The 55,201-nt window shown below is 71.5% G+C and carries 56 protein-coding genes, 2 tRNA genes, 1 pseudogene and 1 riboswitch (2 of these 60 only partly in view); of the genes and pseudogenes, 27 read left to right on the forward strand and 32 right to left on the reverse strand.

Going from position 1 to position 55,201, the window contains the following annotated elements; genetic code table 11:
• Positions 1–491 carry the 3' portion of a CGNR zinc finger domain-containing protein gene (locus tag FGW31_RS11015; protein WP_142193211.1) on the forward strand. It extends 160 nt beyond the left edge of the window, so 491 of the gene's 651 nt are visible here — the last part of the coding sequence; its start codon lies beyond the left edge, outside the window; the stop codon is at positions 489–491.
• Here the strand turns inward: FGW31_RS11015 and sodX are convergent.
• On the reverse strand, positions 374–808 hold the full coding sequence (gene sodX / locus FGW31_RS11020; protein ID WP_142193212.1) for a nickel-type superoxide dismutase maturation protease: 435 nt from the start codon (positions 806–808) through the stop codon (positions 374–376). The genes FGW31_RS11015 and sodX overlap by 118 nt on opposite strands.
• A 146-nt stretch (positions 809–954) precedes the next feature.
• Here sodX and sodN point away from each other — a divergent pair, with 146 nt between their 5' ends.
• A complete protein-coding gene (gene sodN / locus FGW31_RS11025) occupies positions 955–1,350 on the forward strand; it encodes a superoxide dismutase, Ni (RefSeq protein WP_004983535.1) in 396 nt (131 codons plus the stop codon).
• A gap of 177 nt (positions 1,351–1,527) precedes the next feature.
• Here the strand turns inward: sodN and FGW31_RS11030 are convergent, their stop codons facing one another.
• Positions 1,528–2,241: a cation transporter gene (locus FGW31_RS11030; RefSeq protein WP_373303459.1), complete on the reverse strand. Its 714-nt coding sequence runs from the start codon at positions 2,239–2,241 to the stop codon at positions 1,528–1,530.
• The gene (locus FGW31_RS11035) at positions 2,235–2,570 is read right to left on the reverse strand and encodes an ArsR/SmtB family transcription factor (RefSeq protein ID WP_142193214.1); all 336 of its coding nucleotides are present in this window, start codon (positions 2,568–2,570) and stop codon (positions 2,235–2,237) included. The genes FGW31_RS11030 and FGW31_RS11035 overlap by 7 nt, the downstream gene beginning before the upstream one ends.
• Positions 2,571–2,671: 101 nt before the next feature.
• On the opposite strand from FGW31_RS11035, the gene FGW31_RS11040 reads away from it, so the two are divergent.
• Positions 2,672–3,094, forward strand: a complete 423-nt coding sequence (locus FGW31_RS11040; RefSeq protein ID WP_142193215.1) for a helix-turn-helix domain-containing protein — start codon at positions 2,672–2,674, stop codon at positions 3,092–3,094.
• Positions 3,095–3,103: 9 nt separating this feature from the next.
• Positions 3,104–3,538 (forward strand): VOC family protein, encoded by a 435-nt coding sequence (locus FGW31_RS11045; protein ID WP_142193216.1) that lies wholly within the window; start codon positions 3,104–3,106, stop codon positions 3,536–3,538.
• 38 nt (positions 3,539–3,576) lie between these two features.
• On the opposite strand, the gene FGW31_RS11050 is transcribed toward FGW31_RS11045, so the two are convergent.
• The 4 genes from FGW31_RS11050 to FGW31_RS11065 all read right to left on the reverse strand — a co-directional run bounded on the left by FGW31_RS11050 (position 3,577) and on the right by FGW31_RS11065 (position 7,348).
• Entirely contained in the window at positions 3,577–3,783 is a 207-nt protein-coding gene (locus FGW31_RS11050) for a hypothetical protein (RefSeq protein ID WP_182675245.1), read from the reverse strand.
• Between the two features lie 93 nt (positions 3,784–3,876).
• The gene (locus FGW31_RS11055; RefSeq protein ID WP_142193218.1) at positions 3,877–4,515 is read right to left on the reverse strand and encodes a GNAT family N-acetyltransferase; all 639 of its coding nucleotides are present in this window, start codon (positions 4,513–4,515) and stop codon (positions 3,877–3,879) included.
• Positions 4,516–4,704: 189 nt separating this feature from the next.
• On the reverse strand, positions 4,705–5,709 hold the full coding sequence (locus tag FGW31_RS11060; RefSeq protein WP_233452461.1) for a family 2 encapsulin nanocompartment cargo protein polyprenyl transferase: 1,005 nt from the start codon (positions 5,707–5,709) through the stop codon (positions 4,705–4,707).
• 232 nt (positions 5,710–5,941) lie between these two features.
• A complete protein-coding gene (locus FGW31_RS11065) occupies positions 5,942–7,348 on the reverse strand; it encodes a family 2B encapsulin nanocompartment shell protein (RefSeq protein WP_142193220.1) in 1,407 nt (468 codons plus the stop codon).
• A gap of 295 nt (positions 7,349–7,643) precedes the next feature.
• Here FGW31_RS11065 and FGW31_RS11070 point away from each other — a divergent pair, with 295 nt between their 5' ends.
• From FGW31_RS11070 to FGW31_RS11080, 3 genes are all read left to right on the forward strand, one after another.
• Positions 7,644–8,234, forward strand: coding sequence for a peptidoglycan recognition protein family protein (locus FGW31_RS11070; RefSeq protein WP_185907425.1), 591 nt, complete (start codon positions 7,644–7,646; stop codon positions 8,232–8,234).
• A gap of 132 nt (positions 8,235–8,366) precedes the next feature.
• Positions 8,367–8,780 (forward strand): DUF6010 family protein, encoded by a 414-nt coding sequence (locus FGW31_RS11075; RefSeq protein WP_142193221.1) that lies wholly within the window; start codon positions 8,367–8,369, stop codon positions 8,778–8,780.
• On the forward strand, positions 8,777–9,694 hold the full coding sequence (locus tag FGW31_RS11080; RefSeq protein WP_142193222.1) for a 1-aminocyclopropane-1-carboxylate deaminase/D-cysteine desulfhydrase: 918 nt from the start codon (positions 8,777–8,779) through the stop codon (positions 9,692–9,694). The genes FGW31_RS11075 and FGW31_RS11080 overlap by 4 nt, the downstream gene beginning before the upstream one ends.
• A 52-nt stretch (positions 9,695–9,746) precedes the next feature.
• On the opposite strand, the gene FGW31_RS11085 is transcribed toward FGW31_RS11080, so the two are convergent.
• Positions 9,747–11,339: a Na+/H+ antiporter gene (locus FGW31_RS11085; RefSeq protein ID WP_142193223.1), complete on the reverse strand. Its 1,593-nt coding sequence runs from the start codon at positions 11,337–11,339 to the stop codon at positions 9,747–9,749.
• Positions 11,340–11,398: 59 nt separating this feature from the next.
• Here FGW31_RS11085 and FGW31_RS11090 point away from each other — a divergent pair, with 59 nt between their 5' ends.
• From FGW31_RS11090 to FGW31_RS11100, 3 genes are all read left to right on the forward strand, one after another.
• Entirely contained in the window at positions 11,399–11,659 is a 261-nt protein-coding gene (locus FGW31_RS11090) for a UBP-type zinc finger domain-containing protein (protein WP_142193224.1), read from the forward strand.
• A 257-nt stretch (positions 11,660–11,916) separates the two neighbouring features.
• Positions 11,917–12,330, forward strand: a complete 414-nt coding sequence (locus FGW31_RS11095; RefSeq protein ID WP_006136266.1) for an ATP-binding protein — start codon at positions 11,917–11,919, stop codon at positions 12,328–12,330.
• Positions 12,331–12,347: 17 nt separating this feature from the next.
• Complete coding sequence (locus FGW31_RS11100; RefSeq protein WP_161173819.1) at positions 12,348–13,478, forward strand: RNA polymerase sigma factor SigF; 1,131 nt, start codon at positions 12,348–12,350, stop codon at positions 13,476–13,478.
• A 56-nt stretch (positions 13,479–13,534) separates the two neighbouring features.
• Here the strand turns inward: FGW31_RS11100 and FGW31_RS11105 are convergent, their stop codons facing one another.
• Entirely contained in the window at positions 13,535–13,975 is a 441-nt protein-coding gene (locus tag FGW31_RS11105; protein ID WP_142193226.1) for a hypothetical protein, read from the reverse strand.
• A 317-nt stretch (positions 13,976–14,292) separates the two neighbouring features.
• On the opposite strand from FGW31_RS11105, the gene FGW31_RS11110 reads away from it, so the two are divergent.
• On the forward strand, positions 14,293–15,261 hold the full coding sequence (locus FGW31_RS11110) for a diacylglycerol/lipid kinase family protein (protein ID WP_142193227.1): 969 nt from the start codon (positions 14,293–14,295) through the stop codon (positions 15,259–15,261).
• 317 nt (positions 15,262–15,578) lie between these two features.
• Positions 15,579–15,836, forward strand: a complete 258-nt coding sequence (locus FGW31_RS11115; protein ID WP_003992873.1) for a WhiB family transcriptional regulator — start codon at positions 15,579–15,581, stop codon at positions 15,834–15,836.
• A gap of 235 nt (positions 15,837–16,071) precedes the next feature.
• On the opposite strand, the gene FGW31_RS11120 is transcribed toward FGW31_RS11115, so the two are convergent.
• Together FGW31_RS11120 and FGW31_RS11125 are read right to left on the reverse strand one after the other, a co-directional pair.
• Positions 16,072–17,547, reverse strand: a complete 1,476-nt coding sequence (locus tag FGW31_RS11120) for a sensor histidine kinase (RefSeq protein WP_182675237.1) — start codon at positions 17,545–17,547, stop codon at positions 16,072–16,074.
• 392 nt (positions 17,548–17,939) lie between these two features.
• Positions 17,940–18,590: a TetR/AcrR family transcriptional regulator gene (locus FGW31_RS11125; protein WP_142193228.1), complete on the reverse strand. Its 651-nt coding sequence runs from the start codon at positions 18,588–18,590 to the stop codon at positions 17,940–17,942.
• Positions 18,591–18,913: 323 nt separating this feature from the next.
• Between FGW31_RS11125 and nagB the strand changes: the two genes are divergently transcribed.
• The 7 genes from nagB (at position 18,914) to FGW31_RS11160 (ending at position 27,016) form a co-directional block, all read left to right on the forward strand.
• Positions 18,914–19,699, forward strand: a complete 786-nt coding sequence (nagB, locus tag FGW31_RS11130; protein ID WP_142193229.1) for a glucosamine-6-phosphate deaminase — start codon at positions 18,914–18,916, stop codon at positions 19,697–19,699.
• Positions 19,700–19,870: 171 nt separating this feature from the next.
• The gene (locus FGW31_RS11135; RefSeq protein WP_142193230.1) at positions 19,871–20,635 is read left to right on the forward strand and encodes a GntR family transcriptional regulator; all 765 of its coding nucleotides are present in this window, start codon (positions 19,871–19,873) and stop codon (positions 20,633–20,635) included.
• Positions 20,636–20,852: 217 nt separating this feature from the next.
• Positions 20,853–21,122 carry a DUF3311 domain-containing protein gene (locus tag FGW31_RS11140; RefSeq protein ID WP_182675235.1) on the forward strand — a complete coding sequence of 90 codons (270 nt, stop codon included), beginning with the start codon at positions 20,853–20,855 and terminating at the stop codon, positions 21,120–21,122.
• Positions 21,119–22,747: a monocarboxylate uptake permease MctP gene (gene mctP, locus FGW31_RS11145; RefSeq protein WP_142193232.1), complete on the forward strand. Its 1,629-nt coding sequence runs from the start codon at positions 21,119–21,121 to the stop codon at positions 22,745–22,747. The genes FGW31_RS11140 and mctP overlap by 4 nt, the downstream gene beginning before the upstream one ends.
• 78 nt (positions 22,748–22,825) lie before the next feature.
• On the forward strand, positions 22,826–23,332 hold the full coding sequence (locus tag FGW31_RS11150; protein ID WP_142193233.1) for a GNAT family N-acetyltransferase: 507 nt from the start codon (positions 22,826–22,828) through the stop codon (positions 23,330–23,332).
• Positions 23,333–23,384: 52 nt separating this feature from the next.
• Positions 23,385–23,519, forward strand: a riboswitch (cobalamin riboswitch).
• Positions 23,520–23,642: 123 nt separating this feature from the next.
• The gene (locus FGW31_RS11155) at positions 23,643–26,003 is read left to right on the forward strand and encodes a ribonucleoside-diphosphate reductase subunit alpha (protein ID WP_142193234.1); all 2,361 of its coding nucleotides are present in this window, start codon (positions 23,643–23,645) and stop codon (positions 26,001–26,003) included.
• Positions 26,004–26,059: 56 nt separating this feature from the next.
• Positions 26,060–27,016, forward strand: coding sequence for a ribonucleotide-diphosphate reductase subunit beta (locus FGW31_RS11160; protein WP_233452462.1), 957 nt, complete (start codon positions 26,060–26,062; stop codon positions 27,014–27,016).
• Between the two features lie 131 nt (positions 27,017–27,147).
• On the opposite strand, the gene FGW31_RS11165 is transcribed toward FGW31_RS11160, so the two are convergent.
• The 10 genes from FGW31_RS11165 to FGW31_RS11210 all read right to left on the reverse strand — a co-directional run bounded on the left by FGW31_RS11165 (position 27,148) and on the right by FGW31_RS11210 (position 37,241).
• Entirely contained in the window at positions 27,148–28,518 is a 1,371-nt protein-coding gene (locus FGW31_RS11165; RefSeq protein WP_142193236.1) for a bifunctional albaflavenone monooxygenase/terpene synthase, read from the reverse strand.
• Positions 28,515–29,600, reverse strand: coding sequence for an epi-isozizaene synthase (gene cyc1, locus FGW31_RS11170; protein ID WP_142193237.1), 1,086 nt, complete (start codon positions 29,598–29,600; stop codon positions 28,515–28,517). The genes FGW31_RS11165 and cyc1 overlap by 4 nt, the downstream gene beginning before the upstream one ends.
• Positions 29,601–29,848: 248 nt before the next feature.
• Positions 29,849–30,499 (reverse strand): peptide deformylase, encoded by a 651-nt coding sequence (def, locus tag FGW31_RS11175; protein WP_142193238.1) that lies wholly within the window; start codon positions 30,497–30,499, stop codon positions 29,849–29,851.
• 78 nt (positions 30,500–30,577) lie between these two features.
• On the reverse strand, positions 30,578–31,558 hold the full coding sequence (locus FGW31_RS11180; RefSeq protein ID WP_142193239.1) for a tetratricopeptide repeat protein: 981 nt from the start codon (positions 31,556–31,558) through the stop codon (positions 30,578–30,580).
• Positions 31,559–31,736: 178 nt separating this feature from the next.
• Positions 31,737–32,960, reverse strand: coding sequence for an HD-GYP domain-containing protein (locus FGW31_RS11185; RefSeq protein ID WP_182675231.1), 1,224 nt, complete (start codon positions 32,958–32,960; stop codon positions 31,737–31,739).
• Positions 32,957–34,321, reverse strand: coding sequence for an HD-GYP domain-containing protein (locus tag FGW31_RS11190; RefSeq protein ID WP_142193240.1), 1,365 nt, complete (start codon positions 34,319–34,321; stop codon positions 32,957–32,959). Before FGW31_RS11190 ends, FGW31_RS11185 begins: the two co-directional genes overlap by 4 nt.
• 144 nt (positions 34,322–34,465) lie before the next feature.
• Positions 34,466–34,777 (reverse strand): mycothiol system anti-sigma-R factor, encoded by a 312-nt coding sequence (gene rsrA, locus FGW31_RS11195; protein WP_142193241.1) that lies wholly within the window; start codon positions 34,775–34,777, stop codon positions 34,466–34,468.
• Positions 34,774–35,460: an RNA polymerase sigma factor SigR gene (gene sigR, locus FGW31_RS11200; protein WP_167530189.1), complete on the reverse strand. Its 687-nt coding sequence runs from the start codon at positions 35,458–35,460 to the stop codon at positions 34,774–34,776. The genes rsrA and sigR overlap by 4 nt, the downstream gene beginning before the upstream one ends.
• 256 nt (positions 35,461–35,716) lie before the next feature.
• Complete coding sequence (locus FGW31_RS11205) at positions 35,717–36,424, reverse strand: alpha/beta hydrolase family protein (RefSeq protein ID WP_182675229.1); 708 nt, start codon at positions 36,422–36,424, stop codon at positions 35,717–35,719.
• A gap of 1 nt (position 36,425) precedes the next feature.
• Complete coding sequence (locus FGW31_RS11210) at positions 36,426–37,241, reverse strand: SOS response-associated peptidase (RefSeq protein WP_142193243.1); 816 nt, start codon at positions 37,239–37,241, stop codon at positions 36,426–36,428.
• A 60-nt stretch (positions 37,242–37,301) separates the two neighbouring features.
• Here FGW31_RS11210 and FGW31_RS11215 point away from each other — a divergent pair, with 60 nt between their 5' ends.
• From FGW31_RS11215 to FGW31_RS11230, 4 genes are all read left to right on the forward strand, one after another.
• The gene (locus FGW31_RS11215; RefSeq protein ID WP_142193289.1) at positions 37,302–38,024 is read left to right on the forward strand and encodes a M50 family metallopeptidase; all 723 of its coding nucleotides are present in this window, start codon (positions 37,302–37,304) and stop codon (positions 38,022–38,024) included.
• A gap of 113 nt (positions 38,025–38,137) precedes the next feature.
• Entirely contained in the window at positions 38,138–39,454 is a 1,317-nt protein-coding gene (gene aroA, locus FGW31_RS11220; RefSeq protein ID WP_142193244.1) for a 3-phosphoshikimate 1-carboxyvinyltransferase, read from the forward strand.
• Between the two features lie 9 nt (positions 39,455–39,463).
• A complete protein-coding gene (gene rsgA / locus FGW31_RS11225) occupies positions 39,464–40,474 on the forward strand; it encodes a ribosome small subunit-dependent GTPase A (RefSeq protein WP_142193245.1) in 1,011 nt (336 codons plus the stop codon).
• A gap of 142 nt (positions 40,475–40,616) precedes the next feature.
• Positions 40,617–40,940, forward strand: coding sequence for a DMT family transporter (locus FGW31_RS11230; RefSeq protein ID WP_142193246.1), 324 nt, complete (start codon positions 40,617–40,619; stop codon positions 40,938–40,940).
• Positions 40,941–40,947: 7 nt separating this feature from the next.
• On the opposite strand, the gene FGW31_RS11235 is transcribed toward FGW31_RS11230, so the two are convergent.
• The gene (locus FGW31_RS11235) at positions 40,948–41,562 is read right to left on the reverse strand and encodes a TetR/AcrR family transcriptional regulator (protein WP_182675227.1); all 615 of its coding nucleotides are present in this window, start codon (positions 41,560–41,562) and stop codon (positions 40,948–40,950) included.
• 119 nt (positions 41,563–41,681) lie between these two features.
• Here FGW31_RS11235 and hisN point away from each other — a divergent pair, with 119 nt between their 5' ends.
• Both hisN and FGW31_RS11245 read left to right on the forward strand, forming a co-directional pair.
• Complete coding sequence (gene hisN / locus FGW31_RS11240) at positions 41,682–42,482, forward strand: histidinol-phosphatase (RefSeq protein WP_142193248.1); 801 nt, start codon at positions 41,682–41,684, stop codon at positions 42,480–42,482.
• A 171-nt stretch (positions 42,483–42,653) separates the two neighbouring features.
• Positions 42,654–43,037: pseudogene (locus FGW31_RS11245) on the forward strand (CBS domain-containing protein); the annotation flags it as partial.
• A 79-nt stretch (positions 43,038–43,116) separates the two neighbouring features.
• Here FGW31_RS11245 and FGW31_RS11250 read toward each other — a convergent pair.
• Complete coding sequence (locus FGW31_RS11250; RefSeq protein ID WP_220450371.1) at positions 43,117–44,568, reverse strand: catalase; 1,452 nt, start codon at positions 44,566–44,568, stop codon at positions 43,117–43,119.
• A gap of 144 nt (positions 44,569–44,712) precedes the next feature.
• Between FGW31_RS11250 and FGW31_RS11255 the strand changes: the two genes are divergently transcribed.
• Positions 44,713–45,129 carry a Fur family transcriptional regulator gene (locus tag FGW31_RS11255; RefSeq protein WP_142193250.1) on the forward strand — a complete coding sequence of 139 codons (417 nt, stop codon included), beginning with the start codon at positions 44,713–44,715 and terminating at the stop codon, positions 45,127–45,129.
• On the opposite strand, the gene FGW31_RS11260 is transcribed toward FGW31_RS11255, so the two are convergent.
• The 5 genes from FGW31_RS11260 to FGW31_RS11285 all read right to left on the reverse strand — a co-directional run bounded on the left by FGW31_RS11260 (position 45,126) and on the right by FGW31_RS11285 (position 51,832).
• Complete coding sequence (locus FGW31_RS11260; protein WP_142193251.1) at positions 45,126–46,082, reverse strand: IS481 family transposase; 957 nt, start codon at positions 46,080–46,082, stop codon at positions 45,126–45,128. The genes FGW31_RS11255 and FGW31_RS11260 overlap by 4 nt on opposite strands.
• Positions 46,083–46,577: 495 nt before the next feature.
• Positions 46,578–46,651, reverse strand: a tRNA-Met gene (locus FGW31_RS11270).
• Positions 46,652–46,724: 73 nt separating this feature from the next.
• A complete protein-coding gene (locus FGW31_RS11275; RefSeq protein WP_182675198.1) occupies positions 46,725–48,542 on the reverse strand; it encodes a tetratricopeptide repeat protein in 1,818 nt (605 codons plus the stop codon).
• A 221-nt stretch (positions 48,543–48,763) separates the two neighbouring features.
• Positions 48,764–48,837: transfer RNA gene (locus tag FGW31_RS11280), tRNA-Met, on the reverse strand.
• Positions 48,838–48,892: 55 nt separating this feature from the next.
• Positions 48,893–51,832, reverse strand: coding sequence for a UPF0182 family membrane protein (locus tag FGW31_RS11285; protein ID WP_202432572.1), 2,940 nt, complete (start codon positions 51,830–51,832; stop codon positions 48,893–48,895).
• 163 nt (positions 51,833–51,995) lie between these two features.
• Between FGW31_RS11285 and FGW31_RS11290 the strand changes: the two genes are divergently transcribed.
• Positions 51,996–52,538 (forward strand): PPA1309 family protein, encoded by a 543-nt coding sequence (locus tag FGW31_RS11290; protein WP_233288578.1) that lies wholly within the window; start codon positions 51,996–51,998, stop codon positions 52,536–52,538.
• A 10-nt stretch (positions 52,539–52,548) separates the two neighbouring features.
• On the opposite strand, the gene FGW31_RS11295 is transcribed toward FGW31_RS11290, so the two are convergent.
• The 4 genes from FGW31_RS11295 to FGW31_RS11305 form a co-directional block, all read right to left on the reverse strand.
• Positions 52,549–53,643, reverse strand: a complete 1,095-nt coding sequence (locus FGW31_RS11295) for a YlbL family protein (protein WP_142193255.1) — start codon at positions 53,641–53,643, stop codon at positions 52,549–52,551.
• Positions 53,644–53,744: 101 nt separating this feature from the next.
• The gene (locus FGW31_RS34980) at positions 53,745–53,909 is read right to left on the reverse strand and encodes a hypothetical protein (RefSeq protein WP_167530027.1); all 165 of its coding nucleotides are present in this window, start codon (positions 53,907–53,909) and stop codon (positions 53,745–53,747) included.
• A gap of 155 nt (positions 53,910–54,064) precedes the next feature.
• Positions 54,065–54,523, reverse strand: coding sequence for a molybdenum cofactor biosynthesis protein MoaE (locus tag FGW31_RS11300; RefSeq protein WP_142193256.1), 459 nt, complete (start codon positions 54,521–54,523; stop codon positions 54,065–54,067).
• A 130-nt stretch (positions 54,524–54,653) separates the two neighbouring features.
• Positions 54,654–55,201, reverse strand: the end of a protein-coding gene (locus FGW31_RS11305; RefSeq protein ID WP_142193257.1) for an SDR family oxidoreductase. The gene runs 565 nt beyond the window's last position; only the last 548 of its 1,113 coding nucleotides appear in the window; the start codon falls outside the window, past its right edge; the stop codon is at positions 54,654–54,656.

A 55,201-nucleotide genomic window follows, 5' to 3' on the forward strand; every position in this document is an offset into this window, starting at 1 on the left:
TCCGCTCGGTCCGCGGCCGGCTGCGCTCGGTCTTCGAGGCGGCGGACGGCGGCGACGAGACGCTCGCCGTCGACCTGCTGAACTCGCTGCTGCTGGAGTTCCCGGTGAGCCCGCAGATCTCCGGCCACGACTTCCGCGACGACGACGGCCGCCCGCTGTGGCACATGCACCTGGCCGACCACCCGTCCAACGCGACCGCCGGTTACGCCGCCATCGCCGCGATGGGCCTCGCCTTCCACCTCACCGAGTACGGCGTGGACCGCCTCGGCCTGTGCGAGGCCGCGCCCTGCCGCAACGCCTACCTGGACACCTCCACCAACCGCTCCCGCCGCTACTGCTCCGACCGCTGCGCCACCCGGGCGAACGTGGCGGCCTACCGCGCCCGCAAGCGCCTGGAGGCCGACCGGTCGGAGAACACGGGCCGGGCCGAGGACAGCGCCCAGGCCAGCACGGCCAGCGGCGAGCGCCGGTCGGGGTCGCGCGGCCGGTAGCGGAAACGGACCCGGCCCAGCACCAGTTCGTCGGGGACGACGCCGTAGTCGGTGCTGTCGCCGCCGGCGTACGCGTTGTCCCCGAGCACCCACCAGCCGGCCCCGCGCCGCTCGGCGGCCCGCTTGACGACCAGCAGGTCCTGCTGGAACGGATGCCTCAGCACGATCACGTCACCGCGCCGGATCCGTGCACCGTAGTGCACCAGCAGCCGGTCCCCGTGGTGCAGCGTGGGCACCATGGACGGACCCGTGACCTCGGCCACCCCGAAGGGCAGCGGCGCCCTCGCCCGCTCGGCGTCCTGCGTCGGCTCCGGCATCACCCGCTACCTCCCCGGTTCTTCGTCCACCAGTCCCAGTCTCACCCCGGACTTTTGTCCTAAGCCCCCGGGGGCACTCGCGAAAACCCGTCCGGCACGGAGTAATGTCCAGTGTGAGAAGACGATCACGAGGAAGGAAACGCTTCATGCTTTCCCGCCTGTTTGCCCCCAAGGTCAAGGTCAGCGCGCACTGCGACCTGCCCTGCGGTGTGTACGACCCTGCCCAGGCCCGCATCGAGGCGGAGTCGGTGAAGGCCGTCCAGGAGAAGATGGCCGGCAACGACGACCCGCACTTCCAGGCGCGTGCCACGGTCATCAAGGAGCAGCGCGCCGAGCTGGCGAAGCACCACGTCTCCGTGCTGTGGAGCGACTACTTCAAGCCCCCGCACTTCGAGAAGTACCCGGAGCTGCACCAGCTGGTCAACGACACCCTGAAGGCCCTCTCGGCCGCCAAGGCGTCGACCGACCCGGCCACCGGCCAGAAGGCGCTGGACTACATCGCCCAGATCGACAAGATCTTCTGGGAGACCAAGAAGGCCTGACCCTGTGCCTTCAGGACCTGCGATTCCCCTTCGGTCAGCAGCGTCTTTCCCACCGCACCCGTACCCCGTCCGCCGACCCGGCGGTCCGAGGGTGCGGGTGCGGTCTTGTTTCGGTACGGGTTTCTGCGCGGGCTTCCGTACGGGTCTCCACACGGGTGGCGACGCCGTGCCGAGTGGTCATGCGCAGCATTCGCACGGGTGCGGCGCGCCGTCACCGGTGTTCCGCGCGGCCGGCGCGGGAACGGCGCAGCAGCCCTTGCCCCGCCAGGCGTCACGGCCCTCCTTGACCGCGACGGCGGCGATCACCAGGGCCGCGAGCGGGTCGGCCCAGGACCAGCCGAGGGTCGCGTTCAGCACCAGTCCGGCGAGCAGCACGGCGGACAGGTACGTGCACAGCAGGGTCTGCCGGGAGTCCGCGACGGCGCTGGCGGAGCCCAGTTCCCGCCCGGCGCGGCGCTGGGCCGCGGACAGGAACGGCATGACCGCCAGGGACAGGGCGGCCAGCACGACGCCGGTGAGGGAGCGTTCGGCCTCCGACGTGCCGGCCAGCGCCCGTACCGCGTCGACGGCGACATAGCCGGCGAGGGCGAAGAAGGAGACGGCGATGATCCGCAGGGTGGTCCTCTCCCGGGCCTCGCGCACCGCGTGGTCGCGGGCGGAGAACTGCCAGGCGACCGCGGCGGCGGAGGACACCTCGACGAGGGAGTCCAGGCCGAAGCCGATCAGGGCGGTGGAGGAGGCCGCCGCGCCGGCCGTGATCGCGACGGCGGCCTCCACGAGGTTGTAGGTGAGGGTCGCGGCGACCAGGAGCCGTATCCGGCGCGTCAGCCGGTCGCGGCGGGCGGGCCCCGGGACGGGGGTGGTGACGGGCTCGGCGGTCACGGTCAGCAGCAGCCCTTCTCCTCGGCGTCCGCGCAGGTGCGGTCGCCCTCCACGGCGACGACGGCGGTGCGCAGGTCGTCCAGGGCGTGGCCGAGGCGTTCGTCGGCGAGTTCGTAGCGGGTGCGGCGGCCGTCGGGAACGGAGACCACGAGACCGCAGTCGCGCAGGCACGCCAGGTGGTTCGACAGCCGGGTGCGCGAGACGCCGAGCGCGTCCGCGAGGTCGGCCGGGTGGGCGGGGGCCGCGCGCAGTGCCAGCAGGACGCGGCAGCGGAGAGGATCGGCGAGCGCGCGGCCGAAGCGGGCCAGCACCTCGATGTCGGAGGCAACGGTCAACACGGACACGACAGTACACGGAGTCCTGAATTCAGGGAATCGTGAACTGTCTGTCGTGGGGTCGTGTGGGCGCGGGGACATCCGGCGCGTGGGATGCTGGGCCGATGGAGCTGGAGGACCTCGTACGGCTGCGGCGGGCCCGCGACCGGATGGACCGCGAGTACGCCGAGCCCCTCGACATCCCGGAACTGGCGCGGACCGCGCTGATGTCCCCCGGCCACTTCCAGCGCAGCTTCCGCGCGGCGTACGGACAGACGCCCTACGGCTATCTCATGACCCGGCGGATCGAGCGCGCGAAGGCGCTGCTGCGGCGCGGAGACCTCACGGTGACCGAGGTGTGCCTCGCGGTCGGCTGCACCTCCCTCGGGTCGTTCAGCTCACGCTTCACCGAGCTGGTGGGCGAGACGCCGAGCGCCTACCGGGCCCGGTCGCACGAGGAGAGCGCGGTGATCCCGCCGTGCGTGGCCCGGACGTACACGCGTCCGGTCCGCTCCCGGCCACGGGCCGATCCGAGCGGAACCTTCTAGCGTGGGCGCATGGACACAGGAAACGATGTGCGGCTCGCCCAGTGCTTCATCGCCGTCGACGACCACGACAAGGCGCTGGCCTTCTACTGCGACGTGCTGGGCCTGGAGGTCCGCAACGACGTGGCCTTCGAGGGCATGCGCTGGGTGACGGTCGCCTCGCCGGACCAGGACGTGGAGATCGTCCTCGAGCCGCCCGCCGCCAACCCGGACTCCTCCCCCGCCGACAAGCAGGCGATGGCGGAACTGCTGGCCAAGGGCATGCTGCGCGGGGTCAACTTCACGACGCCCGACTGCGACGCCCTCTTCGAACGCGCCCGGGCCGCCGGCGCGGACGTGCTCCAGGAGCCGGTGGACCAGCCGTACGGCATGCGCGACTGCGCGTTCCGCGACCCGGCGGGGAACATGCTGCGCTTCATCGAGCGACCCCGTTCCGCGGGGGCCTGACCACGGAGCCGGCGGGCGGCACGCGACCGCCCCCGGCGTCAGTGCCGCGTCGGAGCCGGGCCGGTGTCACCGCGGGCCGGTGCGGGCTCGCGGACCGGCGTCTCCTCGCCCGCCCGGGTCGCCCCCGAGTCCCTGGCCTCCACGGCCTCCGACGCCACGTACTCCTCGCACTTCGGGTTGCGGCACGGGCCGTGCACCCACACCGGCACCCACGCACCCAGCGTCTTGTGACGCCGGACCACCATGTCCACTGGCTGTCCGCAAACGGGACAGACGGGTTGTTCGCTGCCCATGTCCTCCAGGGTAGGCCCGGCGGCCCCGCGGTGCTCCCGCTGCGCCTACCGGGCCGCCCCCTCGGGGCGGGGGTCGCGCCACATCGGCCACATCCGGGGACCGTCCGGGAGGGTGAGCGGCTCCCCGGCCGCCTCGAAGCCCAGACGCCGGTACAGCAGCCGGCTGCGCTCGCTGCTCGCCTCCAGATAGGCCGCCAGCCCCTCCCGGTCGCAGCGCTCGAGAACGGAACCGATCAGCGCGGTGCCGAGCCCCTCGCCCTGCCGCTCGGGGGCGACGCCGATCATCCAGAGGTACTCGTGGGCCCGTCCCGAGGGATGGATGCCCGCCGTGAGCCGCCCGATCAGCTCCACCCGGTCGTTCTCCGGGTCGACGGCCAGGCGTACCCGGGCCGGACCGTCGTCCTCGGCCGCCGCGCCGTCCGGCTGCCCGTCCCCGTGCCCCGCGTCGTCCGCCGGAACCGACAGCCACAGCGCGCACGCCGACCCGTCCTCGGTCAGGTCGATGCGACCCTCGGCGAGCACGATGTCGGTGAAGGCCGCCATGAGCCTGTGGTGCGTCGCACGGCGGTACTCCTCGCCGGGAAAGACCCAGCTGCTCACCGGGTCGTCCTGGAACGCCTCGTCCAGGAGCCGCACGATCAGCTCCCGGTCCTCGGCACCCGCCGTCCGGATCGCCACGCCCATGTCCGCCCCTTCGTCCCAACCGTCTGTGTCCGTGCGGAGGTTGAGCCTAACCGGAGCCGCCGAGGAGGGCGCGGGCCCCGCACACCGTGGGGAAGTGCGGGACCCGCCGGCCGGAGCCACGGTGCCGTGCGGGGTCAGGATCCGCACGGCATCCGGTGATTCCGGGGCCATGGGACGGTCCGCGGACCGTCAGGTGCTGCGCCGGGTCACGAACTCGGCGAGCGCGAGCAGCCCTCCCGCCGCCTCCGGGTCGGGCACCGCGCGTGCAACTTCCTGCATCGCCCGGGCCATCCGGTCGGCCGCCTGGGCCTGCGCCCAGTCGCGGCCGCCGGCCCGTTCCACGGCCAGGGCGATGCGTTCCACGTCCTCCTTCTGATGCGGTTGCGTGTACAGCGCGGCGAGTTCGGCGGCCGCGGGGGTGCCGGAGGTGAGGGCGGCGACCACCGGCAGCGACTTCTTGCGGGCGGCCAGGTCCGCGCCGGCCGGCTTGCCGGTGCGCAGCGGGTCGCCCCATATGCCGATCACGTCGTCGATGAGCTGGAAGGCCAGCCCCGCCGAACGGCCGAACCCGTCCAGCGCCGCCACGTCGACGTCCTCGGCGTCCGCGTACAGCGCGCCGATCGCGCAGGCGCAGCCGAGCAGCGCGCCGGTCTTGGACTCGGCCATGGCGAGCGTCTCGGCGAGCGTGACCTCGCCGGGCCCGCGCCGCTCCAGGGCCGTGTCCGCGTGCTGCCCCGCGCACAGTTCGACCACGCAGTCGGCGAGCCGGGCCGCCGCGGCCGGGGCCGCCGGATGCGGGTCCTCGGCGAGCAGCCGCAGGGCGAGCGCCTGCAGGGCGTCCCCGGCGAGGATCGCGTCGGCGTCCCCGAACACCGTCCAGGCGGTGGGGCGGTGGCGGCGGGTGGCGTCGCGGTCCATCACGTCGTCGTGCAACAGCGTGAAGTTGTGGACCAGTTCGACGGCCGCCGCCGCCCGCACGGCCGCGGACCGGGCCGCGTGGCCGCCCAGCGCGGAGGCCGCGGCGAGCACCAGCGCGGGACGTATCGCCTTGCCCGAGCCGCCCCGGGCCGGTGTGCCGTCCGCCTCCTGCCAGCCGAAGTGGTAGAGCGCGATCCGGCGGATCGGGCCGGGCAGCGATCCGATGGCGGCCCGCAGCACCGGGTCGACCTCGGCCCTCGCCCGCTCCAGCAGCATCGTGGCCTCGTGCCCGTCGCCGAGGTCCGTCTCCTGCTCGGCGGTGCCGGTCGTGTGCTCCGTGAGCCCGGTGTGCGGCTCGGTCATGGACTCCGTCATCGGCTTCCCCCTGGGTCCGACTCGGCGAGGGAGCGGAGGGATGGCGCTTCCGCACCCGTCGAGCTCGTACCTCCCAGATGTACCCGCCCGGGCGGGCGGGGACACGGACGGCGCGGCGCGAGCCGGCGGACGGTCATCGCCAGCGGCCGATCTCGACGTTCTCCAGGACACCGAGCGCGTCCGGTACCAGGACCGCTGCCGAGTAGTAGGCCGTGACCAGGTATTTGATGATGGCTTGTTCGTTGATGCCCATGAAGCGCACGGACAGACTCGGCTCGATCTCGTCGGGGATGCCGGCGGCCCGCAGCCCGATCACGCCCTGGTCCTCCTCTCCGGTACGCAGGGCGATGATGGAGGTCGTCCGCGCCTCGGTCACCGGGATCTTGTTGCACGGGAAGATGGGCACGCCCCGCCAGGTGGGGATGCGGTTGCCGCCCATGTCGATGGTCTCCGGGACCAGTCCCCGCTTGTTGAGCTCACGGCCGAACGCGGCGATCGCCCGCGGGTGGGCCAGCAGCAGCCTGGTGCCGCGTCGGCGGCTGAGCAGTTCGTCCAGGTCGTCGGGGGCCGGCACGCCGTCGTGGGGCTGGATCCGCTGGTCGTACTCGCAGTTGTGGAGCAGACCGAAGTCGGGGTTGTTGACGAGTTCGTGCTCCTGGCGTTCCTTCAGGGCCTCGACGGTCAGCCGGATCTGCTGTTCCGTCTGGTTCATGGGCTGGTTGTAGAGGTCGGCCACGCGGGTGTGGATGCGCAGTACGGTCTGGGCGACGCTGAGTTCGTACTCGCGGGGCCTGGCCTCGTAGTCGACGAAGGTGTGCGGGATGTCCGGCTCACCGCTGTGGCCGGCCGCGAGGTCGATCTCCTTCTCGCCGTACTTGTTGGTGCGTTCCCCCGGGCCCGAGAGCCGGCGGTGCAGGTGCTCGCGCAGGGTGTCCGACCGCTCGGCGACCTGCTGGACGGCCTCGCGCGGCAGGACCAGCACGGTGCAGGCGGTGAGCGTGCGGGCGGTGTACTCCCAGATGGCGTCGTCGCCCTGGAGGGCCTGCTCGCCGAAGTACGCGCCGTCGGCGAGGACTCCGAGGGACTCGTCCTCGCCGTAGGGGCCGGTGCCGACGCGCTCCACCCGGCCGTGCGCGAGGAGGTACACCTCGTCGGCGGGGCTGCCGAAGGAGGCGATCACCTGGCCGGCGCCGATCTCCCGCTGCCGGCAGCGGGCGGCCAGCTCGGCCAGTACCTCCTCGTCCTCGTAGGACCGCAGGGCCGGCAGCTCGCCCAGCTCCGCGGGGATGATCTCGACCCGGTCGCCGGTCTTCACGAACGTCATCCGGCCATCGCCGACGGCGTACGTCAGTCGCCGGTTGACCCGGTACGTGCCGCCCTGTACATCGACCCACGGCAGCATGCGCAGCAGCCAGCGCGAGCTGATCTCCTGCATCTGCGGCACGGACTTGGTCGTGGTGGCCAGGTTCCGCGCGGCCGCCGTGCCGAGGCTCTGCTGCTGCCTGGCCTGCTCCGTGCGGACCTCTTCGCCTACCGACATGGAAAATTGCCCTCCCCGGATGGTGATCCACGCCCGGCCGTGCCGGACGTGGCGCTGCGCGATCAACCCTTCCTCACACAGCGTGCGTGCACCATTACCCGAACGAGCGGGGTTGGATCTTGGGGCGGCTGGGAACGCATGGGGCGCCCTTCAACGACCCCCGTGCGGAAGGAGATTGTCCGGATCGGCTCGCACAGCACCCGAACGGTTAATTGAACGTGCTCCCATTCAGGTATAGGCCCGGTATCAGGCGGTTGCACCGGGCGGCCGTCGCCCAGCACGAAGGAGGGCGGTCATGGCCCCACCCATGTCCGCGAGCGCGTTCCTGCGCGCTCTGAAGGCGGAGGGTCTCACGGTCGTCGAGGTCGGCGACTGGCGCGATCACAACCGCAACCACACGGGGCCCTGGGGCCCGGTCCACGGCGTCATGATCCATCACACGGTGACCAAGGGCAGCGCCCGGACCGTGGAGCTGTGCCGCAAGGGCTACGCGGATCTGCCGGGTCCGCTGTGCCACGGAGTCATCACCAAGGACGGCCGGGTCCACCTCGTGGGCTACGGCCGCGCGAACCACGCGGGCCTGGGCGACGACGACGTGCTGCGCGCGGTGATCGCCGAGAAGCGGCTGCCGGCGGACAACGAGGTGAACACCGACGGCAACCGGCACTTCTACGGCTTCGAGTGCGAGAACCTCGGCGACGGCGAGGACCCGTGGACGAAGGCGCAGTTGGAGGCCGTCGAGAGAGCCGCGGCCGCGGTCTGCCGCCACCACGGCTGGAACGAGCGGTCGGTGATCGGGCACCGGGAGTGGCAGCCGGGGAAGGTCGACCCGCGCGGGTTCTCGATGACCTCGATGAGGGAGCGGGTCCGCGACCGGCTGAAGTGACCGCGGCGGCGCGACGGCGCGCGGTCCGGTGGCGACAACCCGTTGGTGCCTGTCGTTTCACCCGCTGGGGCCCGGAACCGCCCGCTCCTAGCGTGGTGAGCCGTCCCTGACGTCCCAGGAGAAGGCCTCGCCATGCAGTACGTCGCACCGATCGGCATCGGGATCCTCTACGCCCTGCTGATGTCCCTCGTCCGTGAACCGCACCGGCGGCACCTGAACGCCGTCATGGTCGCCGGTGCGGGCGCCGCCTACCTCAGCGGCGGCGGCCTGGGCGGATGGGAGTTCGCCTTCACGGCGCTGGTCACCTGGGTGGCGTTCCGCGGCCTGGAGTCGTGGACGTTCATCGGGATCGGCTGGCTGCTGCACACCGCGTGGGACATCGTCCACCACCTCAAGGGCAACCCCATCGTCCCGTTCGCCCACACGTCGTCCCTGGGCTGCGCGATCTGCGACCCGGTGATCGCCCTGTGGTGCCTGCGCGGTGGCCCCTCGCTGATCGAGGCGGTCCGCGGCCGCAGGCGCCGGCAGGCGACAATGGCCCCGTGACCAGCTGCGACGATCCCGGCCCCGACGCCCTCACGGGCCTGCGCCCGCGGCTGCCCTCGCCGTTGCAGGAGGTCACGGACGGGCGGTTCGAGCGGCGCGGGGTGCGGCTCCTGCTGAAACGGGACGACCTGATCCACCCCGACCTGGTCGGCAACAAGTGGCGCAAGCTCGCGCCGAACCTCTCCGCCGCGGCCGGGCGGACCCTGCTCACCTTCGGCGGCGCGTACTCCAACCACCTGCGGGCCACGGCCGCCGCCGGCCGGCTGCTCGGCCTGGACACGGTCGGGGTGGTGCGCGGCCAGGAGCTGGCCGGCCGCCCCCTCAACCCCTCCCTCACGCGGTGCGCGGCCGACGGCATGCGGCTCCACTTCGTCGACCGGTCGACGTACCGCCGCAAGGCCGAGCCGGAGACGCTGACGGCCGTCCTGCGCGCGGCGGACGCCGAGGACGCGTACGTCGTGCCCGAGGGCGGCAGCAATGCCGCCGCCGTGCGCGGCTGCCGCCGGCTCGGCCGGGAACTGGCCGAGCCGGCCGACGTGGCCGCGGTGGCCTGCGGCACCGGCGGCACCCTCGCCGGGCTGGCCGCCGGGCTCGGCGCCGGCGGGCGCGCACTGGGCGTGCCGGTGCTCAAGGGCGGCTTCCTGAGCGGTGACATACGGGCGCTGCAACGGGAGGCGTTCGGCGGGCCGCGCGGCGACTGGAGTCTCGACGACCGCTTCCACTTCGGCGGCTACGGCCGCACCACGCCCGAACTGGAGGCGTTCGCCGCGGACTTCGAACAGCGCCACGGGCTCCCGGTGGAGCGTCTCTATGTCGCCAAGTTGCTCTACGCCCTCGTCGCCCTCGCCGAGGAGGGCGCGTTCCCGCGCGGGAGCACGGTCGCCGCCGTGATCACCGGCCGCCCTTTCACCTGAGCGGTGGACGTCATGCCGTCTCCCGGTGGGCGGCTCACGTGAGCGGTGGGCGTCACGTCGTCTCCCGGTAGGCCGCCGCCTCCTCCAGGTCCAGCCGGCGCAGCAGCGTGCGCAGCATCTCGTCGTCGATGTAGCGGCCGTCGCGGAGCCGGACGAACATCTCGCGTTCGGCGCCGATCATCTCGCGGGACAGCCGCCGGTAGGTGTCGTCCACCGACTCGCCCGTGACCGGGTTGACCTGTCCGAGCCGTTCCCAGACGGCGTTGCGGCGGCGCTCCAGGACGATGCGCAGCCGGTCGGCGAGCGGGGCGGGCAGGGCGTTGCGCTCGTCGGACAGGAGTTCGTCGAGGCGCTGCTCGGCGGCTCTCGACGCCTGCGCCTGGGCGTTGGCCTCGGCCAGGGTCTCGGCCCGCACGTCGCGGCCGGGGAGCTTCAGCACGCGGATCAGCGGCGGCAGGGTCAGGCCCTGCACCACCAGGGTGCCGATGACGGTCGTGAAGGTGAGGAAGAGCAGCAGGTTGCGCTGCGGGAAGTCCTCGCCCTCGGCGGTGAACGGGATGGAGAAGGCGATGGCCAGCGAGACCACGCCGCGCATGCCGGCCCACGCGATGACGAACGGCGCCTTCCAGCCGGGCCTGCCCTCGCGCTCCCGGATCCGCGCCGACAGCAGGGGCGGCAGCCAGGTCGCCGGGTACACCCAGACGAACCGCATCGCGACGACCACCGCGAACACGGCCAGCGCGTACCAGGCGGCGTCGACGCCCTCGTACTCGCCGAGTCCCTTGAGGACGACGGGCAGTTGCAGTCCGATGAGCGCGAACACCGCGGACTCCAGGACGAACGCGACCATCTTCCACACCGCCTCCTCCTGGAGGCGGGTCGCGAAGTCGACCTCCCACGCGCGGTGCCCGAGATACAGCGCGACGACCACGACGGCGATGACGCCGGACGCGTGCACCTGCTCGGCCACGGCGTACGCGACGAACGGGATCAGCAGCGAGAGCGTGTTCTGCAGCAGCGCCTCCTTCACGTGCGTGCGCAGCCAGTGCAGGGGCGCCATCAGCACCAGGCCGACCGCGACCCCGCCGACCGCCGCGACCAGGAACTCCCCGATGCCGCCGGCCCAGGTGGCGCCCTCGCCGACGGCCGCCGCGACGGCCACCCGGAACGCGGTGATCGCGGTGGCGTCGTTCAGCAGGGACTCGCCCTGGAGGATCGTGGTGATCCGGGACGGCAGGCCCACCCTGCGGGCCACCGCGGTCGCCGCGACCGCGTCCGGCGGGGCCACGACGGCTCCGAACACCAGGGCGGCCGTCAGCGGCAGCCCCGGCACCAGCAGGTAGAGGACCCAGCCGACGGCGAAGGTCGCGAACAGCACGTAGCCGACCGACAGCAACGCCACCGGCCGCAGCTGCGCCCGCAGGTCGAGGTAGGAGCTGTCGGTGGCCGCGGTGTGCAGCAGGGGCGGCAGGATCAGCGGCAGGACGATGTGCGGGTCCAGCTCGTACGCGGGCACGCCGGGGACGTAGCTGACCGCCAGGCCGACCGCGACCAGCAGCAGCGGTGCCGGGACCGGTGTGCGCCGGGCGGCCGCGGCCACCGCGGCACTCCCCGCCACCAGCAGCAGCAGTGGCATCACGTCCATGTCCGCCCACCCTCGTTTTTCCGCGCGGTCGCCCGCGCGCGCGTCGTAATCTGGCAATCATGAAACAGTGCACGCACGCCGACGCGCTGCCGCACCCGGAACCCGTCCCGCTCGGTGAGACGTGTCCGGAGTGCCTGCGGGACGGCACCGATCCGGTGCAGCTGCGCCTCTGCCTGACCTGCGGCCACGTCGGGTGCTGCGACTCCTCGCCGAAGCGGCACGCCACGGAGCACCACAAGGAGACCGGCCACCCGGTGATGCGGACCCACGAACCGGGCGAGGACTGGCGGTGGTGCTTCGTCGATCACGTACTGGTGTGACCCGGCGCGACCCGGTTGCCGGACGGTTCGACCGTCTGACGTCTGGGTACGTCAATGCGGCGCGCGCTCTTCCCATTTGGGAGCCGCAGACCCCTAGCCACGGAGCGTATCCGTAGTTTTACTATGAGTGACAGAAATGGGTCGGGGTCCCGGGGACAGGAGCGCTGAGAGCGCGATAGCGTCACCGCTGAACCACGTAGCGCGTTACCCGGGGGCGAACCCGGCCCTGAAACGCTTGTACCACCTTGGAGGTGAGGGTGTCCCAGATCGCAGGCGAGCCCGCGACCCAGGACTTCGTGGAAGTCCGGCTGCCGGCCGCGGGGGCCTACCTGTCGGTGCTGCGTACGGCCACGGCCGGCCTCGCGGCCCGTTTGGACTTCACCCTCGACGAGATCGAGGACCTGCGCATCGCGGTCGACGAGGCCTGCGCGATCCTGCTCCAGCAGGCCGTGCCGGGGTCGGTGCTCAGCTGTGTCTTCCGGCTCGTCGACGACTCGCTCGAGGTCACCGTCTCGGCCCCGACCACGGATGGTCACGCCCCTTCGCGGGACACCTTCGCCTGGACCGTCCTGTCCGCGCTCGCGGGCAAGGTCTCCTCCGCCGTGGACGAGGACAGAACCGTTTCGATCAGCCTCTACAAACAGCGCGGCGCGGGACCCGGGCCGGCGTGAGGAAAGAGGACGGGCCGGTGCGGGACGAAGAACGCGGCACACGGGAGCTGCCGGCCGAGCGCGTGCCGGACGGCATCGACGGCATCCCCGAGCAGGCCCGGCCGCATCCGGAGGACGACTCCACGGAGGCCGTCTCCCCGGGCGGCGGGCAGGCCGGTGGTGCCGCGCGGAGCAGGCCGCCGGCCGGGGCTGCTCCCGGCCACGGGGGCGTCCCCGCCCGGGCGGAGCCGACGGCGGGGGACGAGGCGAGCGCTCGGGGAAGGGCGACGGGCGGGACGATGAGCGAGCACGAGCGACACGCCGAGGACGAGGCGCCGCGGGTGCCCGGTGCGCAGAGCGCGCGGCGCGCCCCGGGCGCGCCCGGCACCCAGGGCGGGCACGCGCACCACGACCCGCACGACCGCAGCGGGGCGCGCGCCCTGTTCCTCGAACTGCGCACCCTGCAGGACGGCACTCCCGAGTACGCGGAGCTGCGCAACCGGCTGGTGCGCATGCACCTGCCGCTCGTCGAGCACCTCGCGCGCCGCTTCCGCAACCGCGGCGAGCCGCTGGACGACCTCACCCAGGTCGCCACCATCGGGCTGATCAAGTCGGTCGACCGCTTCGACCCGGACCGCGGTGTGGAGTTCTCCACGTACGCGACCCCGACGGTCGTCGGTGAGATCAAGCGGCACTTCCGGGACAAGGGCTGGGCGGTGCGCGTGCCCCGCCGGCTCCAGGAGCTGCGCCTGGCGCTCACCACGGCCACGGCGGAGCTGTCCCAGCTGCACGGCCGCTCCCCCACGGTGCACGAGCTGGCCGAGAAGCTGGCCATCTCCGAGGAGGAGGTCCTGGAGGGTCTGGAGTCCGCCAACGCGTACTCCACGCTGTCCCTGGACGTCCCCGACACCGACGACGAGTCCCCCGCGGTCGCCGACACCCTCGGCGCGGAGGACGAGGCGCTGGAGGGCGTGGAGTACCGGGAGTCCCTCAAGCCGCTGCTGGAGGACCTGCCGCCGCGCGAGAAGCGGATCCTGCTGCTGCGCTTCTTCGGCAACATGACCCAGTCGCAGATCGCGCAGGAGGTCGGCATCTCGCAGATGCACGTCTCCCGGCTGCTGGCCCGTACCCTGGCCCAGCTGCGGGAGAAGCTGCTCGTGGAGGAGTGACGGGCGCGCAGGAATGACCCGGCGCTCCGCGTGGCCGCCGCGGTCCGGCCCGGGCGCTACTTCTGCGCGTTCCCGGGTCCGCGGATGCCGAGGGCCCGGGTCGTCTCGGGGTTGATCAGCAGCACGAGCGCGGTGACGGCCACGACGGCGAGCACGATCCCGGCCGGGATGGCCACGCTGTCGGAGCGCAGCAGGTTGTACGCCACCGGCAGCGCCATGATCTGCGTGATCACGGCGGGGCCCCGGCTCCAGCTCCGCCGAGCGAACAGTCCCCGCGCGGCGATCAGCGGCAGCAGCGCGAGCGCGATCAGCGTCACCCCGCCGGTGACGGCCTGACTGCGGTCGTCGGGCTCGCCCGCGATGCCGAGGACCAGCATCCAGACCCCTCCGGCCACCAGCGCGAGCCCTTCCAGCGCGGCCAGCGCCGCGGCGTACGTGAGGCGGCGCGGGCGGGGGCCGGTGGTGTCCGGGGCGGTGGTGCTCTGCTCACTGCTCACCCCAGAAGGGTAGCCCTCGCACCGCACGCGCCCGTGGCGAGGTCACACCCGAGCCGGGCACCTCCGACGGCGCGGTCGCCCTTGCGTCGGGCACCGCCGCAGCGAGGGGGCCCTCGTCGTAGTCCCCAGGTGGCGAGGCCCGCGTCCCCGACGTACCCACCGGTGGCGCGGTCACGCCCGTCCGCGCGAGGCGCTTCCGCGGCGCGGTCGTACGTCCCGTCCCGCGCACCCTCGGTGCGGTTCACGCCCTCCGTCGTGCGGGTTGCCGAACCGCCTCGGTCTGGGCCAGGTACCACTCAGTAGGTACGCTGCACGTCATGCGTGCACTTCTCGTGGTCAATCCGGCGGCAACCACCACAAGTGCGCGCACGCGCGATGTGTTGATCCATGCGCTCGCCAGCGAGATGAAACTGGAAGCGGTCACCACCGAGTACCGGGGCCACGCACGCGACCTGGGCCGGCAGGCCGCGGAGAGCGACGACGTCGACCTGGTGGTGGCCCTGGGCGGGGACGGCACGGTCAACGAGGTGGTCAACGGTCTGCTGCACGCCGGCCCCGATCCGGAGCACCTGCCCGGCCTCGCCGTGGTCCCGGGCGGCTCGACCAATGTCTTCGCCCGTGCGCTGGGACTGCCGAACCAGCCGGTGGAGGCCACCGGCGTCCTGCTCGACGCGCTGCGCGAGGGCCGTGAGCGCACGGTGGGCCTCGGTCTGACCTCGGGCACGCCGGGCACGGAGGACGAGGCCGTGCCCTCCCGGTGGTTCACCTTCAACGCGGGCCTCGGCTTCGACGCCGGTGTGGTCGGCCGGGTCGAGCAGCAGCGGGAGCGCGGCAGGAAGTCCACCCACGCGCTGTACATGCGCCAGGTCGTCCGTCAGCTGATCGGCGAGCCGCACCGCCGGCGCGGAACGATCACCTTGGAGCACCCGGGCGAGGAACCGGTCAGTGACCTTGTTCTCTCCATAGTCTCGAACACCTCGCCGTGGACGTTTCTCGGCAATCGCCCGATCTACGCGTCACCTAAGGCCTCGTTCGATACGGGCCTCGACCTCTTCGGTCTGAGCCGCATGTCCACCGCCGCGGTTGCCCGGTATGGCACCCAGTTGCTCACTTCGTCCCCGGAGCGCGGACCGCGGGGCAAGCATGCGGTCTCGCGGCACGATCTGACGCGCTTCACCTTGCATTCGAAGGTGCCGCTGCCCCTCCAGATGGACGGTGACCACCTGGGGCTGCGCACGAGCGTGACGTTCACAGGTGTACGCCGTGCACTGCGTGTGATTGTGTGAGCAGAAAGGGCCAAAGTCCTTTCACTCGAACGTTTAGGCCAGGGTCCACCCCATGGAAGTACGGCTGTGACCTAGTCGACACCGAAGAATCAAAAAAAACTTTCCGGAAGGGGTTGTATCCGTCGCCGAGGTTTGCGAGTCTCTACATGGCGATCGGGACGGCCCGCAACACCGGCCTCAACAGATCACCGGAACCCCTCTTCAAACCCCTGGACCTCGCCAGCGAACCTGGCGGGCGGCCCTTCCGTTGTTGAGGGATTCGTGAAAGCGTTCACATTCACAAGCACCTGCAGTAATACCAAGGAGAGGTAGCAGCCATGGACTGGCGTCACAACGCCGTTTGCCGCGAGGAAGACCCCGAGCTCTTCTTCCCCATCGGCAACACCGGTCCCGCGCTGCTGCAGATCGAGGAAGCCAAGGCCGTCTGCCGTCGCTGCCCGGTGATCGAGCAGTGCCTGCAGTGGGCGCTCGAGTCCGGTCAGGACTCCGGCGTCTGGGGTGGTCTCAGCGAGGACGAGCGTCGCGCGATGAAGCGCCGCGCCGCCCGCAACCGGGCCCGTCAGGCCTCCGCCTGACAACCCCACCCCCTGCTGCTGACAGCCTGAGCTTGGCGGCGCGTGTGCCTGACGGCATCACTCCGTAGACAGCGCGTACGCATCTCCCGCCCCCGAGCCGCAGCGCGCGGTTCCCCCCGAGGTCTCGACTCCGCTCGAGCAGGGGGACCCCGAAGCAACGAGCATCAGCCCCGGACCCTCACCCGGTCCGGGGCCTTTTGCTGTGCCGCGCCGCCCTCGCCTGTCCGGGCTCCGCTCACTTGTCGGACTGCACCGGAATGTCCAGGATCACCCTGGTCCCCCGCTCCGGAGCCGGGACCATGTCGAAGGTCCCCCCCAACTCGCCCTCCACCAGGGTCCGTACGATCTGCAGGCCGAGATTGCCCGCGGTGTGCGGATCGAACCCCTCGGGCAGACCCACGCCGTCGTCCTGCACGGTGACCAGCAGGCGGGCCTCCTTGGTGGTGCCGCCACGGACCGCCGACACCTCGACGCTGCCGGTCTCGCCCTCGCGGAAGCCGTGCTCCAGGGCGTTCTGCAGGATCTCGGTCAGCACCATCGACAACGGAGTGGCGACCTCCGCGTCGAGGATGCCGAAGCGGCCCGTGCGCCGGCCGGTCACCTTGCCCGGTGAGATCTCGGCCACCATCGCCAGGACACGGTCGGCGATCTCGTCGAACTCCACACGCTCGTCCAGGTTCTGGGACAGCGTCTCGTGCACGATCGCGATCGACCCCACCCGCCGCACGGCCTCCTCCAGCGCCGCGCGACCGCGCTCGGAACCGATCCGCCGGGCCTGCAGACGCAGCAGGGCCGCCACCGTCTGCAGGTTGTTCTTCACCCGGTGGTGGATCTCCCGGATGGTCGCGTCCTTGGTGATCAACTCGCGTTCGCGGCGGCGAAGTTCGGTGACGTCGCGGAGCAACACCAGCGACCCGATGCGCGTCCCCTTCGGCTTCAGCGGGATCGCCCGGAACTGGATCACCCCGTCGTGCGCCTCGATCTCGAACTCGCGCGGCGCCCAGCCGCTGGCGACCTTGGCCAGCGCCTCGTCCACCGGGCCGCGGGAGGGCGCCAGTTCGGCGGTGGTCCGGCCGAGGTGATGGCCCACCAGGTCGGCGGCCAGACCCATGCGGTGGTACGCGGACAGGGCGTTCGGGGAGGCGTACTGCACGATGCCGTCGGCGTCGAGCCGGATCAGTCCGTCACCGACGCGGGGCGAGGCGTCCATCTCCAGCTGCTGGTTCGCGAACGGGAAGGCACCGGCCGCGATCATCTGCGCGAGGTCGGAGGCGCTCTGGAGGTAGGTGAGCTCCAGCCGGCTCGGGGTGCGCACGGTGAGCAGGTTGGTGTTGCGCGCGATCACTCCGAGGACACGCCCCTCGCGCCGTACGGGGATCGACTCGACCCGTACGGGAACCTCCTCGCGCCACTCCGGGTCGCCCTCGCGCACGATGCGCCCCTCGTCCAGCGCCGCGTCCAGCATCGGCCGGCGGCCGCGCGGGACGAGGTGGCCGACCATGTCGTCCTGGTAGGAGGTGGGTCCGGTGTTGGGCCGCATCTGGGCGACGGACACATAGCGGGTGCCGTCGCGGGTGGGGACCCACAGGACCAGGTCGGCGAAGGAGAGGTCGGAGAGCAGCTGCCACTCCGAGACCAGCAGGTGGAGCCACTCGAGGTCGGTGTCGTCGAGAGCGGTGTGCTGGCGTACGAGTTCGTTCATGGAGGGCACGTCAGCGAGCGTACCCGGCGGTCGGTGCGGCCCCGGAAACACCCGCGGGCCGCGGCGCCTGAGAGGGACCCTCAACCCTCCCGGCACCGCAGCCCGGAGCAATATCGGCCGGTGGGGTGTGCGGTCCCGGTCGGCCGAGGATGAGGAACCGGGGCAGTCAGGGCAGAGAGCTCCGGGTCCTCGGTCCGCCTTCCTGTGCGGGGAAGGCAGGCTTCTGTGTCCTGCTACGCATTGTGGACTAGACCACTGTCCGTGTAAATGCGTTGAACGCTGTTGTTTTTTCTCGCGGTCTGTCGCACCGCCCGGCTCACCGGACGTGCGGATCGCGGGTGTCCGGATCGCTGGACGTCACCTCACCGGACGTCCGCATCAGTGGACGTCCGGCACGCAGCCTAACCCGTGGGGCCGCCGTCGCGGGGCCAGACGGTCATGGACATCCGGGCGAGCGACTCCAGCGCCTCCCGGGCCGCTCCGTCCCGCGCCTGCTGCGACATGCCCTGGATCACCGCGCCGGTGTGGCGGGCGAGCGCGGCGGCGTCGGTGTCCGCGGGCAGCACCCCGGCATCGATGTCGGCGCGGATCCGGCTCTCCAGGGCGGCGAGGGCGGCCAGGCGGCGTTCCCGCAGGGAGCGCTCCACCTCGGCGTTCGAGCAGTTGGCGGCGGCGTGGGCGACGAGCGAACCGCGCGGCCGGCCGGGTTCGGTGTACGCGGCGGCGGCCTCCCGCAGCATCCGCTCGACGGCCGCCCGGGCGGTCGGCTCCTCCGCGAGGGCCCGGTCGGCGAAGGAGCCGTAGCGTGCCATGTAGACCGCGACGGCCTCGTCGAACAGGGAGCGCTTGTCGCCGAAGGCGGCGTAGAGACTCGGGGCGCCGATGTCCATGGCGCGGGTGAGGTCGGCGACCGAGGTGACCTCGTAGCCGTGCTCCCAGAAGGCCAGGAGCGCCTTCTCCAGTGCGGCCTCCCGGTCGAAGGAGCGGGGACGGCCGCGCGGCCGGGGCACGGCGGCCCGGGCCACGTCCCGTGGTGCTCCCACGTCGTCCACGCAGCCTCCTCCCCCGGCGCTCCGCTTCACGGACCTGCACCCGGCAGGGCTTTTATAGCGGGCGCCGCGGGCACTGGAAAAGGGCGTCGGGGTCGAGCGGCCCGGACCGTCGGGGCGACCGCCCGGACGCGTCGGAGCCGTCGTCCCCGAAGGTCGCGACCGTCCTGCCGGGGCCGTGGAAACCGACCGCCCGGGCTCGTCGGGACCGCTTCCCTGGGCCCCGGCGGGCGGCTCTGTTAGGTTAAGATTGGTCTAAACCACTAGGGCCCACCCTCCCGGGTCCAGTCCCAGTCGAGTCCTTCGAGAAGATCGGCAGGCCCACCGTGGAAGTTGTCATCGTTGCGGACGCCGAGGCGGGCGGCGAGCTCATCGCCGAGGCCATGGCGCAGCTGCTGCGGCGCAAGCCCGACGCCCTGCTGGGCGTGGCCACCGGCTCCACACCGCTGCCCGTCTACCAGGCACTGACGGCCAAGGTCCGCTCCGGTGCCGTGGACGTCTCGCGGGCGCGGATCGCCCAGCTCGACGAGTACGTGGGGCTGCCCGCCGAGCACCCCGAGTCCTACCGTTCGGTGCTCCGGCGCGAGGTGCTGGAGCCGCTCGGCATCCCGATGGACGCGTTCATGGGCCCCGACGGCACCGCCGAGGACGTGCAGGGTGCGTGCGAGGCGTACGACAGGCGGCTGGCGGAGGCCGGCGGTGTCGACCTCCAGCTCCTCGGCATCGGCACGGACGGGCACATCGGGTTCAACGAGCCGTGCTCCTCGCTCGCCTCCCGCACCCGGATCAAGACGCTGACCGAGCAGACCCGCGTGGACAACGCGCGCTTCTTCGACGGCGACATCGACCAGGTCCCGCACCACGTCATCACCCAGGGCATCGGCACCATCCTGGAGGCCCGCCACCTGGTGCTGCTGGCCACCGGCGAGGGCAAGGCCGACGCGGTCGCGGCGACCGTCGAGGGACCGGTGGCGGCGGTCTGCCCGGCGTCCGCGCTCCAGCTGCACCCGCACGCCACGGTGGTCGTCGACGAGGCCGCCGCCGCCAAGCTGAAGCTCGCCGACTACTTCCGGCACACCTACGCCAACAAGCCCGAGTGGCAGGGCATCTGAGCGGCCGGCCGGGGCACCCGACCGTGGACTAGACCAACCCTGGCCCCGGGGGTATACAAAGGGGATCACGGAGCGTGCGGGGAGCGTCCCCGTCCGGAGCCGTGCCACGATGTCAGCCGTGGCCGACGGGGATGTCGGCCGCTTCGGCACCCGGAGCCGGGAAGGCAGAGCATGAGCACCGACGTCAGCAGTGCGGAGAACGAGGGTGGGACTGCGGTCCGTACGGCGCGCGTGCCCAAGTACTACCGGCTCAAGAAGCACCTGCTCGACATGACCGAGACGGCTCCGCCCGGTACGCCGGTCCCGCCCGAGCGCACTCTGGCCGCGGAGTTCGACACCTCGCGCACCACGGTGCGCCAGGCGCTGCAGGAGCTGGTGGTCGAAGGACGTCTGGAGCGCATCCAGGGCAAGGGCACGTTCGTCGCCAAGCCGAAGGTCTCCCAGGCGCTGCAGCTCACCTCCTACACCGAGGACATGCGCGCGCAGGGCCTCGAACCCACCTCTCAGCTGCTGGACCTCGGTTACGTCACCGCCGACGACCGGCTCGCCGGGCTGCTCGACATCACGCCCGGCGGGCGGGTGCTGCGCATCGAGCGGCTGCGCATGGCCAACGGCGAGCCGATGGCCATCGAGACCACCCATCTCAGCGCCAAGCGCTTCCCGGCGCTGCGCCGCAGCCTGACCAAGTACGCCTCCCTGTACACGGCCCTGGCCGAGGTGTACGACGTCCATCTCGCGGAGGCCGAGGAGACCATCGAGACGTCCCTGGCCACCCCGCGCGAGGCCGGTCTGCTCGGTACCGACGTCGGCCTGCCGATGCTGATGCTGTCCCGGCACTCGCGCGACCGGGACGGACAGCCGGTGGAGTGGGTGCGCTCGGTGTACCGGGGCGACCGGTACAAGTTCGTCGCGCGCCTCAAGCGCCCCCAGGACTGACCCCGCACGGGTCCGCCGCCGAGCCGCCCCCGAGGCCCTCCCCGATCCGGATGAATCCGGCGAAGCGGGCGTTCGGCAAAGGTTTCGTTGCTGTTGCCTCTCGGTTGAGCGGCGCCTGGGTACCGCTATGCGGACGAGGGGTTACCAGCGCACCGCACCCTGACCTACATTTCCGCGCATTACCGCCGGTGATCAGTGAGGGGACGGGAGCCGTCAGATGTCACAAGCCCCAGAAATCAGAGGAGGGCCGGTGGTGACGCCCGCGCGCGTCGTCATCGCCCTCTGTCTCGTCGCACCGTTCGTGGCCATGCTGTGGGTCGGCTCGTACGCCAAGACCGACCCCGTCTTCATCGGCATCCCGTTCTTCTACTGGTACCAGATGCTGTGGGTACTGCTCTCCACCGTGCTGACGATGATCGCGTACAAGCTCTGGCAGCGTGACCAGCGCGCCCGCCGGGACGCCTCGAAGGGTGGTGCGGCCCAGTGAACGAGGGCGTCAACGGCGTGGCACTCGCCGTCTTCATCTTCTTCTTCCTGCTGGTCACCGCGATGGGCTTCATGGCCGCGCGGTGGCGCAAGGCCGAGAACGAGCACAGCCTCGACGAGTGGGGCCTGGGCGGCCGGTCCTTCGGCACCTGGGTCACCTGGTTCCTGCTCGGCGGCGACCTGTACACCGCGTACACCTTCGTGGCCGTCCCGGCGGCGATCTACGCGGCGGGCGCGGCCGGCTTCTTCGCGGTGCCGTACACGATCCTGGTGTACCCGCTGATCTTCACCTTCCTGCCGCGGCTGTGGTCGGTGTCGCACAAGCACGGCTATGTGACGACCTCCGACTTCGTGCGCGGCCGGTTCGGCTCGAAGGGTCTGTCGCTGGCCGTCGCCCTCACCGGCATCCTGGCGACGATGCCGTACATCGCGCTCCAGCTGGTCGGCATCCAGGCCGTGCTGGACGTGATGGGCGTCGGCGGCGGCGAGGACACCAACTGGTTCATCAAGGACCTGCCGCTGCTGATCGCGTTCGGTGTGCTGGCGGCGTACACGTACTCGTCCGGTCTGCGGGCCCCCGCGCTGATCGCGTTCGTGAAGGACACGCTGATCTACATCGTCATCGCGGTGGCGATCATCTACATCCCGATCAAGCTGGGCGGCTTCGACGAGATCTTCGCCTCGGCGAGCGAGGCGTTCGGCCAGACCAACCCGGCCACGGGCGCACCGCGCGGCGCGCTGGTGCCGGGCGACGCCGGCCAGTGGACGTACGCCACGCTGGCGCTCGGCTCGGCGCTCGCGCTGTTCATGTACCCGCACTCCATCACCGCGACGCTGTCCTCGCGCAGCCGTGAGGTGATCCGCCGCAACACCACCATCCTGCCGCTGTACTCCCTGATGCTGGGCCTGCTGGCGCTGCTCGGCTTCATGGCGATCGCGGCCGGCGTCAAGGTCAGCAACGGCCAGCTGGCGATCCCGCAGCTGTTCGAGAACATGTTCCCGGACTGGTTCGCGGGCGTGGCCTTCGCGGCGATCGGCATCGGCGCGCTGGTGCCGGCGGCGATCATGTCGATCGCGGCGGCGAACCTGTTCACCCGCAACATCTACAAGGACTTCATCAAGCCGGACGCGACCCCGGCCCAGGAGACCAAGGTCTCCAAGATCGTCTCGCTGCTGGTGAAGGTGGGCGCGCTGGTCTTCGTCCTGACCATGGACAAGACGGTCGCCATCAACTTCCAGCTGCTCGGCGGCATCTGGATCCTGCAGACCTTCCCGGCGCTGGTGGGCGGCCTGTTCACCCGCTGGTTCCACCGCTGGGCGCTGATCGGCGGCTGGGCGGTCGGCATGGTCTACGGCACGGTCGCCGCCTACGGGGTGGCCTCGCCGACGCAGAAGCACTTCGGTGGTTCGGCGAAGGAGATCCCGGGCATCGGCGAGATCGGCTACATCGGCCTCACCGCCTTCGTGATCAACGTCCTGGTCACGGTCGTCCTGACCTTCGTCATGAGGGCCCTCAAGGCGCCCGACGGCGTCGACGAGACCAAGCCGCAGGACTACACGGCGGACGCGGGCGACCCCGGCGTCGAGGTGGAGCTCCCGCCGGCCACGGCGGGCAGCGCGCACTGACGCCGCGGCACAGCGGGCGACGGGCCGTCGGAGAAAATCCGGCGGCCCGTTGTCGTACCCGTCCGGCAGACTCCCCTCATGGACATCGTCATCCGGCCGGTGGCGGCCGACGAGTACGAGGCACTGGGCGAGATCACCGCGCAGGCCTATCTGCTGGACGGGCTGCTCGACTTCGGGGAGAACGACGCCTACCTCGACGAGCTCAGGGACGTGGCGAAGCGGGCGGCGGCCGCCGACGTGCTGGTCGCCGCGGAGGGCGGGTCGGTGCTGGGCGGGGTGACCTTCGTGCCGAGCGGCGGGCCGATGGCCGACATAGCCGGGCCGGGCGAGGCGGAGATCCGGATGCTCGCGGTCGCCCGCGCGGGCCGGGGCCGGGGTGCCGGGGAGGCCCTGGTGCGCGCCTGCGTCGAGCGGGCCCGGGCCACCGAGGGCTGCGTACGGGTCGTGCTGTCGACCCAGCGCACCATGCGCGCCGCGCACCGCGTGTACGAGCGGCTGGGTTTCACCCGCACGCCCGAGCGTGACTGGAAGCCCCTGCCGGAGCTGGACGACATCACTCTGCTCACCTATGAGTTGACGCTCTGACAGCAGCGCGACACAACATATGGGCCTGTCGGCGAGACCCGACACAAGATGTATGCTCATGCTCGCTGTCGTCGCAGGGGAATCCGGTGCGAATCCGGAACTGTCCCGCAACGGTGTACCCATGCCCGCCCGCCTGCCGGAGCGCATGGGCGTCAGTCCGAGGACCTGCCGACAGTGCGCCCGGCCGTCCGGTCCGGGTGCCTGACGTCCGGGCCTCGTGGGTTGGGCCGGTGGACGCGACGCCGTGTGCGCTCGTGTGCCGCCGCCTGCCCTCGCGCGGGGCCCGCTGCCGAGCGAGGGAGAGCCACACGTGACCATCGCGCCAGCCGATCCGGCTTCAGCGATCGACGTGACCGAGGAGAGCGACGGCCCCGGTGCCGCGCTGCTGCGGACCCTGACCGAGCTGACCGCCGACCTGCCCGACGCCGACCCCGGCCGGGTCGCCGCCGCCGCGCTGCGCGGCCGGTCCGCGCGGGCCGACGAGGCGGAGCTGCGGGAGCTGGCCACCGAGGCGGCGGCCGGCCTGATCTCCGAGGACCCGGCCTACTCCCGGCTCGCCGCCCGCCTGCTGACCCTCGGCATCCGCGCCGAGGCCGCCTCGCAGGGCGTCACGACGTTCACCGGGTCCGTCGCGACCGGGCACCGCGAGGGCCTGATCGCCGACCGGACCGCCGCGTTCGTCCGGCTGCACGCCGACCGTCTCGACGCGCTCGTCGACACCGCGGCCGACGACCGCTTCGGCTACTTCGGCCTGCGCACCCTGTACAGCCGCTACCTGCTGCGGCACCCGGTCACCCGCAAGGTCGTCGAGACGCCCCAGCACTTCCTGCTGCGCGTCGCCGCCGGTCTCGCCGAGGACGACACCTCCCGCTCGGTGGACGAGGTCGCCGCGCTCTACGGGCTGATGAGCCGCCTGGACTACCTGCCCTCCTCCCCCACGCTGTTCAACTCCGGCACCCGGCACCCCCAGATGTCGTCCTGCTACCTCCTGGACTCGCCCAGGGACGAGCTGGACTCGATCTACGACCGCTACCACCAGGTCGCCCGCCTCTCCAAGCACGCCGGCGGCATCGGCATCGCCTACTCCCGCATCCGCGCCCGGGGTTCACTGATCCGCGGCACCAACGGGCACTCCAACGGCATCGTCCCGTTCCTGAAGACGCTGGACGCCTCGGTCGCCGCGGTGAACCAGGGCGGGCGGCGCAAGGGCGCGGCCGCGGTCTACCTGGAGACCTGGCACGCGGACGTCGAGGAGTTCCTGGAGCTGCGCGACAACACCGGTGAGGACGCCCGCCGTACGCACAACCTGAACCTCGCGCACTGGGTGCCGGACGAGTTCATGCGCCGCGTGAACGCCGACGCGCCCTGGTCGCTGTTCTCCCCGGCGGACGTGCCCGAACTGGTCGACCTGTGGGGCGAGGAGTTCGACGCGGCGTACCGGGCCGCCGAGGCGAAGGGCCTGGCCAGGAAGACCCTCCCGGCGCGCGAGCTGTACGGCCGCATGATGCGCACCCTCGCGCAGACCGGCAACGGCTGGATGACCTTCAAGGACACCGCCAACCGCACCGCGAACCAGACGGCGACCCCGGGCCACGTCATCCACTCCTCCAACCTCTGCACGGAGATCCTGGAGGTCACCGACGACGGGGAGACGGCGGTCTGCAACCTGGGCTCGGTCAACCTCGGCGCCTTCGTGGACCGGGGCGGCATCGACTGGGAGCGGCTCGACGAGACGGTGCGCACGGCCGTGACGTTCCTCGACCGGGTCGTCGACATCAACTTCTATCCGACCGAGCAGGCGGGCCGTTCCAACGCCCGCTGGCGACCGCTGGGACTGGGCGCGATGGGCCTCCAGGACGTCTTCTTCAAACTGCGCCTGCCCTTCGACTCGCCCGAGGCGAAGGACCTGTCCACCAGGATCGCCGAGCGGATCATGCTCGCCGCCTACGAGGCGTCCGCGGACCTCGCCGAGCGGGACGGCCCGCTGCCCGCCTGGGACAGGACCCGCACCGCCCGCGGCGTACTGCACCCCGACCACTACGACACGGACCTGGCCTGGCCGGAGCGCTGGGCGGCGCTGCGGACACGGATCGCCTCCGTCGGGATGCGCAACGCGCTGCTGCTGGCGATCGCGCCCACCGCCACCATCGCCTCCATCGCGGGCGTGTACGAGTGCATCGAGCCGCAGGTGTCCAACCTGTTCAAGCGCGAGACGCTGTCGGGTGAGTTCCTCCAGGTCAACTCCTACCTGGTGGACGACCTGAAGCAGCTCGGCGTGTGGGACGCGCGCACCCGTGAGGCGTTGCGCGAGGCCGGCGGCTCCGTGCAGGACGTCGCGTGGATCCCCGAGGAGGTGCGCCGGCTGTACCGCACGGCGTGGGAGATCCCGCAGCGCGGCCTGATCGACATGGCCGCCGCCCGCACGCCGTTCCTCGACCAGGCGCAGTCGCTGAACCTGTTCCTGGAGACGCCGACCATCGGCAAGCTCTCCTCGATGTACGCCTACGCCTGGAAACAGGGCCTGAAGACCACGTACTACCTGCGCTCCCGCCCGGCGACCCGCATCGCACGCGCGGCACGCGCCACCACCGTCCCCGTCCCGCAGCCGGCCGACCCCGAGGCCGTCGCCTGCTCCCTTGAGAACCCCGAGTCCTGCGAGGCCTGCCAGTGAAGACCGTCGAAACCAAGAACCTGCTCGACCCGGGCTTCGAACTGACCCTGCGTCCCATGCGCTACCCCGACTTCTACGAGCGCTACCGGGACGCCATCAAGAACACCTGGACCGTGGAGGAGGTCGACCTCCACTCCGACGTGGCCGACCTCGCCAAGCTGACCCCCGCCGAGCAGCACCTCATCGGGCGGCTCGTGGCCTTCTTCGCCACCGGCGACTCGATCGTGGCGAACAACCTGGTGCTCACGCTGTACAAGCACATCAACTCCCCCGAGGCGCGGCTGTACCTGTCGCGGCAGCTCTTCGAGGAGGCGGTGCACGTCCAGTTCTACCTGACCCTGCTGGACACCTACCTGCCCGATCCGGACGACCGGGCGGCGGCCTTCGCGGCCGTGGAGAACATCCCGTCCATCCGGGAGAAGGCGCAGTTCTGCTTCAGGTGGATGGACTCGGTGGAGGAGGTCGGCCGGCTGGAGGACCGGGCCGACCGCCGCCGCTTCCTGCTGAACCTCATCTGCTTCGCGGCGTGCATCGAGGGCCTGTTCTTCTACGGCGCCTTCGCCTACGTCTACTGGTTCCGCAGCCGGGGTCTGCTGCACGGCCTGGCGACCGGCACCAACTGGGTCTTCCGCGACGAGACGATGCACATGTCCTTCGCCTTCGACGTGGTCGACACCGTGCGCAAGGAGGAGCCGGAGCTGTTCGACGAGCAGCTCGGGCAGCAGGTCACCGACATGCTGCGGGAAGCGGTCGGGGCGGAGCTGCAGTTCGCGCGGGACCTGTGCGGCGACGGGCTGCCGGGCATGAACACCGAGTCGATGCGGCAGTACCTGGAGTGCGTCGCCGACCAGCGCCTGCAGCGCCTGGGCTTCGCTCCGGTGTACGGCTCGGAGAACCCGTTCTCCTTCATGGAGCTCCAGGGCGTGCAGGAGCTGACGAACTTCTTCGAGCGGCGCCCGTCCGCGTACCAGGTCGCCGTGGAGGGCACGGTCGACCTGGACGAGGACTTCTAGCAGGCCGCGCGCCGCGGCGCCGCCTCACCGAGGCGGCGCCGGGGCGGCGCGGGACCGTCCGGCCGGTGCGCCGGGAAGGCGGCGCACGTCCAGGGGCCCGGAGGCCGCCCGCACGTGCGCCGCGCGGCGGGTCAGCGGGGCAGGGCCCGCAGCATCAGGCGGCGCGGGCGCAGCGTGATGCCGATCCGGGGCCGGGGGTCGGAGTCCGGCGCGTGCGCGAAGCGGTAGGCGGTGGCGACCGCCGCGGTGATGAGCGTGAGTTCGGCCATCGAGAAGTGGTCACTGGGACATTTCCGGTTGCCCACGCTGAACGGGCTCATCGCGTACTTGGGCACCTCCTTGGCCCGCTCCGGGAGCCAGCGGTCCGGGTCGAACTCCTCGTTCCGCCCGTACGACCGCCGGTCGCGCTGGACGGCGTACGGGCTGTAGATGAGGTCCGCTCCCCGGGGAATGCGGTATCCGCCGAGTTCGGTGTCGGTGACCGCCCGGCGGGTCAATATCCAGACGGCCGGATACAGCCGCATGGTCTCGACGACGACGTTCGCGGTGTATGTCAGCCGTCGCACGTCGTCGAATGCAACAGGGCGGTCACCCGCCACGTGTTTCACTTCGTCGCGGATCTTGTCGGCGACTTCCGGGTGTTCGGTGAGAACCAGGAGGAGCGACATGATCGTCGATCCGACGGTTTCACTGCCCGGGGTGAGTATCGCGATGACCTGGTCGTGGATCTCCTGTTCCCCGATGGGGTCGCCATTCTCGTCCTTCGCCTCCAGCAAAGCCGTCAGCAAATCGTTCGGTTTTTGACCGCTTGCGCGTCGGTCGGCGATGATCTCGTCCACCAGGACATGCAAATCGGCCAGGGCCCGGTTGAATTCGCGGTTGGCCGGAATCGGCACCTTGTAAAGCGGTCCGAGCGGCACCACCATGCGCTGGTACATGCCGCTGAACAGCGTGGCGAGAGCGGCGCAGATGCGATCGGCGCGGGCGTCCATGTAGCTGCCGCGCATCAGGCAGCGGGCGGCGATCCGGACGGCCACGCGGAAGGACTCCGTGGTGATGTCCAGGACCTCGCCGGAGCGCCAGCGCTCCACGAGCGCGTGCGACTCCGCCGCCATGATCGACCCGTAGGCGGGGAGCGCGTCGGGCCGGAAGGCGGGCTGGATGGTGCGCCGCTGCCGCCGGTGCAGCGCGCCGTTGGCGGTGGCCACGCCCTCCTTTCCGAGCAGGTCCTCCAGCGACTCCCACAGAGGGCCGGCGATGATGTAGTCGGGGCTGAGCGCCACCGCCCCGGTGAGGGCGGGCGTGGTGACGGCGTACACCGTCTTCGGCCCGAGTTTCAGCCGTACGACGTCGCCGTGGTCGCGCAGTTGGGACATGAAGGCCAGCGGATCTCGCGCCATCCGCAGGCCGTGGCCGAGGACGGGCACGCCTCCGCCGGCCACGGGCGGCTCGCGCAGCGCGGCCGCCGCGGATGCTCCGTCCTTCACCGACTCGACGGTCATTTCTCACCTGCCGCTTCGTTGTTGACGTACGGGGGCGTGGACCGGTCCTCCCAGCTGTCGACCCGGTACCGGCCGGACTCGTGGTGGAACCAGTAGACGGAACTGAACCAGTTCCGCATGTTGCCGACGCAAGCGCGTACGGCGGCGCTCGTTTCCTTTCCTCCCACCGTGCCGTCGTCGAGGCCGTCGGCGAACCGTAATGCCTCCCGCTCGGCGGTGAGGAATTCACTGATGCATTCCTCGACCCGGTGCCTGACGTCGGCGACGGCCTCTTCGAGTGACATTCCCTCGTGGGTGATGAGACTGATTCCGAGGTTGTGCACCTCACTTCCCGCTATTTCCTTCGGCAGGGAGCAGAGGTCGTTGTACCAGGCGGCGAATTCCTGACTGAGCAGTGCCGCCTTCCGGTATGCCGGGTGTTTGCGTACCGCGTCCGGGAGTTCACGGCCCGCACTGGGTTCCAGGAGATCCGTCCAGATCCAGTGCGCGAAGGTGAGCCGGCGCAGTTCGAGGTATTCCTCGACGGTGGGGACGATGCCCTCCGTACGGTTGTGGAATTCCCGGTCGTAGGCCTCGATCACGGTGTGGAAGTGCCGGGCGAACCGGGCGTTCCAGCTGTCCGGCAGGAACCCGTAGAGCCGTCGCACGCTGTCCGCGAGCCCCGCCACCACCGGGTCCTCGTGACCGAGGTGGTCCGCGGGACGGTCGAGGGCCGTGTGCAGCCGGTCCTTCAGCCGCCGCCAGGCGGCGGGGCGGCCGTGCACGATGTCGCGGTCGTGCCGGTCGTCCCAGACGAAGAACCATGCGCTGTAGTCCGCTATCGCCTGCATGACGTCGTCGGGAGCGCCTGTGTAGTAGCCCGCCATTAGATCGGTGTAGCGCAGGCCGTCGGCGTGTTCCTCCACCGTGTCCGCGGGCATGAGCCGCATTTCGCGGAGCCAGGCCCGGGTGGTCCTCTGGAGCTCCGGCCAATAAGGGTGGAGCCGCCGGGGAAACGCCGCCTCGATCAACGGGAGAGACAGCGCCGGTGGAACCGCAAGGGTGGTCGGTGTCGATGTGGTGCCGTGTGACAAAGCATGCACGAACAATCCCCTCTCAGCCGCCGGTTGGCGTGCCGCCTCCCGAGCCGGCCGCACGCCGTGCGTATCGCCGCCCCTCCATTCAGCACCACAACTGACCGCCGTGCGAACAGATTTGCTCCTTCCGTTCCGTCAAGGGGCACACAAACGAACGGCGTTCGCCCCGGGAAGACCCGGATCGAACGCCGTACGGAGAGAGGCGGAGGGAGGCGGAGGGAGGCGACGGGAGGCCGAGGGACTCCCGCGACCGGTCAGTCGTTGGCGACCACGGGGTAGCGCGGCTCGTTCTCGGCCATCTGCCGCAGCGCGTCCTTGCGTTCCCGCTTCGACAGCCGGTCGATGTAGAGGTAGCCGTAGAGGTGATCGGTCTCGTGCTGCAAACACCGTGCGAAGTAGCCGGTGCCGCGCACCCGGATCGGGTTGCCCTTCTCGTCCTGCCCGGTCACCTCGGCGTAGTCGGGGCGGGCCAGCGACGCGTACGCCGTGGGCACCGACAGGCAGCCCTCGTTGCTGTCGTCCAGCCGGCGCCGCTCTGCGGGCAGTTCGACCAGCTTGGGGTTGCAGACCACGCCGACGTGGCGCACGCCCTCGTCGTCCGGGCAGTCGTAGACGAAGACCTTCAGGTCGACGCCGATCTGGTTGGCGGCCAGGCCCACGCCCTCGGCGGTGCGCTGGCTGGCGAACATGTCGGCGACCAGCTGCTGGAACTCCTCGCCGAAGTCGGTGACGTCCCGGCACTCCTTGTGCAGCACCGGATTGCCGACGACGGTGATCGGGCGGGAGGTGCCGCGCTCCCTCCAGGACGCCTCGCGCTTCTCGCAGTCCTCCGTGTCGATGACGTACCCCTCGTCGTCGACGGGGAGCACGCCCGCGTGCTGCTGATCGGTGTCCTGCTGAGCCATGACCGACGTGTGCCTTCCTGGGAAAAACCGGGGTGTGATGCTGATACAGGGTACGGCGAACGGCGCGCGGGCCCGTCCCTAACAGACCTCTTCGAGGTCCCGCCAGTCCCGGGAGTCCGGGCTGTCGGCGACCCACCCGTCCAGCAGCCCTCGGACCAGTGAGGCGGGCGCGGCGATCCCGCACTCGCGCTCGGGCACCCACAACTGCCCGTCCGTACGGTGTCCGAGCGGGCCGGGATGCCCCGGCTCGCTGTGGTCGTGCGGGTCGAGGTGCTCGCCCTCGCCCTCGTCGGACGGCATCCGTGACTCCGAGCACATCCGGCACAGCAGCCGCACCGAGGACGACCAGTCCTCGGCGGCGAAGCCGGCGTCGGAGGCCAGCTGCTCCAGCGCGTCCCGGTCCGCCTCGGACGCGGCCTCCAGCAGCACCACCCAGGTCGGCACCGGCGACGGCGCCCACAACTCGATCTCGTCGAACACCGGGTAGGTGTGTCCGGCGGCGGTGCTCCGCTCGCCGTGCGGCACGCCGTCGTGCAGGACGACCTCGCCCCAGCGGCGGCCGGACGACGGCAGCGGAATGGACAGCACCTCTATCCGGGCCGGGTCGAGGCGCCGCCCCCACACCACCTCCGCCTCCCCTTCCGGGGACAGCCGTACGGCCGCGCTGCCGAGGTCCATGCCGAGCGGCTCACCGGAGTCGTTGGCCGGGCCGGGCACCTTCAGGCCGTAGGCCTGCCAGGCCCGCCGGGCCAACGGCCAGTCCTGCAGGGCGGTGGCGGCGATGCCGACGTTCCACCAGTCGGGAGCCCCGGTGTCGCGGTCGAGCAGCGCGACGGCGCGCAGGCCGGCCGCGCGCGCCTGTTCCCAGTCGTGCCGGAACTTGTGCAGCAGCGCGAGGTTGAACCAGGACTCCGACAACCAGGGCTCCAGATCGGCGGCACGTGTCAGCAGCGCGCCCGCGTCCTCGTACCGGCCGTCGCCGATGAGCGTGAACGCACGGTCCGTGGCCTGCCGCCAGGAGGCGGAGGGCCGGTGCCGTCCCTTGCCGAAGATCCTCACGATTCCCGCCTGCCAGTTCCGTCGCTGGGCCGGCTGTACCTGTCCGCGCCCCCGGACACCCTCTCCTTCGCATCCAACCACGTGCGGCAGCGAGGGCGCTCATTACCCATGGGTTACCCAGGCTCGGGCGGGATCAGACAGTCGCGTTCGCGGCTCGCGCCCCGCCCGGCCCCCTTGTTCACGCGCACCCCGTGTTCCGCGCCAGTACCCGCGCGAGGGCCTCGACGACCTCCGGCGCGTACGTCCCGGCGGTGCCCAGCCGCAGTTCCTCCAGCGCGGTCAGCGGCCCACCCGGTCCGCCTTCCCGGGACTTCTCCTCGTACGCGTTGACCACCCGGACGATCCGCGCGGCGAGCGGCTGCTCCTGGAGCGGATCGGCCTGGCGTTCGACGATCCCGGCGACCCGCGGGTCCACGCCGGTCTGGCGCACCACGGCGCCGCCCAGCAGTGCGATCCGCCGCTGCTCGGCGACCGGCAGGACGGCGGTGGCGCCCGCGGGGACCGGGTCGACGAGGCTGAGCTGTCCGATGTCGTGCATCAGGGCGGCGTACTCCAGGACGGTCAGTTCGGGCTCGGTCAGTCCGAGGTCACGGCCCACGGCCAGGCTGAGCGCGGCGACCCGGCGGGCGTGCCCGGCCGGTGTGTATCCGGCGATCTCGGTGGCCCGGGCGAGGGAGGCGATGGTCTGCCGGTAGGTGGCCCGCACGGCGGCGTACCGGCGGTAGGACAGTTGCGCGAGCAGCAGCGGTACGGAGAAGACGGGCAGCGCCCACAGCCCCACGACCGCCGTCCCGAGCGCCATCACCGCGCCCGTGGCGATGACCGCGGCCCCGATGCCGGGCACCGCGCGCAGTTCGTCGCGCAGCAGGGGCGGGAAGGGCCATCCGGTGCGGGAGTGGGCGAGTGCGGCTGCCAGCACGGCGTCGCACAGCGCGGTCAGGGAGAGCAGGGCGAGCAGGAGCAGCGCGTGGGCGGGGCCGCCCCAGTCGTCGAGGGCGCCCCGGTGGGAGAGGGGCTGGGCGCACACGGCGACGAAGCCGACGGTCAGCACCCGGCGGGCCGGTGCGTCGAGGGTGGGGCCGTCGCCGCGGCCGGCGTGCGGCACGCTGCCCAGCAGGGACGCGGCGAGCACGACGGTGACGACCTGGGCGGCGCCGTGGTGGGTGGGGCGGCCCGCGGTCTCGCCGAGCAGCGCGTACGACAGCGCGCCGGCGGTGGCGAGCGGAGCGGCCTCCCTGATGCGGGTGCCGTTGCGCCGGGTGAGTTCGCCGACGGTGACGAGCACGCCGAAGGCGAGGGCCGTGCCCCGTTCCTCGACACCGTGGTAGAGGGTGGTGCCGAAGGAGCCTGCGGCCAGTACGGCGGCGCACAGGTGCACGACGGTGTGGAGCCGGGGCCTCATCGGCGCGCCCCGGACGGGTCGCCGGCCGGTGCCGCGGGCCCCGGCACGGCGCCGGAGCGGGCGTCGTCGGCGGTCACCGCCGGATGCCAGCCGGCCCGGCCGATGGCCCGTACCAGCGCGCCCACCATCCGCGGGTCGAAGTGGGTGCCCGCGCACCGCCGCAGTTCCTCCAGCGCGACCGGCACGGGCCGTGCCCTGCTGTAGGAGCGGGGGGAGGTCATCGCGTCGAAGGCGTCGGCGACCGCCACCACGCGCGCGGACTCGGGGATCTGACCGCCCGCCAGCCCGTAGGGGTAGCCGCTGCCGTCCAGCCGCTCGTGGTGGTGGAGGACGGCGGCGCGGGCCTCGCCGAGGAAGGAGATGCCGCGCACCATCTCGTGCCCGTACTCGGGGTGCAGTTCGATCACCCGGCGCTCCTCCGGGGTGAGGGGCCCGTTCTTGGTGAGCAGCCGGGTGGGCACGCCGAGCTTGCCGACGTCGTGCAGGATGCCCGCGAACCGCAGCACCTCGACCCGCTCGTCGTCCATGCCGAGTTCCCGCGCGATCATCATGGACGCCCGTCCGACCCGCTCGCTGTGGCCGCGCGTGTAGCCGTCCTTGATGTCGACGGCCTGGACGAGCGCGCGGATCGTCGCCTGGTGGGCGGCCCGTTCGCGGTGGTACTGGGCGAACGCCCACCAGGAGACGCCCATCGGCAGCAGCACGAGCAGCGCCGCCACCGGCCCGTAGGGGCTGCGCCACAGCAGGGCCATCATGAGTCCGGCCAGACCGTGCACGGTGAGCGGGACCAGCGACCGCAGGAACAGCCGCCACCAGGCGTCCGGTGCGGCCGAGCGCCTGCCGCGCGGGGGCGCGCCGGACGTCAGCGCGAGGATGCCGCCGTCCAGCAGGGTGAGCACCAGGCAGAACGCGGGCACCGCGGCCCCGGCCGCCAGGAGCGCGCCCGGGACGTCGCAGTCCGCGACCGCCTCACGGCCCCCGGCCGCCAGATGGACCCGGCTCGCCACCCACACGGCGAGCACCAGGCGCCCGGCCCGCCAGAGCCGGCGCACCGACCGGGGCCGCCGCTCGACGGGCAGCAGCAGCGCACCGGGCAGCGCGACGAGCGCGGCGGCGGACGGCGGCAGCAGGAACGCGGCGGCGAGCAGCACGGGGTGGAAGGTTCCGCCGGCGTGCGGGACGGCGACGAGACGCGACCGGGCGAGGTGCTCGCAGGCGGCGTACAGCGCGGCCAGCAGGGCCACGGCCCACCAGGAGGTCGGCGCGCCCGGCAGGACGCCCGGCGGCGGGAGCAGACAGACGAGGCCCGAGAGGGTGACACAGGCGACGTGGACGCGGGCCCGTGCCGGTAACGCTTCCATGAGCCCCTCCCCGACCGTGCCTGTCGCTCGACCTGCCGGCTGCCAGGCTTCGGAGCCTAGGACGGCGGGGGGTGCCTCTACGGGTCGATGAGCCGCGGATTAGCACGGACGAGTGACACGGGGGCCGGGGGTGACGGCGGGGTGTCAGGACTCCTGCGGTGTGGCCGGTGAGGCCGTGACGTCCTGGTCGGGGACGGCCTGGCCGGAGCGGATCAGCTCGATCCGCCCCATGACCTTGGAGCGCAGGTCGCCGGGCACGTCGTCGTGTCCGCAGCAGCGCTTGACCAGCTTCTTCACTGCCTGCTCCAGCCCGTACTTCTCCAGGCAGGGCGAGCATTCCTCGAAGTGGTGCTCGAACTTCACACAGTCGGAATCCGGCATCTCACGGTCGAGGAACTCGTAGAGATGATCGAGGATTTCGCTGCAATCCGTCTCGTGCGGCTCTCCGCAGCTCATGACCCCGAGCCTTTCGCTTCGTTCGACTCTCCGGCGCCGGCCGGGACCAGTCCGCGCTCACGCGCGTAGTCCTCGAGCATGCCGCGCAGCTGACGGCGGCCCCGGTGCAGCCGGGACATCACCGTACCGATGGGTGTGCCCATGATGTCGGCGATCTCCTTGTAGGCAAACCCCTCGACATCGGCGAGGTAGACCGCGATGCGGAATTCCTCGGGGATCGCCTGGAGTGCTTCCTTGACGTCCGAGTCGGGCAGGTGGTCCAGCGCCTGCGACTCCGCGGAGCGCAGACCGGTCGACATGTGCGACTCGGCGCGCGCCAGCTGCCAGTCCTCGATCTCCTCGGCCGCGCTGCGCTGGGGTTCGCGCTGCTTCTTGCGGTACGAGTTGATGAAGGTGTTGGTGAGGATCCGGTAGAGCCACGCCTTCAGGTTGGTGCCTTCACGGAACTGGTGGAAGGACGCGTACGCCTTGGCGTACGTCTCCTGCACCAGGTCCTCGGCGTCGGCCGGGTTGCGCGTCATGCGCAGCGCGGCCGAGTACATCTGGTCGAGGAACTCCAGCGCGTCCCGTTCGAAGCGCGCGCTGCGCTCCGCGGTCGACTCCGCGCCCGTGTCGCCCCGGCCCTCGGGCTGCTCCGCCTGGCCGTGTTCGGTCCCTGCGTCGGTACCGGGAACCGGACCCACCTCCTCGAGTGTTGTCGTGAGACCGAAGCCGGTCTCACCCGAATCGGAGGATAGACGACGATCCGGTCCGCCCGCCGCCCGAACAGGGGCGGTCTTGGCCGCGTGCAGCACCGTCCAGTCCAGGTCGGCGCGGCTGCTGCGGGTCGGGCAGAAGGTCGAACCCATGCGGCGGACTTCCTCTCCTACGACGGTGGTGCCGTTGACCGGCCCATACGACCCCCACAACAGCGGGGGCCGCCCCGTCATTCCCCGCGTCTCACACGAGTGAGCCGGCCCACCGCACGACCGCGTCCGTGACGACCCTCACGGCCTCCTCCTGCGTGATGCCGGCCCGTTTCGGGACGGCGAGGCCGTGGTCGGCGGACGGCACCTCGACCAGTTCGTACGCCCAGCCGTCGCCCTTCACCGCCCTCGCACCGGAGCGCTGCACGCGGCCCCCGCTGTACTCGGGGAACTCGGCCGGCCTGCCGAACGGGTCGTTGCCGCCCTGGACGACGAGCGTGGGCACGCCGGCACCGAGCAGTTCCGCGGCGCGGGACTTCTCCGGCTTTCCCGGCGGGTGCAGCGGGAAGCTCAGGGCGAGCACCGCGCGGGCGCCGAGTTCCGTCGCGGTGCGGCAGGCGACGCGGGCTCCGGCGCTGCGTCCGCCCGCGACCACCGGCAGGCCCGGTGCGGCCAGCGCGGGCCAGAGGCCGCGCCAGCCGGTGTCGAGGGTCTTCGGGGCGGGGGCGACCTTCTTGCCGGCCACCCGCCAGGGCTGTTCGACGAGGGCGACGGTCACGCCGTGCTCGGGCAGCCGGGCGGCGAGCGCCGCCAGGTCCCGGGCCTCGATGCCGCCTCCGGCGCCGTGGCTCACGGCGAGGACGAGGCGGGGGCGGCCGTGGGCGGGGTGCCAGGTGATGCGGGCGGGACCGGCGTCCGTCCCGACGGTCTCGGTCGTGGCAGAGGTCACATCGTGGGTCACGTCAGAAGAGTGTGCCCTCTTCCGGTCCGGCCAGCTCCTTGAGCAGCTCGGGTCCGTTGTTGCGGACGTTGCTGACCGCCGTGGTGACCGGGTAGGCGCGCATCAGGCCGGGGGGCGGCGGGGCGAGCAGATCGCGCAGCTCGTCGACGTCCGTGCGGGCGGGGTCCAGCCAGGCGTCCCAGCGGTCCGGGGTGAGCATCAGCGGCATCCGCGGGTGGATCTCGGCGAGGGCGTGCGGGCCGTCCGCCGGGGCCACCGCGAGCGGGCCGGTCTCCGCCTCGGTGGTGATCACCGAGCAGGTCACCCACCAGGCGCCGGGATGGTCGTCCGGCAGCGTCCGGTCCCGCCAGAACTCGTACAGCCCGGCCATCGCGAACACCGAGCCGTCGGCCGGCGTCACGAAGTACGGCTGCTTGCGGGGCCGCTTCTTCTTGCCCTCGACCTCCAGCTCGCGCTCCTGCCTGCCGGTGACCCACTCGTAGTAGCCGTCGGCGGGCAGGATGCAGCGCCGGGAGGAGAAGGCGCGGCGGTAGGACGGCTTCTCGTGGACGGTCTCCGCGCGGGCGTTGATCATCCGGGCGGCGCCCTCGGGCGTCTTCGACCAGGAGGGCACCAGTCCCCACTTCAGCTTCCGCAGCTGCCGAACCGGGCGCGGGTCCGCCGCGTCCTTGAGGGGACGGTCGAGGACGGCGTAGACCTCCTTGGTCGGCGCCACGTTGTAGTCGGGCTCCAGGGTCTCCTCCGGCTCCCACTTCTCGACCTCGAAGACTCCTGCGAGATCCTCGGGCCTGCGACTCGCTGCATACCGTCCGCACATACGTGCAACACTGCCAGACTCCGCCCGCGCAGAGGGAGCGATCCGAAACACATGGAACCCATGGTCAGCACCGCGTCCGCCTCGCTCGCCTCCCTCTGGGACGAGGTCTTCGGCACCCAGCCGGAGCCGGACACGTGGGTGGTCGTCGCCACGCTGGCGGCGGCGCTCGCCGTCGTCGTGCCGCAGGGGCTGTGGCGGCTGTCCCGCAACGCCGTCACCATCGCGCACGAGGGCGGACACGGCCTGGTGGCGCTGCTCACCGGCCGCACGCTGACGGGGATACGGCTGCACTCGGACACCAGCGGCCTGACCGTCAGCCGCGGCAAGCCGCACGGCATCGGCATGATCCTCACCGCCGCGGCCGGCTACACCGCTCCCCCGCTGCTGGGCCTGGGCGGCGCCGCACTGCTCGGCGCCGGGCGCATCACGCTGCTGCTGTGGCTGGCCACGGCGCTGCTCGTGGCGATGCTGGTGATGATCCGCAATGCGTACGGGGTGCTGTCGGTGCTGGTCACGGGCGGCACGTTCGTGGTCGTGTCCTGGCTGGCCGGGCCGCAGGTGCAGGCGGCGTTCGCCTATGCGGTGGTGTGGTTCCTGCTGCTCGGCGGGGTGCGTCCGGCGTTCGAGCTGCAGGCGAAGCGGGCCCGTGGCGGCGCGGGCGACTCGGACGCGGACCAGCTGTCCCGGCTGACGCATGTTCCTGCAGCGCTGTGGCTGTTCCTGTTCCACGCGGTGTCGCTGTGCGCGGTGCTGGGCGGCGGGCGGTGGCTGCTGGGGCTGTGACGGTGGGCGCCGTCGGTCCGCGCGCGGCGAACGGTCGCGCGCCACGGGACGCCATCCCGTTTCGCCGCTTTTGATCGGGATCTCCGTTCGCCCCCAGCCACTAAAGTGGGGCCATGACCGTTCATCCCGCAGCCACCGCCCTCTGGCCCGCCCCGCACGCGAGCGGAGCCGTCGACGCGACGGTCCACGTGCCCGGGTCCAAGTCGGTCACCAACCGTGCCCTGGTGCTCGCCGCGCTGGCCTCCGAGCCGGGCTGGCTGCGCCGCCCGCTGCGCTCGCGCGACACCCTGCTGATGGCGGGCGCGCTGCGCGCCATGGGCGTCGAGATCGAGGAGGGCGTGGGCCCGGACGGCACCGGGGAGGCCTGGCGGGTGGTCCCGTCCGGTCTGCGCGGCCCGGCCACCGTCGACGTCGGCAACGCCGGCACGGTGATGCGTTTCCTCCCTCCGGTCGCCACGCTGGCCGACGGCCCCGTCCGCTTCGACGGCGACCCGCGCTCCTACGAGCGCCCGCTGAACGGCGTCATCGACGCGCTGCGCCGGCTGGGCGCCCGGATCGACGACGAGGAGCGCGGCGCGCTGCCGATGACGGTGCACGGCGGCGGCGCCCTGGACGGCGGCACGGTGGAGGTCGACGCCTCCTCGTCCTCCCAGTTCGTCAGCGCCCTGCTGCTGTCCGCGCCGCGCTTCAACCAGGGCGTGGAGGTCCGGCACACCGGCGCGACCCTGCCCTCCGTGCCGCACATCCGCATGACGGTCGACATGCTCCGCGCGGTCGGCGCCCAGGTCGACACCCCGGAGTCGGGCGGCGAGCCCAACGTCTGGCGGGTCACCCCGGGCGCCCTGCTCGGCCGGGACCTGACCGTCGAGCCGGACCTGTCCAACGCCCAGCCGTTCCTGGCGGCGGCGCTGGTGACCGGCGGCAGGGTCGTCGTCCCGGACTGGCCGTCCCGCACCACCCAGCCCGGTGACCGGCTGCGGGAGATCTTCACCGAGATGGGCGGCTCCTGCGAACTGACCGAGTACGGGCTGGTGTTCACCGGCTCCGGGTCGATCCACGGCATCGACGTGGACCTCGGCGAGGTCGGCGAGCTGACGCCGGGCATCGCGGCCGTCGCGGCGCTCGCGGACTCCCCGTCCACCCTGCGCGGCGTGGCCCACCTGCGCCTGCACGAGACGGACCGGCTGGCCGCGCTCACCAAGGAGATCAACGAACTCGGCGGCGACGTCACCGAGACCGCCGACGGCCTGCACATCCGCCCGCGCCGACTGCACGGCGGGGTGTTCCACACCTACGAGGACCACCGCATGGCCACCGCCGGCGCGATCATCGGCCTCGCGGTGCAGGGAGTGCAGATCGAGAACGTGGCGACGACGGCCAAGACCCTGCCGGACTTCCCCGAACTGTGGACCGGGATGCTCGGGGCGTAGGGGTTCACCATGCGCCGCTACGGCAAGCACACCGACGAGGACGACATCCGCTCCCGCCCCAACCGCAAGGGCAACCGGCCGCGCACCCACATCCGGCCCAAGCACGAGGACGCCGCCGAGGGCCTGGTCCTCACCGTCGACCGGGGCCGGCTGACCTGCCTCGTCGAGGACCGCGTCGTGATGGCGATGAAGGCCCGGGAGCTGGGCCGCAAGGCGGCGGTGGTCGGTGACCGGGTGGCCATCGTCGGCGACCTGTCGGGGGACAAGGACACGCTCGCGCGGATCGTGCGGATCGAGGAGCGCGCGTCGGTGCTGCGCCGCACCGCGGACGACGACGACCCCTACGAGCGGGTCGTCGTCGCCAACGCCGACCAGCTGGCCGTCGTCACCGCGCTCGCCGACCCCGAACCCCGGCCCCGGCTGATCGACCGCTGCCTGGTCGCCGCGTACGACGGGGGTCTGACCCCGCTGCTGGTGCTGACCAAGTCGGATCTCGCGCCGCCGGACAAGCTGCTGGAGCTCTACGGCGACCTCGACATCCCCTACGTCGTCACCAGCCGGGCCGAACTGGAGGACGGCGGCGCGGCGGACCGGGTGCGCGAGCACCTTCAGGGGCGGATCACGGCGTTCGTGGGGCACTCCGGGGTCGGCAAGACGACGCTGGTGAACGCGCTGGTGCCGGAGGAACGGCGGCGTACGACCGGGCATGTCAACGCGGTGACCGGGCGGGGGCGGCACACGACGACCTCCGCGCTGGCGCTGCCGCTGTCGGGCGCGGACGGCTGGGTGATCGACACCCCGGGTGTGCGGTCGTTCGGGCTCGCCCATGTCGACCCGTCCCGGGTCATCCACGCCTTCCCCGACCTGGAGACGGGCACGCAGGGCTGTCCGCGCGCGTGCAGCCACGACGAGCCGGACTGCGCCCTGGACGCCTGGGTGGCCGACGGCCACGCCGACCCGGCGCGGCTGTACTCGCTGCGCCGGCTGCTCGCGACGCGGGAGCGCACGGACGGCGACTGACCTTCGCGTCCGGAGGCGACTGACCTTCGCGTTGTTTGTCCGGGCGCGGGGACGGTAAGTGCATAATCGCACCGAGCCGGACCCGAACCTGCCGAACCCGGCGAAGCGGTCACTGTACGTGGGGCATGCGGGAGGACGACACATGGCGTGGCTGCTGGTCGTGGTGGCGGGATTGCTGGAGACGGGCTTCGCCGTGTGCCTGAAGCTGTCGCACGGGTTCACGCGGTTGTGGCCGACCATCGCGTTCTGTGTGTTCGCGCTGGGCAGTTTCGGGCTGCTGACCCTGTCGCTGAAGAAGCTGGACGTGGGCCCGGCGTACGCGGTGTGGACGGGCATCGGCGCGGCGGGGACGGCCATCTACGGGATGGTGTTCCTCGGTGACCTGGTCTCCACCCTGAAGATCGTGTCGATCACCCTGGTGATCGTCGGGGTGATCGGCCTGCAGCTGTCGGGGTCCGCGCACTGAGCGGGCGCTACGGCACCGCCGGTGTCCGGCACAGGGCGCCGCGGACCAGGTCGGCGACGCGGCCGTCGGCCGGTGGGGCGGCGACGCAGGACAGGGCGAGGCGGACCGCGAGTTCACAGGACCGGGCCAGCTCCGCGGTGTCGGCCCGGGGAACGCCGGGGCCGGCCAGGACGGCGACGGCACGGTCGCGGACGAGGGCGACGAAGTCGGTGGGCGAGGGCAGCGGGCCGTCCGCGCGGCGCTGCGCGGGCACGGCGGAGGCGGACGGCGCGGCCGTGCGCGCCGGGGCGGGCAGGCGCTCGCTCCAGCAGCCGGTGAGCAGGGCGCGTACCAGGGCGTTGTCGCGGGCGGTGGCGGCGGTCCACTCGGCGGCCGCGGTCAGCCGGTCCCGCGGGTCGGTGGGGCCGGTGAGCGCGCGGTCGACGCCGGCGAGGTAGCCGTCGGCCTCCCTGCGCACGAGGGCCCTGGCGAGGCCGTCCTTGCTGCCGAACTCGTTGTAGAGCGTCTGCCGGGAGACCCCGGCCGCGGCGGCGACGTCCACCATCCGCACCGTCGGCCAGGGGCGGCGGGCGAGCGCCGTCCAGGCGGCGTCCAGCAGGGATTCCCGCGCTGCAGGCATCATCGCCTCCCTCGGGGCGAGCGGTCGGCCCCGCGGTTCAGATTTGATGCGCCGCTCAGGGCTGTCAAGGGTTCCGGGCCCCCGGTGGCCCCGCGGCGACCTCGGCAGATACGGTTCGTTGCATGCCCGACTACCTCGACGACCTGCGTCTCGCCCACGTCCTCGCGGACGCCGCCGACGCCGCGACGATGGACCGGTTCAAGGCCCTCGACCTCAAGGTGGAGACCAAACCGGACATGACGCCGGTGAGTGAGGCGGACAAGGCCGCCGAAGAGCTCATCCGCGGCCACCTCCAGCGTGCCCGTCCCAGAGACGCGGTGCTGGGCGAGGAGTACGGGGTGGAGGGCACGGGGCCCCGCCGCTGGGTGATCGACCCGATCGACGGCACCAAGAACTACGTCCGCGGCGTCCCGGTGTGGGCCACGCTGATCGCGTTGATGGAGGCCGGCGAGGGCGGCTTCCAGCCGGTCGTCGGCGTGGTCTCGGCACCGGCGCTGGGCCGCCGCTGGTGGGCCGCGCGGGGGTACGGCGCCTTCGCCGGCCGCAGCCTGTCGTCGGCCACCCGGCTGCAGGTCTCCCGCGTCTCGGAGCTGTCCGACGCCTCCTTCGCGTACTCCTCGATCAGCGGCTGGGAGGAGCAGGGCCGGCTGGACGGGTTCCTGGATCTCACCCGCGAGGTGTGGCGCACCCGCGCGTACGGCGACTTCTGGCCGTACATGATGGTCGCCGAAGGGTCGGTCGACCTGTGTGCCGAACCGGAGCTGTCGCTCTGGGACATGGCGGCCACCGCGATCGTCGTCACGGAGGCGGGCGGCACCTTCACGGGCCTCGACGGCCGCCCGGGACCGCACAGCGGCAACGCGGCCGCTTCGAACGGTCTGCTCCACGACGAGCTGCTGGGGTATCTCAACCAGCGTTACTGACCGGCACGGGTTCCGCGTGCGCGCCCCCAACGGGCCGCGCCCGCCCCCTTGTTGACCCCCGCTTTACCTGCCACTCTGAGAGTCCCCCCACTTGTGAACTTGTGAAACCGTGAACTAGCGGGCCCTCCGGCCCGCTCACCGCGCGGTTTCCGGTAGGAGGTGGCTCCATCCATGCTCGTCCGTGACGCCATGAGCACCGTGGTCCTCACCATCGGCCCCGCCCACACGCTCCGCCAGGCCGCCGCCCTGATGTCCGCCCGCCGGGTGGGCGCGGCCGTGGTCCTCGATCCCGACGGCACCGGCATCGGCATCCTCACCGAACGGGACGTCCTCAACTCGCTGGGCCTCGGCCAGGATCCGGACAGCGAGCGCGCCCACGCCCACACCACCACCGACGTCGTCTTCGCCGCTCCGTCGTGGACGCTGGAGGAGGCGGCCGCCGCCATGGCGCACGGCGGGTTCCGGCATCTGATCGTCCTCGACCGGGGCGAACCCGCCGGCGTGGTGTCGGTCCGCGACATCATCCGCTGCTGGGCACCCCGGCGGGAGCGTGCGGGCGTGACGACACACGGCGGGCCGGCCCCCCCCGAGGGGAGCCCGGCCCGCCGTTTCGACAAGCGGTCCAGCGCTGGAATCAGCCGCGCAGGGCCTGGACCGCGGCCTCCAGCCGCTTGCCGAAGTCCTCGTCCGCCTGACGGAAGTTGTTGATCGCGCGGTCGGCGATGTCGTCCCGCGTGACCCCCGAGATGGCGTTCGCCAGGTTCTTGACCAGGCGCTCCTTCTCGTCCTCCGACATCAGCCGGTACAGGTTGCCCGCCTGCACGAAGTCGTTGTCCTCGGCGTGGACGGGCGTGACCGTCTCACCGGTGACACCGGTGACGGTCGTGGGCTGCCACAGCGGACGGTCCGTCTGGAACGGGCCGCCGAAGCTGTTCGGCTCGTAGTTCTTCGCGCCCTTGTGGCGGCCGTCGTAGAGGAAGCCGTCTCGGGAGTGGGTGCGCGCCTCGGTGGCGTGCGGGCGGTTCACCGGCAGGTGGTCGGCGTTGATGCCGACGCGGTAGCGGTGGGCGTCGCCGTACGCGAAGAGGCGGCCCTGGAGCATCTTGTCCGGGGAGGGACCGATGCCCGGCACGAAGTGGGCGGGGCTGAAGATGGACTGCTCGACCTCGGCGAAGATGTTCTCCGGGTTGCGGTTGAGCTCCAGCTTGCCGAACTCGATCAGCGGGTAGTCCGCGTGCGGCCAGACCTTGGTCAGGTCGAACGGGTTGAAGCGGTACGTCGCCGCCTCCGCCGCCGGCATCACCTGGACGTAGACGGTCCAGGACGGGAACTCGCCGCGCTCGATGGCCTCGCGCAGGTCCCGCTGGTGCGAGTCGGGGTCCTTGCCCGCGAGGATCTCGGCCTCCTCGGCGGTCAGGTTCTTGATGCCCTGGTCCGTCTTGAAGTGGTACTTGACCCAGAAGGCCTCGCCGGCCTCGTTGTTCCACTGGAAGGTGTGCGAGCCGAAGCCGTCCATGTGGCGGTAGGACGCCGGGATGCCGCGGTCACCGAACAGCCAGGTCACCTGGTGCGTCGACTCGGGCGACAGGCCCCAGAAGTCGAAGACGTTGTCCGCCTCCTGCGAGCCGGTGTACGGGTCGCGCTTCTGGGTGTGGATGAAGTCGGGGAACTTGATGGCGTCCCGGATGAAGAACACCGGGGTGTTGTTGCCGACGAGGTCGTAGTTGCCCTCCTCGGTGTAGAACTTCACCGCGAAACCGCGCGGGTCGCGCACGGCGTCCGCGGCGCCCAGGTTGCCCGCCACCGTCGAGAAGCGCAGGAAGACCTCGGTCTCCTTGCCGATCTCGGAGAGGAACTTGGCCCTGGTGTAGCGGGTGACGTCGGCGGTGACCGTGAAGGTGCCGTAGGCACCCGCGCCACGGGCGTGCACGACACGCTCCGGGATGCGCTCGCGGTTGAAGTGGGCCAGCTTTTCGAGCAGGAGCTGGTCCTGTACGAGGACCGGGCCGCCGACGCCCGCCGTCTCGCTGTTCTGATTGTCGGCGACCGGGGCACCGGCCTCCGTGGTGAGCGGTCCCTGCGTCACGTGGTCCTCCTGCGTCATTACTGCCCAATCCTGTCCCTTGGCTAAAGACAGGCTCGATCCTACAATGGACAATGTCTAAGTCAAGTAAAGCTCCAAAGTCACACCCATTCGGGACCTGGTCCCCCTGCTGTTAGGCTGGTGCCTATGAGTGACCTTCTGGAACGGCTCCGCGGACGCGGATGGCGGATGACGGCGCAGCGCCGTGTCGTGGCCGAGGTCCTCGACGGCGAACACGTCCACCTGACGGCCGACGAGGTGCACGCCAGGGCTGTCGCCAAGCTGCCCGAGATCTCCCGGGCGACCGTCTACAACACCCTCGGCGAGCTGGTCTCGCTCGGTGAGGTGCTGGAGGTCGCCACGGACAAGCGGGCCAAGCGATACGACCCCAACGCCCACCGTCCGCACCACCACCTGGTGTGCGCGCGGTGCGGCTCGATCCGCGACGTCCACCCGACCGGCAATCCGCTGGCCGACCTTCCCGACTCGGAGCGGTTCGGTTTCACCGTCTCCGACGTCGAGGTGACGTACCGCGGCCTCTGCCCGAACTGCGCGGGGTCCTAGGTGTATCGACCCGCAGCGTTGTTCACGCGGCTGATGGGTGGCTGGCCGCCGAGTGCGGTGTGGCAGCGGTGGTGGTTGTAGGTGTGGAGGAAGTCTGCCAGGGCGTCGGTGCGTTCGGTGTTGCTGGTGTAGGGCCGCAGGTAGGCCCATTCGTCGAGCAGGGTGCGGTTGAAGCGCTCGACCTTGCCATTGGTCTGCGGCCGGTAGGCGCGAGTGAGCTTGCCGGCCGCATCCAGGTCGGCCAGGGCCTGCTGCCAGGCGAGGCTTTTGCGGTAAGGCCAGGCGTTGTCGGTCAGGACCCGCTCGATGCGGTCGATGCCCGACGCTGCGAAGAAGGCGGCGGCCCGGCGCAGAAAGGCCGCGCAGGTGGCGGCTTTCTCATCCGGGTGGACCTCGCTGTAGGCGAGGCGGCTGTGGTCGTCGACCGCGGAGTGGATGAAGTCGAAGCCCATGCCGTTGCGTGTGGCGCGGCCGGCCTGGCGGCCCAGGACCCTGGGGCCGCCGCCGTCGGGGATGCGGCCGAGCTTCTTGACGTCCACGTGGACCAGCTCGCCGGGGCGGTCGCGTTCGTAGCGTCGGATGACCTGGCCGGTGGGCCGGTCCAGGAAGGACAGGCGGTTCAGGCCGTGACGGACCAGGACGCGGTGCACGGTCGAGGCCGGCAGGCCCAGGATCGGACCGATGCGGGCCGGGCCGAGCTTGCGGTCCTGGCGAAGACGGCACACGCGGGCCCCGATCGCCCCCGCCGTGCGGTGCGGTGTCGTGCGCGGACGGCTGGACCGGTCGTGCAGTCCCTTCTCGCCTTCGGCCCGCCAGCGACGCACCCACTTGTGAGCGGTGACGCGGGAGATGCCCATCTCGGCGGCAACATGGGCGACAGGGCGTCCGGTGCGGACACGTTCAACCAGCAGCCGCCTGCCGTGAAAGGTCAGCCGGGCATTACGGTGGGACACGAAGGCCTCCGTGCGGTGAAGATTCGACACCTCCACCACACACAGAGGCCTTCGCCATGATCAAGCCCGGCCAGCGTTAACAACGCTCGTGATCAATACACCTAGGGCCTGTCGTTTGGATCATGTCGGTTTCGCGGGGCGTGGCACGCACATCTGCAGCGTTGTCGTCGGTTGTCGACGCTCCGCGTCGCCGCCCTCCTCCGCCTTGCAGCTGCACGCACCACGCCCCGCTCGGGTGGGCTGAGAAGCGCTGCGTCTCCCAGCCGACCTGATCCAAACGACAGACCCTAGGCGCCACGACGACGAGCCCCGGCACCGTGGGTGCCGGGGCTCGTCGTCGTGCCGTGCGCGGCGCGGGCACCCGTCATGGTTCGGGCCCGCCTCCGACCGTGCGCCGGCCGGCGACGGTCGCTGGAACTGCCGTGCCCGGCCGGTAACGATCGCCGAAACGCCGAAGGGCCGGAACCCTTTCGGATTCCGGCCCTCGGACTGCAGTAGCGGGGACAGGATTTGAACCTGCGACCTCTGGGTTATGAGCCCAGCGAGCTACCGAGCTGCTCCACCCCGCGTCGGTGAATGCAACGTTACGTCAAGGACGCGGACAGAAGCAAATCGCTTTTCCGGTGGGCGACGGAGCACGTGTCACGCCGACAGTTCCTGGCGCAGGGCGTCCCGCAGACGCGTCGCGCGCTCCGTGACCGCCTCGGGCCCCAGGGCCGCCGCCCGGTCGGCCCAGCTCTGGCCCTCGGCCAGCTCGCCGCGCCGCGCGTAGACGAGCGCGAGCCGCAGCGCCGCCCGCCCGTGCCCGGCGTCGGCCGCGCGGGTCCACCACACGGCCGCCTCGGGCTCGCTGCCCTCGCGCGCCAGCAGCAGCCCCAGGTTGAAGGCGCCGTTGCGGGAGCCGGCCTCGGCCGCCTCGCGGTACCACCGGGCCGCCTCGACCACGTCGCCGCGGGCCGCGGCGAGCATGCCGACCCGCACCTGTGCGCGGCGGTGCCCCTGGGAGGCCGCGCGCTCGTACCACTCCTCGCACTCGCTCCGCCGGTTCACCGGCTCGCCCAGCTCATGGGCCGGCTCGGGCGGCCTGCGGGCGTCCAGCACGGTCGCCAGACGGTAGGCGGCCTCGGCGCTGCCGCCGCCCGCGGCGCACCGCAGGAACCGCTCCGCCTCGCTCTCGTCGCCGTCCCGCAGCCGCGCCATGCCCACCTGGAGCGCGGCCTCCGTGTGCCCGGCGGCCGCCGCCCTCTCGTACCAGCGCAGCGCCTCCCGCTCCTCGCCCCGGCCCGCGTGCAGGATGCCGAGGTTGAAGGCGGCGTCCACGCTGCCGGCTTCCGCGGCCTTGGAGAACCAGGGCTGCGCGCCGGTCACGTCCCCGGCCCGCAGCAGCAGGATCGCCAGCGCGTTGGCCGCCTCGCGGTGACCGGCGTAGGCGGCCCGGCGGTACCACTGCTCGGCCTGCGCGGTGCGGCCCTGCTCGGCGCAGAGCAGCCCGAGGTTGTAGGCGCCGTTGTCGTCGCCCGCGTCCATCGCGGCCCGGTACCAGCGCTCGGCGGTCTGGGTCTCGCCGCGCTCGGCGTGCAGCGCGCCCAGCGCGTTGGCGGCGTTGCCGTCGCCGTCCTGGGCGGCGCGCAGCCACCACACGGCGGCGTTCTCGGTGTCCCCGGCGTCGCGCAGCAGGAACCCGAGCGCGCACGCGGCCCGGGCCTCCCCGTCCTTGGCGGAGGTCAGGTACCAGCGGCCGGCCTCCTTGAGTTCGCCGCGCTTCTCCAGGATCGCGCCGAGGTGCAGCGCGGCCCGGCGGTGCCCGCGCGCGGCGGCCTGCCGGTACCACTGCTCGGCCTCCTCGACCAGCGGGGCGCCGTCGTCGTCGCCCTCCCGTGCGGCCTTGCGGTCCAGTGCGCGGGCCAGCCGGTAGGCGCCCTCGCGGTGGCCCCGTTCGGCGGCGGCACGCATCCAGCGCTCGGCGCCGGCCGCGTCCCCGCGGTGCTCCAGCAGGTCGGCGAGGGCGTAGGCGGCGAGGGTGTGGCCCTGCTCGGCGGACTGGCGCAGCCAGTACTCGGCGGCGGGTTCGTCGCCGCGCTCGCGGTGGTGGCGGCCGAGCGCGTGCGCCGCGGCGGTGGAGCCGGCGACGGCGGCGATGCGCCACCATCCGGCGGCCTCGTCGGCGTAGCCCCGCTGGTGCAGCAGGACGCCCAGGTTGTTGGCGGCGGCGCGGTCGCCCGCCGCGGTGGCGGCACGCAGATGGGGTTCGGCTCCGTCGAGGTCACCGCGACGCAGCAGCATGGCGCCGAGGACGCTCATCGCCTCGACGTCGCCGGCCTCGGCGGCGAGTCTCTGACGCAGTTCCTCGGCCGCCTCGTCGGCTGCCTCCCCCGTCTCGTCGCGGGGTGCCTCCCGAAGGGAGGACTGCACAAAACGCCCGGTCTCGAACAGAGTTCCCTTGTCCCCCATAACATCCATCGTCGCACCACCTGCAACCTGGGTACACCTGGTATACCGCAGCCAGTGAGGTCACTTCAGCGTTTTGTCGACATGCCCACAGAGAGACAAGTCAAACACAGATCTCCCAACTCCCGTCGGCGGCGCGGCCGTCAGCCGTCCGAGCACATGCGTTCGCACACCAAAAGGCCCGGACTCCTGGAGGAATCCGGGCCTTTGGTGTCGCGACTGCGCGACGTCAGTAGCGGGGACAGGATTTGAACCTGCGACCTCTGGGTTATGAGCCCAGCGAGCTACCGAGCTGCTCCACCCCGCGCCGTTGTGTTGCAACCGTAGCACGGCGCGGGAGGGGCCTTTGACCAGCGTGCCCGCTAACTGCTCGGGCTCGCGTCGGGACCGGGACTGCCGTCCCCGCCGCCGGCTCCGTCGCCCCTTTCGGCGGACTGGGCCTCCTCAGCCTTGCGCAACGCCTCCTCGAGGTCCTTCTGCGCCTGGCCGTAGGCCTCCCAGTCGTTCTTCTTCAGGGCTTCCTGGCCGGCCTCGAAGGCCTCCTGGGCGTCGTTCAGCGCCTCCTGGACGGTGGGGTCGTCGGAGGTGGGCGGCGGCTCGGTGCCCTCGTCCTCCCCGGTTCCCTCGTCCTCGCCCGGCGGTGGCTCGGTGGTCGTGCCCTCGCCGCCGAAGACCTTGTCCAGGGCCTGTTCGAGGGTGTCCTCGAACGCGGTCTGGCCTCCGTAGGTCACCAGCACCTTGCGCAGCAGCGGGTACTTGAGGCCGCCACCGCGGACGTAGACCGGCTCCACGTACAGCAGTCCGCCGTCGAGCGGGACGGCCAGCAGGTTGCCGTACTCGACCTCGGAGTCGCCGCCTCTCAGCAGCCTGATCGACTCGGCGATGTCCTGTTCGGAGTTGAACTGGCTCTGGATCTGCTTGGGCCCGGCCGCGGTGGTGCTGGTCGGCAGTTTCAGCACTCTGATCTTGCCGTAGTCCTCGGTGCCCGGATCGGCGTTCACCGCCATGAAGGCACTGAGGTTGTCACGGCCGTTCGGTGTGAACGTCGTGGTGAGCGAGAAGGTCTGCTCGTCCTGGTCGGGCATCTTCATGCTCAGGTAGTACGGCGGGACCGCGTCGCCCGTCTTGTTGGTCGGGTCGTCCGGCACCTGCCAGACCTCGCTGCCGGAGAGGAACGTCGTGGCGTCCTTCACGTGGTAGCGGGTCAGCAGCTCGCGCTGCACCTTGAACAGGTCCTGCGGGTACCGCAGATGGGCCATCAGGTCGTCGGAGATCTCGCTCCTGGGCTCCACCGTGTCCGGGAAGGCCTTCATCCAGGTCTTCAGGACGGGGTCCTGCGTGTCCCACTGGTAGAGCTTGACCTCGCCGCTGTACGCGTCGACGGTCGCCTTCACCGAGTTGCGGATGTAGTTGACCTGGTTCTGCTGGGCCACCACCGCGCGCTGGTCGTTGGTGGCGGTCAGCGAGTCGGCCGTGGTGTCACCGAGGGTCGTGCGCGACGCGTACGGGTAGCCGTTGGTGGTCGTGTAGGCGTCGACGATCCACTGGATGCGGTTGTTCACGACGGCCGGGTAGGCGTCGCCGTCGATGGTCAGCCACGGGGCGATCGCCTCGACGCGCTCCTTGGGCGTGCGGTTGTACAGGATCCGCGAACCCTCGCCGATCGCACCCGAGTACAGGATCTGCGGCTCGCTGAAGGCGACCGCGTAGGCGGCCCGGTTGACCGGGTTCTCGAGGTTGACGCCGCTGTTGCCCTCGTAGCTGTACGTCTTCTCGCCGCTGTCGTCGGAGTAGTCGATCTCCTTCTGGGGACCGCCGACGATCGAGTACGTCGTCGTCCGCTCGCCGTAGTACACGCGCTGCTCGTACGATCCGAGGTCGCCCTTGGACGGCAGGTCGGACTCGGTGAACTCCGGACGGCCGCCGGCGTCGGCGCTGGTGCCCTCGGCGGCGACGACCCCGTAGCCGTGCGTGTAGCGGAAGTGGTCGTTGATCCAGTTCCGCTTCGGGATGCCGTTGAGGTTCAGCTCGCGCAGACCGATGACCGTGTCCTGGTCCTTGCCGTCCTTGGTGTACCGGTCGACGTCCAGGTTGGTCGGGAACGCGTAGTAGTTCCTGATCTGCTGGAGCTGCTGGAACGTCGGCGAGACGATGTTCGGGTCCATGATCCGGATGCTGGCCGTGTCGGAGACGTCGTCCCGCAGCCGGGTCTTGTCCTCGGTCTGGCTGGTGCCCGGGTACTCGGTGACCTGCGAGTCGTCGATGCCGTAGGCCTCACGCGTGGCCTGGAGGTTCTTCTCGACGTACGGCGCTTCCTTGGCCTGCTCGTTCGGCTGGACCTGGAACTTCTGCACGATCGCCGGGTACAGGCCGCCGATGAGGATCGCCGACAGGACCATCAGGCCGAAGCCGATCACGGGCAGCTGCCAGGTCCGCCGCCACAGGGTGGCGAAGAACAGCAGCGCGCAGATCACGGCGATGCAGAACAGGATCGTCTTGGCCGGCAGATAGGCGTTCGCGTCGACGTAGCGCAGACCGGTCCAGCTGTCGGTCGCCTTGAAGTCGCTCGACTTCACCGCGAGTCCGTACCGGTCGAGCCAGTACGCGACCGCCTTCAGGGCGACGAAGACACCGAGCAGCACCGACAGGTGGCCGGTGGCCGCGGCCGTGGCGCGCGCGCCCGGGCTGGTGATGCGCAGCCCGCCGTAGAGGTAGTGGGTGAGCGCGGCGGCGATCAGCGACAGGATCGTGGCGGCGAAGCCGAAGCCGAGCAGGAACCGGTACCAGGGCAGGTCGAAGGCGTAGAAGGAGACGTCCAGCTTGAACTGCGGGTCCTTCTGGCCGAACGGCACGCCGTTGACCCACATCAGCCAGGTCCGCCACTGGCTCGACGCGGAGGCTCCGGCGATCAGGCCCACCAGCGCGGTGATGCCGAGCAGCAGCCACTTCTTGTACGGGGCGATGCCCATCCGGTACCGGTCGAGGTTCTGCTGCTCCATCGACATGGCGCTCAGCGGCGGCCGCAGCCGGTGCGCCAGCCAGATGTTGAGGCCGACCGCGAGGGCCATCAGCAGACCGAAGACGAAGAAGAGTCCGATCTTGGTCCACAGGGTCGTCGTGAACACCGACGAGTAGTTGACCGAGCGGTACCACAGCCAGTCGGTCCAGAAGCCCGCGAACATGGTGAACACCATGCCGAGGACGGCCAGGACGCCCAGTGTCATGAGCAGGGTCCGGACCCGCCGGGACGGGCGGCCCACTCTGATCCGTGGCCCCGTCGGGCCTCCGCCGCGGTCCGGCATCTGGAAAGCCAAGGTAGGCACCTCGAAGTTCGCTGTCGATTCGTCAGGCCCGCGTGTTCACGGACCGTGTGTGGCCCCCGTGATCGTGGGCCCACACCTATGCAACTTACTCACCCTTTACTCGGTTCCCGATTCAGGCCGAGAACGAGAGAGGATTGTGACCATGTCCAACACACCCATGGCGGCAAACCCGCTCACCCGGGCCGTGCTCGAGATCGACGAGTACGTCTCCGGCCTCGGCTGGGACCAGCCCGCCCGTCTGTTCGCCCTCGTCGACACCGCCCGGCTGCGGGCCGAGCAGCCCGCGCTCGCCGGCCGGCTCGGTCCGGACGGCGAGCAGGAGGCCACCGCGCTCACCCCGATCGAGCAGGACGAGATTCCCGCGGGCAAGCCGCTGGACGAGTTCCTCGGCACCATCGCCTGGCCCGACGCGGTGACCGGCTGCGCCCTGACCGTGGAGCGGCTGATGCTGCCGCCGTCCGCGGAGGCCCAGGTTCCGAAGGATCTGGGCGAGGCCGCGCTGACGAAGTGGGTGGCGGAGCACCCGGAGCGTCAGGAGGTCCGGATGACGGTCGCGGTGCTGCGCGACGGAGCCCGCGAATCGGCCCTGCGGCTGCGCGAGAAGGACTCGCCCACGGAGGTCCTCACCGGCTCCGACCTGGTGCCCGGTCTGGCGGACGCGCTGGCGGCGACGTTCGCGGAGTAGCCGTCGGCGGTCAGGACACCGTGCACTTCGGCAGGCCGGCGGTGTCGCCGGACCGGATGTCCTTCAGGGCGTCCAGGGCGTCGTCGATGGTGTCCACCTTCACGAGGGTGAGGCCGTCGGGGGTGTCCTTGGCGGCGGACGCGCAGTTGTCGGCCGGGGTGAGGAAGTACTCGGCGCCCTTCTCGCGGGCGCCGACCGTCTTCATCTCGATCCCGCCGATCGGTCCGACCTTGCCGTCGTCGTCGATGGTGCCGGTGCCGGCGACGAACCTGCCGCCGGTCAGACTGCCCGGGGTGAGCTTGTCGTAGATGCCGAGGGCGAACATCAGGCCGGCGCTCGGTCCGCCCACGTCGGCGAGCTTGATGTCGACGGTGAACGGGAAGGTGTGGTCCGTCCCGGCGGAGATGCCCACGACGGCGCGCTTCTCGCCGCCGTCGTCGGAGGTCGCGGTGGTGATCGTGACCTTCTCGGTCTTCGTCGCCGCCCGCTTCTCCTTCTCGGCGGCGGCCTGCTCCTTGGCGGGCACGATGGTGAAGACGACGTCCTGGCCGGGCTTGTGCTCGGTCACCAGCTCGGCGACGTCGGCGGGCTCCTTGACCTCCGTGCCGTCGACGGCCTTGATGACGTCGCCCGCGTGCAGCCTGCCCTCGGCCGGCGAGTCCTTGACGACGGTGGAGACGATCACCCAGGACTCCACCGGGACGTCGAGCTGCTTCAGGGCGGCGACCTTGGCGCTCTCCTGGGACTGGCTGAACTCCTCGGCGTTCTCCTGGGTGGACTCCTCCTCCGTCTTGCCGTCGGGGTAGAGGGTCTCGTGCGGCACGACCTTGTTGTCGTGCGCGAGCCAGCCGTAGACGGCCTCGACGAGGTTCATCCGGTAGTCGGCACTGGTGACCCGCACCGTGGTCATGTTGAGGTGGCCGTCCGTCGGGTACGTCTTGTGCCCGGAGATCTGCAGCACCGGCTCGCCGTCGTGGTCGCCCAACGTGTTCACCGTCGGCCCCGGGGACATCTCCGCATACGGCACGGGGATGAACACTCCCGCGCACAGGAGCGCGATCAGCATCAGGGTGGAGGCGAGCATCGTCGCGGTGCGGCGTGGCATGCCTCGACAGTACGGGACCGGTCTGTCGGCGCACCGTCAGGGCCGCCCGGACGGGCAGCCCTGCTCCCTGTCCACGCCGACGACCTGCGGCTTCGCCGCTCTCAGCCGCCCGACCGGGGCCGTTCCATGGCCTCCCGGAAGCGTGCGTAACCGACGAGCTCGGGCCCGTCGCTGCGCACCTTGCGGTTCCGGTTGGCCCAACTTCCCCACAGTCCCGCGCCGATCGCAGCCACCAGCGGTATCAGCAACCAGGCAAGTGCCGCCATGCCGACCTCCCAACCCCTTGAGCGTCCGCAACTGACTGATCAGCAGATTAACCATCCGCAGTGACAACGCTCACGCCAGGGGTGCGGTTACGCAACCGGAGGTCCGGTGGCCGGGCCGGCAGGCGCCGGACCGCTTTGCGTCGCCCGACGACCGGCTACGCGCCGACCCACTCCTCGGTCCCGTCGGAGAACCGCTGGTGCTTCCAGATGGGCACCTCGTGCTTGAGGTCGTCGATCAGCTTGCGGCAGGCCTCGAAGGCCTCGCCCCGGTGCGGGCAGGACACGCCGACCACGACGGCGAGGTCCCCGACCCTGAGGTCCCCGATCCGGTGCACCGCGGCCAGCGCGCGCACGGGGTACTCGGCGGCGACCTTCTCGGCGATCCGCCGCATCTCGTCCTCGGCGCTGGGATGGCACGTATAGCCGAGCTCGTCGACGTCGGCGCCCCCGTCGTGGTTGCGCACCGTCCCCACGAAGAGCGCCGTGCCTCCGGCCGCGTCGTCCCCGACGGCCCTGAGGACCTCGTCCACGGACAGGGCGGTGTCGCGGATCGCGATCAGCTTGAGGGGGTCCTGTGCGGCCTGCTCACCGGGGTGATCGTGCGTGGATGCCATGCCCCCATCGTGCCCCACCCCGCCGACAACGCGGAATAGCGTCATCGCCCGGCACGCGCGCGTGCGGATTGGAGCCTCCTACAGCACCGCGGTGCGCCGCCGCCCCGTGCTCCGCGGGCGGCCCGGGCGGTCAGATCCGTCGCCGGGCCTTGCGTGCCCTGCGCACCACCGCCGCAGCGCCCAGCAGGGCCACCGTCGCTCCCGCCGCGCCCGCCGCCGTCGCGTCCTTGCGGCCCAGCCGCCGGCCCGCCACGGTGTGCCTGCCGGAGACCTCCTCCAGCAGTTCCGCCAGCACCTCCTCGTTGGTGTACGCGGGCCGCCACCCGGCGTCGTGCAGCCGGCTCCCGCTCACCACCCAGGGGTACATCGTGTACGCCAGGTCCCCGGCCGGGGACGGGGTGAGACCGATCCGGTGCAGGCGGGCCGCCGCGCCGAGCGCGACCGCCGACGGCAGCTCCATCCGGCGGATCCCGCTGAGCTCCTCGACCTCCTCCTGTTCCAGCCAGCCGTCGCAGCCCACGGCCAGCTCGCCGTCGACCTTCTCCAGCACGGCGTACTCCAGGGCGCTGCACAGGTCGTCGACGTGGCAGAACTGCCACGCGGGCCGCGACCCGGCCACCACGAGCAGCCGGGGCGACTCGAAGTACCTGGTCAGTGCGGTGTCGGTGCCGCCCACCA

It is taken from the genome of Streptomyces calvus (genome assembly GCF_006782915.1).
Lineage (GTDB): Bacteria > Actinomycetota > Actinomycetes > Streptomycetales > Streptomycetaceae > Streptomyces > Streptomyces calvus.

What these genes read in the sequence shown, in the direction of transcription:
- sodX (WP_142193212.1), bottom strand. Translation starts at nt 808, where the DNA reads ATGCCGGAGCCGACGCAGGACGCCGAGCGGGCGAGGGCGCCGCTGCCC.
- sodN (WP_004983535.1), top strand. Translation starts at nt 955, where the DNA reads ATGCTTTCCCGCCTGTTTGCCCCCAAGGTCAAGGTCAGCGCGCACTGC.
- FGW31_RS11040 (WP_142193215.1), top strand. Translation starts at nt 2,672, where the DNA reads ATGGAGCTGGAGGACCTCGTACGGCTGCGGCGGGCCCGCGACCGGATG.
- FGW31_RS11045 (WP_142193216.1), top strand. Translation starts at nt 3,104, where the DNA reads ATGGACACAGGAAACGATGTGCGGCTCGCCCAGTGCTTCATCGCCGTC.
- FGW31_RS11050 (WP_182675245.1), bottom strand. Translation starts at nt 3,783, where the DNA reads ATGGTGGTCCGGCGTCACAAGACGCTGGGTGCGTGGGTGCCGGTGTGG.
- FGW31_RS11055 (WP_142193218.1), bottom strand. Translation starts at nt 4,515, where the DNA reads ATGGGCGTGGCGATCCGGACGGCGGGTGCCGAGGACCGGGAGCTGATC.
- FGW31_RS11060 (WP_233452461.1), bottom strand. Translation starts at nt 5,709, where the DNA reads ATGCTGCTGGAGCGGGCGAGGGCCGAGGTCGACCCGGTGCTGCGGGCC.
- FGW31_RS11065 (WP_142193220.1), bottom strand. Translation starts at nt 7,348, where the DNA reads ATGTCGGTAGGCGAAGAGGTCCGCACGGAGCAGGCCAGGCAGCAGCAG.
- FGW31_RS11070 (WP_185907425.1), top strand. Translation starts at nt 7,644, where the DNA reads ATGGCCCCACCCATGTCCGCGAGCGCGTTCCTGCGCGCTCTGAAGGCG.
- FGW31_RS11075 (WP_142193221.1), top strand. Translation starts at nt 8,367, where the DNA reads ATGCAGTACGTCGCACCGATCGGCATCGGGATCCTCTACGCCCTGCTG.
- FGW31_RS11085 (WP_142193223.1), bottom strand. Translation starts at nt 11,339, where the DNA reads ATGGACGTGATGCCACTGCTGCTGCTGGTGGCGGGGAGTGCCGCGGTG.
- FGW31_RS11090 (WP_142193224.1), top strand. Translation starts at nt 11,399, where the DNA reads ATGAAACAGTGCACGCACGCCGACGCGCTGCCGCACCCGGAACCCGTC.
- FGW31_RS11110 (WP_142193227.1), top strand. Translation starts at nt 14,293, where the DNA reads ATGCGTGCACTTCTCGTGGTCAATCCGGCGGCAACCACCACAAGTGCG.
- FGW31_RS11115 (WP_003992873.1), top strand. Translation starts at nt 15,579, where the DNA reads ATGGACTGGCGTCACAACGCCGTTTGCCGCGAGGAAGACCCCGAGCTC.
- FGW31_RS11135 (WP_142193230.1), top strand. Translation starts at nt 19,871, where the DNA reads ATGAGCACCGACGTCAGCAGTGCGGAGAACGAGGGTGGGACTGCGGTC.
- FGW31_RS11140 (WP_182675235.1), top strand. Translation starts at nt 20,853, where the DNA reads ATGTCACAAGCCCCAGAAATCAGAGGAGGGCCGGTGGTGACGCCCGCG.
- FGW31_RS11150 (WP_142193233.1), top strand. Translation starts at nt 22,826, where the DNA reads ATGGACATCGTCATCCGGCCGGTGGCGGCCGACGAGTACGAGGCACTG.
- FGW31_RS11160 (WP_233452462.1), top strand. Translation starts at nt 26,060, where the DNA reads ATGCGCTACCCCGACTTCTACGAGCGCTACCGGGACGCCATCAAGAAC.
- FGW31_RS11165 (WP_142193236.1), bottom strand. Translation starts at nt 28,518, where the DNA reads ATGACCGTCGAGTCGGTGAAGGACGGAGCATCCGCGGCGGCCGCGCTG.
- def (WP_142193238.1), bottom strand. Translation starts at nt 30,499, where the DNA reads ATGGCTCAGCAGGACACCGATCAGCAGCACGCGGGCGTGCTCCCCGTC.
- FGW31_RS11185 (WP_182675231.1), bottom strand. Translation starts at nt 32,960, where the DNA reads ATGAGGCCCCGGCTCCACACCGTCGTGCACCTGTGCGCCGCCGTACTG.
- FGW31_RS11190 (WP_142193240.1), bottom strand. Translation starts at nt 34,321, where the DNA reads ATGGAAGCGTTACCGGCACGGGCCCGCGTCCACGTCGCCTGTGTCACC.
- rsrA (WP_142193241.1), bottom strand. Translation starts at nt 34,777, where the DNA reads ATGAGCTGCGGAGAGCCGCACGAGACGGATTGCAGCGAAATCCTCGAT.
- FGW31_RS11210 (WP_142193243.1), bottom strand. Translation starts at nt 37,241, where the DNA reads ATGTGCGGACGGTATGCAGCGAGTCGCAGGCCCGAGGATCTCGCAGGA.
- FGW31_RS11215 (WP_142193289.1), top strand. Translation starts at nt 37,302, where the DNA reads ATGGTCAGCACCGCGTCCGCCTCGCTCGCCTCCCTCTGGGACGAGGTC.
- aroA (WP_142193244.1), top strand. Translation starts at nt 38,138, where the DNA reads ATGACCGTTCATCCCGCAGCCACCGCCCTCTGGCCCGCCCCGCACGCG.
- rsgA (WP_142193245.1), top strand. Translation starts at nt 39,464, where the DNA reads ATGCGCCGCTACGGCAAGCACACCGACGAGGACGACATCCGCTCCCGC.
- FGW31_RS11230 (WP_142193246.1), top strand. Translation starts at nt 40,617, where the DNA reads ATGGCGTGGCTGCTGGTCGTGGTGGCGGGATTGCTGGAGACGGGCTTC.
- FGW31_RS11235 (WP_182675227.1), bottom strand. Translation starts at nt 41,562, where the DNA reads ATGATGCCTGCAGCGCGGGAATCCCTGCTGGACGCCGCCTGGACGGCG.
- hisN (WP_142193248.1), top strand. Translation starts at nt 41,682, where the DNA reads ATGCCCGACTACCTCGACGACCTGCGTCTCGCCCACGTCCTCGCGGAC.
- FGW31_RS11255 (WP_142193250.1), top strand. Translation starts at nt 44,713, where the DNA reads ATGAGTGACCTTCTGGAACGGCTCCGCGGACGCGGATGGCGGATGACG.
- FGW31_RS11275 (WP_182675198.1), bottom strand. Translation starts at nt 48,542, where the DNA reads ATGGATGTTATGGGGGACAAGGGAACTCTGTTCGAGACCGGGCGTTTT.
- FGW31_RS11285 (WP_202432572.1), bottom strand. Translation starts at nt 51,832, where the DNA reads ATGCCGGACCGCGGCGGAGGCCCGACGGGGCCACGGATCAGAGTGGGC.
- FGW31_RS11290 (WP_233288578.1), top strand. Translation starts at nt 51,996, where the DNA reads ATGTCCAACACACCCATGGCGGCAAACCCGCTCACCCGGGCCGTGCTC.
- FGW31_RS11295 (WP_142193255.1), bottom strand. Translation starts at nt 53,643, where the DNA reads ATGCCACGCCGCACCGCGACGATGCTCGCCTCCACCCTGATGCTGATC.
- FGW31_RS34980 (WP_167530027.1), bottom strand. Translation starts at nt 53,909, where the DNA reads ATGGCGGCACTTGCCTGGTTGCTGATACCGCTGGTGGCTGCGATCGGC.
- FGW31_RS11300 (WP_142193256.1), bottom strand. Translation starts at nt 54,523, where the DNA reads ATGGCATCCACGCACGATCACCCCGGTGAGCAGGCCGCACAGGACCCC.